This is a genomic window from Leclercia sp. M50, from assembly GCF_037150775.1.
Classification (GTDB): Bacteria; Pseudomonadota; Gammaproteobacteria; order Enterobacterales; family Enterobacteriaceae; genus Enterobacter.
Genome location: NZ_JBBCPK010000028.1, coordinates 1 through 48,066 on the forward strand (window position 1 = coordinate 1; position 48,066 = coordinate 48,066).

Annotated in this window: 45 protein-coding genes and 1 pseudogene; 27 read left to right on the forward strand and 19 right to left on the reverse strand. The window is 57.6% G+C overall.

Annotated features, from left to right (window positions below; translation table 11 throughout):
* From pgaA to pgaD, 4 genes are all read left to right on the forward strand, one after another.
* Nucleotides 1-1,272, forward strand: a 1,272-nt coding sequence (pgaA, locus tag WFM46_RS09015; RefSeq protein WP_336997457.1) for a poly-beta-1,6 N-acetyl-D-glucosamine export porin PgaA, incomplete at its 5' end; no start/stop codon positions are given.
* Nucleotides 1,273-1,281: 9 nt separating this feature from the next.
* Nucleotides 1,282-3,297, forward strand: coding sequence for a poly-beta-1,6-N-acetyl-D-glucosamine N-deacetylase PgaB (gene pgaB, locus WFM46_RS09020; RefSeq protein ID WP_336997458.1), 2,016 nt, complete (start codon nucleotides 1,282-1,284; stop codon nucleotides 3,295-3,297).
* Nucleotides 3,294-4,628, forward strand: a complete 1,335-nt coding sequence (gene pgaC / locus WFM46_RS09025) for a poly-beta-1,6-N-acetyl-D-glucosamine synthase (protein WP_180210761.1) — start codon at nucleotides 3,294-3,296, stop codon at nucleotides 4,626-4,628. The genes pgaB and pgaC overlap by 4 nt, the downstream gene beginning before the upstream one ends.
* Entirely contained in the window at nucleotides 4,625-5,062 is a 438-nt protein-coding gene (gene pgaD, locus WFM46_RS09030; RefSeq protein ID WP_159339756.1) for a poly-beta-1,6-N-acetyl-D-glucosamine biosynthesis protein PgaD, read from the forward strand. Before pgaC ends, pgaD begins: the two co-directional genes overlap by 4 nt.
* A gap of 44 nt (nucleotides 5,063-5,106) precedes the next feature.
* On the opposite strand, the gene WFM46_RS09035 is transcribed toward pgaD, so the two are convergent.
* Genes WFM46_RS09035 through WFM46_RS09050 form a run of 4 tightly spaced genes read right to left on the reverse strand, consistent with a single transcriptional unit; the run spans nucleotide 5,107 to nucleotide 9,847 of the window.
* Complete coding sequence (locus WFM46_RS09035) at nucleotides 5,107-6,606, reverse strand: FGGY family carbohydrate kinase (RefSeq protein WP_336997459.1); 1,500 nt, start codon at nucleotides 6,604-6,606, stop codon at nucleotides 5,107-5,109.
* Between the two features lie 14 nt (nucleotides 6,607-6,620).
* The gene (locus WFM46_RS09040; protein WP_336997460.1) at nucleotides 6,621-8,039 is read right to left on the reverse strand and encodes an L-fucose/L-arabinose isomerase family protein; all 1,419 of its coding nucleotides are present in this window, start codon (nucleotides 8,037-8,039) and stop codon (nucleotides 6,621-6,623) included.
* 34 nt (nucleotides 8,040-8,073) lie between these two features.
* A complete protein-coding gene (locus WFM46_RS09045; RefSeq protein ID WP_336997461.1) occupies nucleotides 8,074-9,024 on the reverse strand; it encodes a transketolase family protein in 951 nt (316 codons plus the stop codon).
* Nucleotides 9,017-9,847 (reverse strand): transketolase, encoded by an 831-nt coding sequence (locus tag WFM46_RS09050; protein ID WP_336997462.1) that lies wholly within the window; start codon nucleotides 9,845-9,847, stop codon nucleotides 9,017-9,019. Before WFM46_RS09050 ends, WFM46_RS09045 begins: the two co-directional genes overlap by 8 nt.
* Before the next feature lie 360 nt (nucleotides 9,848-10,207).
* On the opposite strand from WFM46_RS09050, the gene WFM46_RS09055 reads away from it, so the two are divergent.
* The 4 genes from WFM46_RS09055 to WFM46_RS09070 all read left to right on the forward strand — a co-directional run bounded on the left by WFM46_RS09055 (nucleotide 10,208) and on the right by WFM46_RS09070 (nucleotide 12,003).
* On the forward strand, nucleotides 10,208-10,486 hold the full coding sequence (locus WFM46_RS09055; RefSeq protein ID WP_336997463.1) for a hypothetical protein: 279 nt from the start codon (nucleotides 10,208-10,210) through the stop codon (nucleotides 10,484-10,486).
* Nucleotides 10,487-10,607: 121 nt separating this feature from the next.
* A complete protein-coding gene (locus WFM46_RS09060; RefSeq protein WP_336997464.1) occupies nucleotides 10,608-11,150 on the forward strand; it encodes a type IV secretion protein Rhs in 543 nt (180 codons plus the stop codon).
* Nucleotides 11,147-11,491 (forward strand): putative T6SS immunity periplasmic lipoprotein, encoded by a 345-nt coding sequence (locus WFM46_RS09065; protein WP_336997465.1) that lies wholly within the window; start codon nucleotides 11,147-11,149, stop codon nucleotides 11,489-11,491. Before WFM46_RS09060 ends, WFM46_RS09065 begins: the two co-directional genes overlap by 4 nt.
* A gap of 11 nt (nucleotides 11,492-11,502) precedes the next feature.
* Entirely contained in the window at nucleotides 11,503-12,003 is a 501-nt protein-coding gene (locus WFM46_RS09070; RefSeq protein ID WP_336997466.1) for an Hcp family type VI secretion system effector, read from the forward strand.
* Here the strand turns inward: WFM46_RS09070 and WFM46_RS09075 are convergent.
* Nucleotides 12,002-12,100, reverse strand: a pseudogene (locus WFM46_RS09075) (transketolase); the annotation flags it as partial. The gene WFM46_RS09070 and the pseudogene WFM46_RS09075 overlap by 2 nt on opposite strands.
* A 174-nt stretch (nucleotides 12,101-12,274) precedes the next feature.
* On the opposite strand from WFM46_RS09075, the gene WFM46_RS09080 reads away from it, so the two are divergent.
* Nucleotides 12,275-13,228 (forward strand): sugar-binding domain-containing protein, encoded by a 954-nt coding sequence (locus WFM46_RS09080; RefSeq protein ID WP_180210765.1) that lies wholly within the window; start codon nucleotides 12,275-12,277, stop codon nucleotides 13,226-13,228.
* 108 nt (nucleotides 13,229-13,336) lie between these two features.
* Here WFM46_RS09080 and WFM46_RS09085 read toward each other — a convergent pair whose 3' ends face one another.
* From WFM46_RS09085 to hypA, 11 genes are all read right to left on the reverse strand, one after another.
* Nucleotides 13,337-14,425, reverse strand: coding sequence for an ABC transporter permease (locus tag WFM46_RS09085; RefSeq protein ID WP_159339760.1), 1,089 nt, complete (start codon nucleotides 14,423-14,425; stop codon nucleotides 13,337-13,339).
* 1 nt (nucleotide 14,426) lies between these two features.
* Entirely contained in the window at nucleotides 14,427-15,953 is a 1,527-nt protein-coding gene (locus WFM46_RS09090; RefSeq protein ID WP_180210766.1) for a sugar ABC transporter ATP-binding protein, read from the reverse strand.
* Complete coding sequence (locus tag WFM46_RS09095) at nucleotides 15,953-16,561, reverse strand: DUF2291 family protein (protein ID WP_103178587.1); 609 nt, start codon at nucleotides 16,559-16,561, stop codon at nucleotides 15,953-15,955. The genes WFM46_RS09090 and WFM46_RS09095 overlap by 1 nt, the downstream gene beginning before the upstream one ends.
* 11 nt (nucleotides 16,562-16,572) lie before the next feature.
* Nucleotides 16,573-17,514 (reverse strand): D-ribose ABC transporter substrate-binding protein, encoded by a 942-nt coding sequence (locus WFM46_RS09100; RefSeq protein ID WP_156654048.1) that lies wholly within the window; start codon nucleotides 17,512-17,514, stop codon nucleotides 16,573-16,575.
* A 135-nt stretch (nucleotides 17,515-17,649) separates the two neighbouring features.
* Nucleotides 17,650-18,294, reverse strand: coding sequence for an enterobactin synthase subunit EntD (entD, locus tag WFM46_RS09105; protein WP_336997467.1), 645 nt, complete (start codon nucleotides 18,292-18,294; stop codon nucleotides 17,650-17,652).
* Between the two features lie 57 nt (nucleotides 18,295-18,351).
* Nucleotides 18,352-20,436, reverse strand: a complete 2,085-nt coding sequence (flhA, locus tag WFM46_RS09110) for a formate hydrogenlyase transcriptional activator FlhA (RefSeq protein ID WP_336997468.1) — start codon at nucleotides 20,434-20,436, stop codon at nucleotides 18,352-18,354.
* Nucleotides 20,437-20,487: 51 nt separating this feature from the next.
* Nucleotides 20,488-21,498 (reverse strand): hydrogenase expression/formation protein HypE, encoded by a 1,011-nt coding sequence (hypE, locus tag WFM46_RS09115; RefSeq protein ID WP_336997469.1) that lies wholly within the window; start codon nucleotides 21,496-21,498, stop codon nucleotides 20,488-20,490.
* Complete coding sequence (hypD, locus tag WFM46_RS09120) at nucleotides 21,495-22,616, reverse strand: hydrogenase formation protein HypD (RefSeq protein ID WP_103178592.1); 1,122 nt, start codon at nucleotides 22,614-22,616, stop codon at nucleotides 21,495-21,497. The genes hypE and hypD overlap by 4 nt, the downstream gene beginning before the upstream one ends.
* Complete coding sequence (locus WFM46_RS09125; protein ID WP_103178593.1) at nucleotides 22,616-22,894, reverse strand: HypC/HybG/HupF family hydrogenase formation chaperone; 279 nt, start codon at nucleotides 22,892-22,894, stop codon at nucleotides 22,616-22,618. The genes hypD and WFM46_RS09125 overlap by 1 nt, the downstream gene beginning before the upstream one ends.
* A complete protein-coding gene (gene hypB, locus WFM46_RS09130) occupies nucleotides 22,885-23,757 on the reverse strand; it encodes a hydrogenase nickel incorporation protein HypB (RefSeq protein WP_114315690.1) in 873 nt (290 codons plus the stop codon). Before hypB ends, WFM46_RS09125 begins: the two co-directional genes overlap by 10 nt.
* Nucleotides 23,758-23,760: 3 nt before the next feature.
* A complete protein-coding gene (gene hypA / locus WFM46_RS09135; RefSeq protein ID WP_336997470.1) occupies nucleotides 23,761-24,111 on the reverse strand; it encodes a hydrogenase maturation nickel metallochaperone HypA in 351 nt (116 codons plus the stop codon).
* A gap of 233 nt (nucleotides 24,112-24,344) precedes the next feature.
* Here hypA and WFM46_RS09140 point away from each other — a divergent pair, with 233 nt between their 5' ends.
* The 13 genes from WFM46_RS09140 to WFM46_RS09200 all read left to right on the forward strand — a co-directional run bounded on the left by WFM46_RS09140 (nucleotide 24,345) and on the right by WFM46_RS09200 (nucleotide 36,229).
* The gene (locus WFM46_RS09140; RefSeq protein WP_158251038.1) at nucleotides 24,345-24,803 is read left to right on the forward strand and encodes a transcriptional regulator; all 459 of its coding nucleotides are present in this window, start codon (nucleotides 24,345-24,347) and stop codon (nucleotides 24,801-24,803) included.
* Between the two features lie 77 nt (nucleotides 24,804-24,880).
* On the forward strand, nucleotides 24,881-25,486 hold the full coding sequence (locus tag WFM46_RS09145; protein ID WP_103178597.1) for a 4Fe-4S dicluster domain-containing protein: 606 nt from the start codon (nucleotides 24,881-24,883) through the stop codon (nucleotides 25,484-25,486).
* A complete protein-coding gene (gene hycC, locus WFM46_RS09150; RefSeq protein WP_336997471.1) occupies nucleotides 25,486-27,315 on the forward strand; it encodes a formate hydrogenlyase subunit 3 in 1,830 nt (609 codons plus the stop codon). Before WFM46_RS09145 ends, hycC begins: the two co-directional genes overlap by 1 nt.
* A 2-nt stretch (nucleotides 27,316-27,317) precedes the next feature.
* Nucleotides 27,318-28,241, forward strand: coding sequence for a respiratory chain complex I subunit 1 family protein (locus WFM46_RS09155; protein ID WP_336997472.1), 924 nt, complete (start codon nucleotides 27,318-27,320; stop codon nucleotides 28,239-28,241).
* 15 nt (nucleotides 28,242-28,256) lie between these two features.
* Nucleotides 28,257-29,966, forward strand: a complete 1,710-nt coding sequence (gene hycE, locus WFM46_RS09160) for a formate hydrogenlyase subunit HycE (protein ID WP_336997473.1) — start codon at nucleotides 28,257-28,259, stop codon at nucleotides 29,964-29,966.
* Between the two features lie 9 nt (nucleotides 29,967-29,975).
* On the forward strand, nucleotides 29,976-30,521 hold the full coding sequence (locus WFM46_RS09165) for a formate hydrogenlyase complex iron-sulfur subunit (RefSeq protein ID WP_103178601.1): 546 nt from the start codon (nucleotides 29,976-29,978) through the stop codon (nucleotides 30,519-30,521).
* Nucleotides 30,518-31,282, forward strand: coding sequence for an NADH-quinone oxidoreductase subunit B family protein (nuoB, locus tag WFM46_RS09170; RefSeq protein ID WP_103178602.1), 765 nt, complete (start codon nucleotides 30,518-30,520; stop codon nucleotides 31,280-31,282). Before WFM46_RS09165 ends, nuoB begins: the two co-directional genes overlap by 4 nt.
* Nucleotides 31,282-31,692, forward strand: a complete 411-nt coding sequence (locus WFM46_RS09175) for a formate hydrogenlyase maturation protein HycH (RefSeq protein ID WP_180210774.1) — start codon at nucleotides 31,282-31,284, stop codon at nucleotides 31,690-31,692. Before nuoB ends, WFM46_RS09175 begins: the two co-directional genes overlap by 1 nt.
* Nucleotides 31,685-32,140, forward strand: a complete 456-nt coding sequence (gene hycI, locus WFM46_RS09180; RefSeq protein WP_336997474.1) for a hydrogenase maturation peptidase HycI — start codon at nucleotides 31,685-31,687, stop codon at nucleotides 32,138-32,140. Before WFM46_RS09175 ends, hycI begins: the two co-directional genes overlap by 8 nt.
* Nucleotides 32,141-33,120: 980 nt before the next feature.
* Nucleotides 33,121-33,636 carry a toll/interleukin-1 receptor domain-containing protein gene (locus WFM46_RS09185; protein WP_336997475.1) on the forward strand — a complete coding sequence of 172 codons (516 nt, stop codon included), beginning with the start codon at nucleotides 33,121-33,123 and terminating at the stop codon, nucleotides 33,634-33,636.
* A 34-nt stretch (nucleotides 33,637-33,670) separates the two neighbouring features.
* A complete protein-coding gene (locus tag WFM46_RS09190; protein WP_336997476.1) occupies nucleotides 33,671-34,060 on the forward strand; it encodes a TIR domain-containing protein in 390 nt (129 codons plus the stop codon).
* Nucleotides 34,060-35,049, forward strand: a complete 990-nt coding sequence (locus WFM46_RS09195) for a caspase family protein (protein ID WP_336997477.1) — start codon at nucleotides 34,060-34,062, stop codon at nucleotides 35,047-35,049. The genes WFM46_RS09190 and WFM46_RS09195 overlap by 1 nt, the downstream gene beginning before the upstream one ends.
* Before the next feature lie 7 nt (nucleotides 35,050-35,056).
* Nucleotides 35,057-36,229: a S8 family peptidase gene (locus WFM46_RS09200; RefSeq protein ID WP_336997478.1), complete on the forward strand. Its 1,173-nt coding sequence runs from the start codon at nucleotides 35,057-35,059 to the stop codon at nucleotides 36,227-36,229.
* A 446-nt stretch (nucleotides 36,230-36,675) separates the two neighbouring features.
* On the opposite strand, the gene WFM46_RS09205 is transcribed toward WFM46_RS09200, so the two are convergent.
* The 3 genes from WFM46_RS09205 to WFM46_RS09215 all read right to left on the reverse strand — a co-directional run bounded on the left by WFM46_RS09205 (nucleotide 36,676) and on the right by WFM46_RS09215 (nucleotide 38,653).
* Nucleotides 36,676-37,716, reverse strand: a complete 1,041-nt coding sequence (locus WFM46_RS09205; protein ID WP_336997479.1) for a hypothetical protein — start codon at nucleotides 37,714-37,716, stop codon at nucleotides 36,676-36,678.
* A gap of 292 nt (nucleotides 37,717-38,008) precedes the next feature.
* On the reverse strand, nucleotides 38,009-38,464 hold the full coding sequence (locus WFM46_RS09210) for a hypothetical protein (protein WP_336997484.1): 456 nt from the start codon (nucleotides 38,462-38,464) through the stop codon (nucleotides 38,009-38,011).
* A gap of 36 nt (nucleotides 38,465-38,500) precedes the next feature.
* Nucleotides 38,501-38,653: an ash family protein gene (locus WFM46_RS09215; RefSeq protein ID WP_442913451.1), complete on the reverse strand. Its 153-nt coding sequence runs from the start codon at nucleotides 38,651-38,653 to the stop codon at nucleotides 38,501-38,503.
* A gap of 308 nt (nucleotides 38,654-38,961) precedes the next feature.
* On the opposite strand from WFM46_RS09215, the gene hydN reads away from it, so the two are divergent.
* The 5 genes from hydN to fdhF (WFM46_RS09240) all read left to right on the forward strand — a co-directional run bounded on the left by hydN (nucleotide 38,962) and on the right by fdhF (WFM46_RS09240) (nucleotide 47,253).
* Nucleotides 38,962-39,507: an electron transport protein HydN gene (gene hydN, locus WFM46_RS09220; RefSeq protein ID WP_142486855.1), complete on the forward strand. Its 546-nt coding sequence runs from the start codon at nucleotides 38,962-38,964 to the stop codon at nucleotides 39,505-39,507.
* 40 nt (nucleotides 39,508-39,547) lie between these two features.
* Complete coding sequence (gene fdhF / locus WFM46_RS09225; RefSeq protein ID WP_336997481.1) at nucleotides 39,548-41,698, forward strand: formate dehydrogenase subunit alpha; 2,151 nt, start codon at nucleotides 39,548-39,550, stop codon at nucleotides 41,696-41,698.
* The gene (hypF, locus tag WFM46_RS09230) at nucleotides 41,699-43,921 is read left to right on the forward strand and encodes a carbamoyltransferase HypF (protein WP_336997482.1); all 2,223 of its coding nucleotides are present in this window, start codon (nucleotides 41,699-41,701) and stop codon (nucleotides 43,919-43,921) included. It begins immediately after the preceding gene.
* A 14-nt stretch (nucleotides 43,922-43,935) separates the two neighbouring features.
* Nucleotides 43,936-44,955 (forward strand): HoxN/HupN/NixA family nickel/cobalt transporter, encoded by a 1,020-nt coding sequence (locus WFM46_RS09235; RefSeq protein WP_103178615.1) that lies wholly within the window; start codon nucleotides 43,936-43,938, stop codon nucleotides 44,953-44,955.
* 150 nt (nucleotides 44,956-45,105) lie between these two features.
* Entirely contained in the window at nucleotides 45,106-47,253 is a 2,148-nt protein-coding gene (gene fdhF / locus WFM46_RS09240) for a formate dehydrogenase subunit alpha (protein ID WP_336997483.1), read from the forward strand.
* The last annotated feature ends 813 nt before the right edge of the window (nucleotides 47,254-48,066 follow it).

The following is a 48,066-nucleotide window of genomic DNA, read 5'->3' on the forward strand; positions in this document are numbered from 1 at the left end:
CTGCGAAAGATCTATGGCTCTCCTACGCCGCAGCCCAATGACAACTGGCTGCTGGCCAGAACCTTACAAACCGAATATCTGGTGGCCGTTAATGATTTGCCCGCAGCCGAGAAGCATGCGGAGCGGTTGGCGCGCACAGGATCGGGTAACCAGGCACTGCGTATTGCCTATGCCTCAGTGCTGCTGGCGAGAGGATTACCGCGTGCCGCAGAGCGCGAACTTAAGCTTGCCGAAGTCATTGAACCCAGCAACCTGGCGCTGGAAAGGCAACAGGCATGGACGGCCATGGAGCTACAGGAGTGGCAGCAGGCTGAGGAACTCACAAAAGATGTGGTCACCCGCAGCCCGGATGATGCCGCCACGTTGCAGCTCGAACGACTGATGGCGGTGCATAACAAAGCGGAACTGCGGATAGCCGGATCTCAGGGCATCTCATCCGACAACCCGGTCAGCGGCAAAGATGATTTTACCCTCAACACTGCGCTTTATAGCCCGCCTGTTAACCAGAACTGGCGACTGTTTACCGGCTACAACTTTGCCCGCGGCGAGTTTGAGGAGGGGAAGGGAATAAGCCGGGACCTGCTGGCGGGCGCGGAATGGACGTCAAGGAATAGCTGGGCCGAAATGGAGATCTCCGGGCGCAACGATAACACCGATCAGAAAATCGGCGGACGCCTCTCCGGCTGGTACGATTTCAGCGACAGCTGGCGGGTCGGCGGCTCGGCGGAGCGGTTATCCCGTAACACGCCGCTGCGTGCCCTGCGCAATGGGGTAAACGCCAACGGTGGCGATCTGTGGTTACGCTGGTATCAGAACGAACGACGGGAATATCAACTTTCCCTTTTCGGTGCCCATTTCACCGACGGCAACGATCGCCTGGAGTATGGCATCAGCGGTAAAGAACGCCTCTGGACCTCGCCACGTTTTACGCTGGATTTTATTCCTGGCATCAGCGGCAGCCATAACAGCAAAGAGGGTGTGCCTTATAACAACCCCAAGCGTGAGCTTCCGGGGGGGGCAGGGCGGCGCGCCGAACAGGTGCTGTACCGCCATTACGACACGGTCTGGAAGCAGCAGTTTGAAGCGGGGGCGGGCAGTTACTGGCAAAAAGGGTACAGCGCTGGGGCCATCAATCAGTTTGGTTACGGGCAACGTATTCAATGGAATAACGTAGTGGATGCCGGGGTGAAACTGACCTGGGATAAGCGTCCTTACGACGGGAAGCGGGAGCGCAATATTGCCCTCGCATTTGATCTGAATGTCAGGTTTTAAGGGCGCTTCATGATGAAACGATGGCTTCTCGCCGCGAGGGTAATCGTCGGGTGGATGATGATGAGCATGTGTGTACTGGCCGCGGCACCGCGTTATCTTCCTCCCGCCGAACGGCCGGCGCTCTATGCGGACCAGCCCTGGCCCAAAAACAGCTTTCTTGTGCTGGCCTGGCACGACGTGGAGGACGGCGCCGCCGATCAGCGCTATCTCTCCGTGCGCACCAGCGCCCTGAACGATCAGTTTGCCTGGCTGCATGATAACGGCTACCACCCGATTAGCGTGCAGCAGGTGCTGGATGCCCATGCAGGAAAAAGCACCTTGCCGGAAAAGGCGGTGATGCTGACCTTTGATGATGGATACAGTAGCTTCTCGACACGCGTTCTGCCGCTGCTTCGGTTGTTCAGATGGCCTGCTTTGTGGGCGCCAGTCGGCAGTTGGGTGGATGCACCGGAACATTCGCTGGTGGATTTTGGCGGACTCAAGACGCCGCGGGAAAAATTTGCCACCTGGAAGATGGTACGCGAGGCGAGCGAGTCGGGGCTCGTGGAAGTGGGTGCGCACACCTGGGCATCCCATTACGGTCATCAGGCCAATCCGCAAGGCAGTCAGGAGCCCGCAGTCGCTAACCGTTTCTACGATAAAACCCGCGGGCAGTACGAAACGGATGCGCAGTTTGAAAAGCGTATAAATGCCGACCTGGCGCGTATTACGGGCAAAATCAAAGAGGTCACCGGGAAAGCACCGCGCGCCTGGGTCTGGCCCTACGGTGCGGCGAGCGGAACAACGCTGAAGCTTGCGCATCAGCAGGGCTACCAGATGGCTTTCACCCTGAACCAGGGGCTGGCGAATGCCGCCAGGCTGGAAGACGTTCCCCGGGTGCTGATTTCCAACAACCCTTCGCTGCGTAGCTTCGCCAGCCAGATAGCTCAGGTCAGAGAACCTGAAAACATGCGGGTTATGCATGTCGATCTCGACTATGTCTACGACAAAAACCAGGCTCAACAGCGTAAAAATATCGATCTGCTCATCCAGCGTGTTTTCGATATGAAGATCACCCATGTCTTCTTACAGGCCTATGCCGATCCGAAAGGGGACGGCAACGTCAATGCGCTCTATTTCCGCAGTCGCTGGCTACCGATGCGGGCGGATCTGTTTAACTTCGTCTCCTGGCAGTTGCAGACCCGTGCCGGGGTGAAGGTTTACGCCTGGATGCCGGTACTGGCGTTTGGGTTAGACTCCTCGGTGCCTCGCGTGGCGGCGTGGTCGCCAGACACCGGACGCATTGCGCCAGATAACCGCCATTATTTGCGCTTATCACCCTGGAATGCGGTTGCCCGGCAGAGAATCAACGACATCTACGAGGACCTGGCGCGCCATGCCAACTTCAGCGGCATCCTGTTCCATGATGACGCTTTTTTGACTGACTTTGAGGATGCCTCCCCGGATGCACTCAAAGCCTATCGTGCAGCAGGCTTCCCGGATAACCTCGCGGAGATACGCGCCAATCCGCAACTGCTGGCGCGCTGGACGCGCTTTAAAAGTCGCGCCCTGATTGATTTTACCCGACAGCTCACGCAAACCGTGCGTGCCGTGCGCGGCCCGCAGATCAAAACCGCCCGTAACATTTACGCCATGCCGGTACTGGACCCGCAGAGCGAAACCTGGTTTGCGCAGAATCTGAATGATTTTCTCAGCACCTACGACTGGACAGCCCCGATGGCGATGCCGCTGATGGAAAATGTCCCGGTCAACGAGGCCAATGCCTGGCTGGACAGACTCGTCGGGCAGGTCGCCCGTTTCCCTGGCGCGCTGGATAAAACGGTCTTTGAACTTCAGGCGCGGGACTGGCGTAAGGGGGCAGGGCAGGACGCTATTAGCGGTGAAATGCTTAACGGGTGGATGCGGCAGCTCAAGATGAGCGGTGCCGGAAACTATGGCTACTACCCGGACGATTTCATTAACGATCAACCCCGGATGGCAGAGATCCGTTCTGCTTTTTCCTCCTACTGGTATCCGCAAAAATGACCGATCGCCTCATCGCCTTCCTGATCCTTTGCCTGATGTTCAGTTTTCCGCTCGGCGTGGCGGTGATTTTTACCGGTGAAGTGATCCTTAATTTCGTCTTTTTCTGGCCGCTGTTTATGTCGGCTCTCTGGATAAGCGGTGGGCTTTATTTCTGGCTTCACCGCGAGCGCCACTGGCCGTGGGGGCCGGGCACGCCGCCTCCTGTACTCGCAGGCAATCCGCTGATTTCTATTCTTGTGCCCTGCTTTAACGAAGGGCTGAATGCACGTGAGACTATTGAAGCGGCGCTGGCGCAACGTTATGAAAATATAGAGGTGATTGCTATCAATGACGGTTCTATCGATAACACCGCGTCCGTGCTGGATCAGTTAGCGAGTAAATATGCGCGGCTGCGGGTGATTCACCTGGCGGAAAACCAGGGAAAAGCGGTCGCCCTGCAGGCAGGTGCCGCGGCGGCGCGCAGTGACTTTCTGGTGTGTATTGATGGTGATGCGCTGCTGGACAGAGATGCGGCGGTGTATATGGTCGCACCGCTGCTCAATCACCCTCGCGTGGGGGCCGTGACCGGTAATCCGCGTATCCGTACCCGTTCAACGCTGATTGGGCGAGTCCAGGTGGGGGAATTTTCATCTATCATCGGCCTCATCAAGCGTACCCAGCGCGTTTATGGTCAGGTCTTTACCGTTTCCGGCGTCATTGCCGCTTTTCGCCGTCGCGCCCTGGCAGAGGTGGGGTACTGGAGCCCGGATATGATCACGGAAGATATTGATATCAGCTGGAAGTTACAGCTGCGCCATTGGTCAATTTTCTTCGAACCTCGGGCGCTGTGTTGGATTTTGATGCCCGAGACGCTGAAGGGGCTCTGGAAGCAGCGTCTGCGTTGGGCGCAGGGGGGCGCGGAGGTGTTTATTGTCAATATGCGTCGCTTGTGGAGCTGGGAGTACCGGCGCATGTGGCCTCTGTTTCTTGAGTTTTGTATGTCAACCGCATGGGCCTTTGCCTATGCCGTCAGCATCCTGCTGTTTCTCATCGGGCTGCTTATTCCGATGCCCGATTCTTTATATGTTCAGCACCTTTTCCCACCGGCTTTTACTGGCCTGATGCTGGGCGTGGTCTGTCTGTTGCAGTTCGCGGTCAGTCTGTTTATTGAACGACGCTACGAGAAAGGTATTGCGGCGTCACTGTTCTGGGTTATCTGGTTTCCGGTGGTGTACTGGATGTTGAGCCTGTTCACTACGCTTGTGGCTTTCCCGAAAGTGATGCTGCGCCGTAAACGCAGCAGAGCGCGTTGGGTGAGTCCCGATCGCGGTATTGGGAGATTAAAACCATGATCCAACCATTAATTTTTACTGAACAACGGCTGTTTCCACGCGCGCTGGATTTGCTGTTAACGATCGTTGCCTGGCTGGGGTTTAGCTGGCTGATTTACAGTGGTCTGATAAGCGCGATTGAACATGATCCTTTTATGGGGACCAGGCCTTTCTACACCACGCTCAGTACGTTGAGTATCTACCTGCTGGTGGCCTGTCTTATCGATCTGGCGCTGATCGCCTGGGCAAAATATAACCAGCTGCGCTTTCGTGTTGAACGTCGTAAGCGCCGGCCTGGACTTGAGCGCCATGAAGTGGCGGCAAGTTTCAATATCACCCCCGAACTGGCGCTAATGATGAACCAGGCCCAGGTTTTTACCCTCGCCCATTATGATACGGGGGCAATAGACCGCGTGTGGATGGCGAAAATTCTTGCTGACGTGCGGAGTGAGTAACGAAAAACCGTGCCCCGTCTGGCGTATCACCAGACGGGGCATTTTTACCGCCGCACCCGGGCAACCGTCTCCTGCCAGGCCTGCCAGCGGGTCTGTAGCCGGGCGTGACGCGCCATGTCCGGCGTAAAGGTGACATGCTCCGGCAGATACTGGCGCAGCTGGGCGGTGGTCAGGTTAAACAGCGCCTTACGCGCCAGCAGTGCCGCCCCCATCGCTGAAAGTTCCGCCACGTCGCTGCGCATCACCGGGCAGCCGAGAAGGTCCGCCTGGTACTGCATCAGCCAGTCGTTTTTTGTCGGCCCGCCGTCCACCATCAGCGCATTCAGGGTAAAGCCCGGATGGGCGCGCATCGCCTGCACCACGTCGGCAATCTGATAGGCGATCGACTCCAGCGCCGCGCGGATCAGGTGCGCCCGCTTCACGCCGCGGCTCAGGCCGTGGATCATCCCGCGGGCATTCTCATCCCACCAGGGGGCGCCAAGGCCGGTCAGCGCCGGCACAAAATAGACGCCGAGCGTGGAGTCCACCGAGCGGGGGAGGGTGTTGAGCTCATGGATAAGCTCCGCCTGCGACAGCTCGCTTAGCCCGGTGCTGTCCGCCATCCACGCCACCGCGTCGCCGGTGTGGGGGATATTCCCCTCCAGCCCATAGACTAACGTATCGCCGTCGTGCCAGGCCACGGTGGTGGCCAGGGCGCTCACCTCGCTGCGGGCGGAGGCCACCGGCGCCATCACCGACGAGCCGGTGCCGTAGGTCGCCTTCACGCAGCCTTCCGCCCCCAGACCGTGGGCAAAGAGCGCGGCGTGAGAGTCACCGATCATCGCCATCACCGGCAGTCCGTCCGGAATGGAGGGGCCGCCGCGGGTGTAACCAAACAGACCGCTGGAGGGTTTAATCTCCGGCAGGGCCGCGCGGGGGATGCCAAACAGCGCCAGCATCTGCGGGTCCCAGTCGGCGCTGTGCAGGCTCATCAGCTGGGTGCGGGCAGCGTTGGCGTAATCGCAGCTAAACGCCTGCCCCTGGGTCAGGTTCCACAGCAGCCAGCTGTCAACGGTGCCGAGGCAGATCTCACCCCGGGCGGCACGCGCTGCGCCATCAGGGATGTTGTCCAGCAGCCAGCGCATTTTGGAGGCAGAAAACAGCGGCGCGATGGGCAGGCCCGTGGCCGCTCTAATCTCCGGGCCGTGGCCCTGCTCACGCAGCTGGTGGCAAAAGGCCGCGGTGCGGGAACATTGCCAGCTCAGCGCCGGGGCAATGGGTTTGCCCGTTGCCCGCTCCCAGCCCACCACGGTTTCACGCTGATTGCTGATCGCCAGCGCCGCCACTCTCTCTACCCCGACGGTGGCCAATGCGCGGGCCACCACCTCCAGAGAGGCCTCCACCAGCAGGTCGGCGGATTGTTCAACCCAGCCTTCGTGGGGCGTCTGGATTGCCAGCGCCCGGGAGAAGCTCGCCACCACATGCCCGCTGGCATCCAGCGCCACCGCTTTGGCATTGGTGGTGCCCTCGTCGAGGGCGATGATAATGTCCTTGTTCACCGACATAGCGGCCTCCAGCCTTAACGATGAAGGTAAGTTGAGACGCCAAGGTAGCGGGTAAAGGCTTCATGCAGGATCTCCGCGCTGGCGGAGTGGTTCATCGCCACATGATGCTCAAAACCGTTGCGGCAGATCCAGTTCAGCAGGTTCTCCAGATGCGGCACCTGGATCACCGCCCGGCAGCCCACCGTGTCGAGCGGATCGTCCACCGACTGGCCCTGGCCCACGTAGGCTTTAATTTCCCCGGTCAGATCGTCGGTGCTCAGGCGGAAGTAGGTCAGCGGCCCGCTTTTCAGACGACCATGCACCGCGCCGCAGGTGTTCTCTTTCCCGACCGTGGTGCCGATGATGTCGGCGGTGCCCATATGCGGGGATTCAAGGCTTTCGGCGGCGAAGTTACCGCAGTGGAACAGCACGCACTTGTCGCGCTCGTCGCCGAAGTTATTGTTCCAGTCGGCAATGGAGGCCGGGTTCATATTGCTGCTGGCCAGGGCGTACATAGAGAGGGCGCCCATCACGTCCACCTCGCAGGCGCTCGGCATCAATTGCCCGGACATCACGCTCATGATCGAGCAGACGTTGATGCCGAGGTTCTCCTGCAGCGAGGTCCAGCACTGGATGGCGGTAGTGTCGATATCGTTGGCGACCACCCACTCGCTGATCACCACAAACAGCTTCGCCATGGTCACCAGCTTGTCGGCCGGAATGCGGCTGGCGTCGGCGTTGTCGATCAGGATCCGCCGTTTTTCATCCACGCGGATATCATCATCGCGCAGGGTTTTGATCCGGGTAAAGACTTCTGACAGGTCGAGCGTCTCCACGGCGATGCCGAGGCGTTCGAGCAATTTTTCGCTGTAGCGCACGGTGTTAAAGCCCGCCGGACGGGCACCGATTGCCCCCACGCGCACGCCGCGCATGCTGCTCACCACGCGGCAGACCTGTTCGAAACGCTGCAGATCCTGCGCAAACACCTCACCGTTGAGGGCGCAGACGTGCTGGGTGGTCAGGGTAAAAGGAATGCCGTACTGACGCAGGTTGTTGCACAGGGAGATTTTGCCGCAGAAGCTGTCGCGGCGGGTTGCCAGCCCCCTTTTATCGAGGGTGTCCTCCTCGGCCTGGACCAGCACCGGCACGTTCAGGCCGGAAAGACGCAGGGTCTCAGCGATGGCTTTTTCATCGCCAAAGTTAGGCAGCAGCACCACCACGCCGTGAATGCTGTCGCGGTGGGCGCGAAACAGCTCGGCGCAGGCTTTCGCATCCTGACGGGTCTCCACGCCGCCGAGTTCGGTCTGGCTGGGGTCGAGCATAATGGTGTTAATACCCAGACGGCCAAAGAGGGCGATCGCCTGCTCGCGCGCTTCCGCTACCAGATAGCTCGGGAAGAACCCCCGGTTGCCGATGACCACGCCCATTGTCAGTTGTTGAGGAATTCGGGACATTGCTTTTCTCTCCAGTAAGATGTTGTTGTTATTTTCAGCAAACCTGTCGCGTCAGCATTTCCCGGGCGTGCTTCACCACCCCAGCGACATCAATCTCGTGGCGTGCCCGCGTTGACGCTCTGTCGGCAGCAATCGCGTATTGTCCATCCGGGATCCCCAGCCGTTTCAGCGGCACGGCGCATCCCGCTTCGGCCAGCACTTCCGCCACCAGGCTGCCGACGCCGCCGTTGACGTTATGCTCCTCGACGCTTACCACTGCCCTGCACGGGGCGAGAGCGGTCAGCAGCTGTTGGGTATCACAGGGACGAATAGATGGAATGCTGATAACAGTGGCGTCAATACCTTCTTCCGCGAGTTGTGCAGCAGCTTCCACAATTTCATGTACCGTCGAGCCCATCGCCACCAGCGCCACGTCGTGGCCGCTGCTCAGGACGTCAATCTTGCCCGGCGCAAAACGGTAGCTGTCGTCATGCAGTTCCGGCAGGTTTTTCCCGTCGAGACGGATATAGACCGGGCCCACATGATCGAGGGCGTAATCGATGATCTGGCGGCACTCGTTCGGGCTCGACGGGGCGTAAATTTCGATATTGCCGAAGCCGCGCATGATGGCGATATCGTCGATGCTGTGGTGGGTGCTGGCGAGCGGGCCGTAGCTGGCCCCCGCGTTCAGGCCGAACAGCTTGACGTTGGTGTTGTTGTAGCAAATGTCGACTTTGATCTGCTCGTTAGCCCGCGAGATCAAAAATGGCGCGGCGTTGCAGGTGACGGCGATCTTGCCGCCGATTGCCAGACCGGCAGCGGCGCCCACCAGCGTCTGCTCAGCGATGCCGACGTTGACCAGGCGGCCCGGAAAACGCTGCATAAAGGGGGCAATTTTCGCCGTGGAGGTGGAATCCGCCACCACCGGCACCAGGTCCACGCCGCGTTCAACGGCGTCAATAAAGGCATTCACCATCACCGTGGCGAGGTGTTCGCTATTACTCATCTTTCAGTTCCTCCAGCGCCAGTTCAATCTCTTCCCCTTTCGGCACCCGGTGGTGCCATTCAGGCCGTCCCTGAATAAACGAAATTCCCGCGCCCTTGGTGGTGTGGGCGATCACCACATGGGGTTTGCCGTTGGGTTTCAGCCCTTCCAGCGTGGCGACCACGTCCGCCATGTCGTTGCCGTTGCAGGTGGTCACCTCCAGGCCGAACGCTTTCCATTTCTCATCCAGCGGATCGGTATTGAGGATCTCTTTTGTGGAGCCCGCCAGCTGGAGGTTGTTTTTGTCGTTGATAATGAACAGGTTATCCAGCTGATAGTGGGCAGCGACCAGCGCGGCCTCCCAGTTGCTGCCTTCCGCCAGCTCTCCGTCGCCGGTCACCACAAACACCCGGCGCGCGCTGTTGTTGCGTTTTGCCGCCAGGGCGATCCCGACCGCCACTGGCAGACCATGCCCCAGCGCGCCGGTATTCAGCTCAATGCCCGGCGTGTTATGTTTCACCGGATGGCCCGGCAGGTGAGAGTCGGCATGCTGATAGGTGGCGAGCCACTCAACGGGGATAAACCCGGCCTCGGCCAGCACGCAGTAATAGCCGCCCACCGCGTGGCCCTTCGACTGGATATAGATATCGCGTTCATCGCTATCCTGAAGCGCAGGGGAGCAGTTCAGAATGCGGAAGTAGAGGGCGGTGAGCAGTTCGACCTGCGACAGATCGGCCCCGGTGTGGCCTCCCGCCGGGCTTTCGGCATTCAGCACGATGATCCGGCGACGAATCGAGCGCGCCCGGGTTTCGAGCTCCGCGATGGAGAGCGAAAACGGATTCATAACATACCTCCTGAATTTATAATCTGTTGTGAATAATTATTCCAGCCGGGTAAGTTATTTCCCTGTTCTCTCTGTCAGAGCAGGGATTTATAACCGCTTTGAATATATATTCAATGCTGATTTATTATTCATGCTATGTAAGATATGCCCAGTCAGGAGGTTTGTCTACGGTTTGAGCGGGCAAATTTCGAAGAAAGGAGAAAAGGATCACATTTGCCCGGAAGAAGACCCGGTCATCGGCATGGAGCTGGCGCACATCCGCGCCTGACCACAGGTGATTGCCCTGCGGGCGGAGCGGAATAACGCATCGTGGTGCGCCATACCGCTGCGTAATACTGTTTTTACGCCAGTTGTTTCAGAATGATCCTCGTCGAGAGGGGAATTAAGGGTGAAGAATCAGAAGGACACATTTATCGTGTAGGGTCGCCGGTCAACATCAGGGCTGTAAAAAGCTTTAGAGAAAATGATTTGGCAAGACCTAAGGCAATTGTAGTAATTTTTATTTCAAAGGGTTACGAAGGCAGACTAATAAAACATGTTGACCTCAGTCATGCCGGATTAATGGGCCGTTTAAATACCAATATGAATTGTTTAAATATTAGCTATGCTAACGAAAAAATAGAAAGGTGCTCTGTTTAACGCTTAGCGATATGAAATATGATAAACGAGACCAATGTATTGTCTATTTTTATTCAGCACATAAACAATTGTACAATTTTAAACCGTTGATATGATAAATCCTTCTTATTGGAGGGATAAAATGTCGAATGAAATAAATCGCGGAGGTCTGCGGTTATTGACCCTTGGTGAAATTAATCTGGCTCGCACGCTCTACGCTTTCAGTATTCGTTATAACGAAGTATGGATTCACCGCAGCAGCTATCTTCCTTTCAATATGCAGGCGAACAACGTCGCCATGGCGCCAAACGGCGAAATATATTTTCAGGAAGGGGTGTATGAGCCTGATTTTTCACAGCCACACGTCAAAAATGATCGTATAGGCGGTCAGCATATATTTCTGCATGAAATGATGCATGTCTGGCAACACCAGCGCGGGATGATGGTAAGAACGCGTGGCGCATTCTCATGGGCTGTTGATTACAACTATGATCTTAATAAACCAAATTTGATGGACTATGGCATAGAAAATCAGGCATGTATCGTGAGTGATTACTGGTTGCTGAAAACATATGGATTCGGTAATCGAAACGACCTGTATCGCCTCAAAAACTATGACCCGTCAGAGCCTACCCTCAGACTCATCGCTCGATATCAGAAAGTGCTTGGGAGTTTCCCGCATTGAAACGCTACTTATCCTTGATTCTGTTATCTGTAACCCTTGTCGGATGTGGTAAAGGCGATCGTGCAGCCCCCTGGCGCTCGATCATCGTTGATAAGGGGCATGTTTGCTTTTCGGTGGATAAAACCGATGTCCTGAGTCGCTATAACATTTCTTCAATGCAGGGTGGAGAATACAAAGAATTTGCTACTAATGAGCACGTTGCTCTCTCCTGGCCAGACTCCTGTTTAAACCTGATGCTTAGGCCGGGTTATACCTATGGCGTGTCGTACACGCTTAATGGTTCAAATTATCGCTACGTGTTCTTTATCGACAATGACTGGAACGTCTCAAGTAATCAATAAGGGAAATAACGATGTCATTACCAGCTTATATGTATCTTTATGATGAAAATGGACAGCTGATCAAAGGCAGTTGTATGGCGCTGGACCGTGAGGGTGCAATTGAAATTATGAACAGCAGTTACGGTGTGTACCAGAACACATGCCGCAACACAGGTAAACTTATGGGTTCACGCGAACACAACGCTTTTACCCTGCACAAAGAGATTGATAACACCTCGCCATATTTTGCGGTTGCAGTCTGCCAAAGTAAGCGGCTGCAAAAGGCAGTAATACACTATTACGACATCAACGAGGCTGGCATTGAATACGAGATTTACAGAATTACGCTTACCAGCATTGTGATCATGTCAGTTAATGCTTCTCATGCTTATATCCCGGGTTCTCGCACGCCAGGAATGATGGAGAATATCGCAATTTCCTATTCAGGAATTGAGTGGTTTTATATCGAAGGGAATATCAAGTATGACGATGACTGGAGCCGCCCAGTGGGTTACAACCAGCAGAAAAAATAGCATGGAGCGCGGCTTCCCAGTTACTGCCCTCGGCCAGTTCACCATCCCCGATCACTACAAACACCCGACGTTGGCTATTGCTGCCTTGTGCCGTTAGTCGGCCCCTTAGCAGGGAGTGCAGCGCCATAACCGGGGTTTGTCTACGCTTTGAGCGGGCAAATTTCGAAGAAAGGAGAAAAGGATCACATTTGCCTGGCGGATCGGGCAGGCGCTTGCTTGTTAAATATTCAGTGATGAATAAAAATAACGACAGCCGATTAAGGGGAACGTTATGTCGAAACAGGATGAACAGCGATTGCTGGTGAAGATCGCCACACTTTACTACAGCGAGAATAAAAAGCAGTCCGAGATTGCCTCGCTGCTGCACCTCTCACAATCCTTCGTGTCGCGGGCGCTGACGCGTTGCCAGAAAGAGGGGCTGGTCAAAATTACCGTCGTTCAGCCTACCAATATTTTTGTCTCGCTGGAAAAGGCGCTGGAGGAGCAGTACGGCATCCGCCAGGCCATCGTGGTGGACGTGGGCGAGAACCCGTCCAGTGCCCAGATCAAGCACGCCATCGGCAGCGCGGCGGCGCACTATGTCGAAACCCGCCTGCGTCCGGAAGACCTGGTGGGGATCTCCTCCTGGAGCAGCACCATCCGCTGCATGGTGGATGAGATGCACCCGCAGAATATCCGCGCCGCGGGGGTGATCCAGCTCCTTGGCGGTGTAGGTCCCAACGGCAACGTGCAGGCGACCATCCTCACCCAGCAGCTGGCGGCACACCTTGGCTGCCCGGCGTGGCTGTTGCCGTCGCAAAGTATTGAGCACTCGGTAGAGGAGCGCGCCCGGCTGGTTAGCAGCCCGGACGTGGCGGCGGTGGTAAGCAAATTTGCCGAAGTGGATGTGGCGATCGTCGGCATCGGCGAGCTGGAGCCGTCGCAGCTGCTGAAGAACTCCGGCAACTACTACAACGAAGAGATGCTCAAACTGCTGGCCGAACGCGGGGCGGTAGGGGATATCTGCCTGCATTACTACGATGCGAAAGGCGAGCCGGTGCTGAGTGCCGAAGAAGATCCGGTGATTGGTATGGAGCTGGCGCAGATCCGCGCCTGCCCGCAGGTAATCGCCCTGGCGGGCGGGGAAGAGAAACGCAACGCCATTCGCGGGGCGCTGGAAGGGAAGTATATCGACGTGTTAATCACCGATTACCCGACGGCGCGGAGTTTATTGAAGACATCGTAAGCAGTGCATTTTGCCCGGCGGCGGCTTCGCCTTGCATGGGCCTACATGTTGTGCCGTTGTAGGCCGGGTAAGCGTAGCGCCACCCGGCATAAACCCCGCACAATGTCGCTACTTCCCTTCCATCACCGCCTTCTGCGCCACCACCGCCGCTTTCTGCTGCATCCGGTTTTGCATCTGGTCGATAATCACCGCCACGATAATCACAATCCCTTTGATCACCATCTGCCAGAACTCGCTCACCCCCATCATCACCAGGCCGTCGGCCAAAAAGCCGATGACGAAGGCGCCGATCAGGGTGCCGAGAATGGTGCCGCGGCCGCCGGCAAGCGAGGTGCCGCCCAGCACCACCGCGGCGATGGCGTTCATCTCAAAGGCGGTGCCGTTGGCCGGATGGCTCGCCAGCAATTGCGCAGAGACCACAATCCCGGCGATGGCAGCGCAGAACCCCGACAGGGTATAGACCAGCACTTTCACCTGCTTGACCCGCACCCCGGAGAGTTCTGCCGCGCGTTCGTTATCGCCGATGGCGTAGACGTGGCGTCCAAAGGGCAGGCGGCGGGCGATGTAGGCGATGACCAGCGCCAGCACGATCATCATCCAGATGGCCCACGGAATGCCGAGGAACGTGCCTGCGCCAATCTCATCAAAGCCGGTATTCCCCAGCTGCGGGTTACCGGAGAGCCCCGGGAAGGTCTGGCCGTCGGAGGTCAGCATCGACGCGCCGCGCAGCACGTACATGGTACCCAGCGTGCAGATAAAGGGCGCGACGTTATAGCGGGTGATGATCCAGCCGTTCACCGCCCCTATCAGTGCGCCAATCAGCAGCACCACGGGCACAATCACCCACACGCTCGGGAAGATGGCGATGCCAAACATCGGCAGCACAATCCCTTTGGTGATCATCCACCCGGCAATCATCCCGCACAGCCCCAGGGTAGCGCCGATGGAGAGGTCGATCCCGGCGGTGATGATCACAAAGGTGATCCCCAGCGCCAGGAAGGCGTTGATGGCGATATGTTTAATCATGATCACCAGGCTGCCGGTGGAGAGAAAGCCCGGCACGGTCATGGTGAAGAAGCCGACAATCAAAAACAGCGCAATGAAGGTGCGCATTTTCAGCAACAGCAGCAGAACATTTTCCCGGGAAAGCGAGGCCCCTTTATGCGGCGCCAGCGCGACAGACTGTGTCGTTTTCATCTTAGAACCCCTGAGCACTTGCGGTTACCAGTGCCGACTCTTCGGCCCGATCGCGAACAATATCGGCGGTCAGTTTGCCGCCGGACATCACCAGAATGCGGTCAGATACCGCCATAATCTCTTTCAAATCCGAGGTGGAGAAGACCACCGCGATCCCCTCCTCAGAGAGCTGCACCATCATGCGGAATACGTCCGCTTTGGCCCCCACGTCGATGCCGCGGGTCGGCTCATCAAGGAAGAGCACCTTCGGGTTGGTCAGCAGCGAGCGGCCAATCACCACCTTTTGCTGGTTGCCGCCGCTGAGCGCCTGGATCTCTACTTCCGGGGTGGAGACCTTAATCGACAGGTTGCCGATGGTGCTGGCGACGACCTGCTGCTCCGCCTTTTGCGCGATGGCAAAGCCGCGCTGCAACCGACGCCAGAGGCTGGCGATGGTCAGGTTGCTGGCCACCGACGAGCCGGGGAAAATCCCGGTGCGTTTGCGGTCTTCCGGCACCAGGCTCATCCCCATGCGGATACGCTCGGCGGTGGTTAAGCGCTGGGGCACCGGTTTACTGTCGAGCCACAGCTTGCCCAGATAGTTGCGCTCGGTGCCGAGCATGCACTCAAAAAGCTCCGTGCGTCCGGCCCCCATCAGGCCGTAGATGCCGACGATCTCCCCGGCTTTGACCTGGAAGCTGACGTCGTTGACCACCGTATTCCCGGCTGCGTTGACGCAGGTGATGTGCTCCGCCTCCAGCACCGGCGCGCCGAAGGTGCGGCCCGGCTCAAGGAAGTTACTCACCGGGTCGCTGCCGAGCATCTCGCGCACAATCCACGGCACGTCGATATCCTGCACCTTCGCTTCGGCCTGGAATTTGCCGTCGCGCAGAATGGTGATCACATCGCCTATCGCCATCAGCTCTTCCAGCCGGTGGGAGATATAGATGATGGAGACCCCCTGACGGGTCAGCTCGCGGATCACCCGAAACAGGATCTCCACCTCGGTTTTACTCAGCGCCGAGGTGGGCTCGTCGAGGATCAGGATGTCGGCATCCTCGGCCAGCGCCTTGGCGATCTCGATCAGCTGCTGCTGTCCCACCTTCAGGTTGCCCACCAGCTCCCGCGGGGAGATAGGCTGATCGAGGCGCTTCAGCAGCTCCGCGGTGCGGGCCTCCTGCTCCGCCTCGTTGATCGGCGTTACCCCTTTTTGCAGCTCGCGGCCAAGGAAAACGTTCTCCGCCACGTTGAGGTTCTCAAACAGGTTCAGCTCCTGGTGCACCATGCCAATGCCGTGGGCGGCGGCATCCCGGGTACTGGCGAACGAGACCTGTTTGCCGTTGAGCCACATCTCGCCGAGGCTGGGCTGCTGGACGCCAGCGAGGATCTTCATCAGCGTCGATTTCCCGGCGCCGTTCTCGCCGATAATCACGTTCACTTTGCCGCGCCAGACGCGGTAATCGACCTTATCCAGCGCCACGGTGCCGGGAAAGAGCATCGAGATGCCGCGGGTGCTGAGGATAATGTCGTCTGCCGGGGTATCGCTCATCACGGCGTCTCCTGTTTCAGTTCCAGCGCTGCCGCCTCATTCGCCTTGCCGCCCGTCAGGGTGGTGGCGAACAGCACGGTGGCATTTTTGCCGCTCCAGCTGTCGTCAATTTTCGGCAGATGCTTCGCCGCCTCGCGGTTGAGGGCGCGGGAGAGCTGGGCATACTGAACCTGGTTGGTAAATTCATCGAAGCGGAACCCGGCGGCGTCGCGGATGGCGTTGCCGCGCATCACCGGACCGCTCTGGATCTCCACCGGCTGGCCGTTCACCGTCATCACCAGCTTCTGCTCACGCGCGTTGCTGGCATCCACGCGCTCCACCTTGCCGGTAAGGCGCACGAAGACGCTCTGCGGTGTGGCTGCGGGCGTGTTCAGCTGGGTGGAGAGGGCGCTGGCGTCCAGGGCATGATTTTTTGCGGCGTCGAGGATCCGCGGCTGCCAGGTTTGTTGCGCGATCTGCTGTGGGGTCTGGTTGTCAAAGCTCGCTTTGGCGTTGGGATCGGCAGGCATGATCGGCTTGCCGTTCTCATCCAGATCCACCACGGTGCAGGCCGTCAGCAACAGGGCGGCTGCGCCTGTCAGCGCGGCGCCCCATTGTGTTAATCGCATACTGCCTCCGCTTATTTGCTGAGGTTAAACAGGTTCAGCTTGCTGGCGTTGGATTCGTCGATGAGCACGCAGTCCATCAGCTGCTTCTCATCTTTTTGCGCTTTGCCGTTTTTCAGGTAGTAGTCGGCCTGCTCAACGGCCATCTGCGCCTGCTGCCAGCCTGGCTGCAGCACCGTGGCTTTGATGTTGCCGTTCTTCAGGATCGAGTCGCGGGTGTAGTCGCTGCCGTCAAAGCCGACCACAATCACGTTGTTCTTCCCGGCGGCCTTCAGGGCGGCTTCGGCGCCCAGCGCCATGGTGTCGTTACCGGAGATCACGCCCACGATATCGGGGTTGGTCTGCAGAATGGCTTCCATACGGGTGAAGGCTTCGGTCTGGCTCCAGTTGGCGGTCTGCTGCGCCACCATCTTCATCTCCGGGTAGTCGTCGATCACATCGTGATAGCCCTGGGAGCGCACGTGGGCGTTGGTATCCGATGGACGGCCCAGCAGCTCAACGTATTTCCCTTTGCCGTCCAGCAGCTTGACGAATTTCTCCGCACCGAGCTGCGCCCCCTGATAGTTGTTCGAGACAATCTGCGCTACCGCCACGCCGGTTTTGTTGATTTCACGATCGATCAGGAAGGCAGGGACGCCTGCCGCTTTGGCCTTCTCCAGCGGACCGACGGTGGCATCCGCCCCGGCGTTATCCAGGATGATCGCTTTCGCCTTACGGGCGATGGCGGTTTCAATCAGCTGGTTTTGTTTGTTCACGTCATCGTCGTGCGAGGCGACAAGGGTGGTGTAGCCCAGCTCCTTTGCCTTCGCCGCCGCGCCGTCGGCTTCAGCCTTGAAGAACGGGTTGTCGTGTGAGGGGGTAATAATCGCAATGAGTCCGTTATCGGCGGCAAACAGGGAACCGGAAGCGGCGATCATTGAGGCCAGTAAAGCGGATTTTACAAAGGTCGTGTTCATTCTTTTTCTCCACATTGAATATTTATTCAATAATGATTTATTATTCAATGTAACGATAAGACTGCCTGATAAAACTGTCTACGGTTCAGGCAGCTAATTTGTTTAAAAGGAGAAAAGGATCACGATCCTGAGCAATTATTCATCACAAATCAGCGTCACGACCGTCGCGTCTTTACGCAGCCAGTGCGCGGTAAATACCTGATTTTGTGTGAAGGGAGGAAGCGGGCGGGTCAGCATTAAGGTCAGCGCGTCGGCGGTCAGGGAGGTGACGCGCGCGCACTCAAACCCCATCCACGCCTGTACCTGAGGGAAGAGCGCTTTGAACAGGCTCTCTTTGGCGCTAAACACCAGGGTGAAGGCGAGCGCGAAGGGTAAACCGCACTCGGCCAACAGCCGGGCTTCAGCAGGATCAATCACGCCATCCTGAATCTCACGCGCTTCGTTTTCCGCGATAATCGCTTCGCAATCGATTCCCACCAGGCCATTATCGCGGCAAATCGCTACCGCTTGCGTGCCGCTGTGGGAGAGGCTGCCTCGCACACCGGCAGGCCACAGCGGTTCGCCGCTGCTGCCGATGCCGGGAATGGCCTGCCGGTTCAGGGCATGAAAGGCGGCGATGCGCCCGGCCAGGTGGTCGGCTTTGCGTTTGCGTCCGGCGTCAGAGAGCTGGTGATGGTGCGGAAGCCAGAGCAGATCGGCCTCGGTGAAGGTGGCGGGCTCGAAGGTGATGCGGTGAACGGTCTGTCCGGCGAGAAGAAATGTGGCGTGGGTGGTCTGCATGTTCTTCTCGCGGTGGACAAAAGGAGCGCTATCTTAACCTGTTTGCGGCCAGGTTGCTCAAAGGAGGGCGTTTTTGTCGATCCCCAGGCGCTTCATGCGCGACAGCAGGGTGGTGCGTTTCAGCCCCAGACGCTGGGCTGCGCCTCGCGGTCCGGCGATCACCCCGTTGGTCTCTTTCAGCACCCGCACGATGTGCTGATACTCCTCCTCGCCTTCGCGGATATCGCTTACCACGGTCTCCGGCGCGGCACTGCTGGCGCGATGAAAATCGATATCCGGCATCGAAAGCTGCAGGACATTGCCGCGGGTGAGCAACACGGCACGCTCAATCACGTTTTCCAGCTCGCGTACGTTGCCTGGCCACTCCATCCTGCTGAGCTGGCGCAGGGTCTCCGCCGGTATGCTGTCGATGTTGCGCCCCAGCCGGTGGGCAATCTTAAAGGTGAAAGATTTCACCAGCAGGGGAATATCTTCCGGGCGTTCGCGCAGCGGCGGCAGGAAGATGGGGAAGACGTTAAGGCGATAGTAGAGATCGCTGCGGAATTCGCGGTCGGCCACCATCTGCGTCAGATCGCGGTTGGTGGCGGCAATCAGCCGCACGTCGGTGTGGATGATGCGGTTGCTGCCGAGGCGCTCAAACTCCTGCTCCTGGAGTACGCGCAGCAGCTTGGGCTGGAGCTCAATGGGCATATCGCCCACTTCATCCAGAAACAGGGTGCTTTTGTCCGCCAGCTCAAAGCGGCCAATGCGCTGGGCGCTGGCGCCGGTAAAGGCCCCGCGTTCGTGGCCAAAGAGATCGCTCTCCAGTAGCCCGGCAGGCATCGCCGCGCAGTTCATCTTCACCATCCGCCGGTCGCTGCGCCCGCTCTGGTTGTGAATGGCGCGGGCAATCAGCTCCTTACCGGTGCCGGTCTCGCCGAGGATCAGCACGGTGCTGTTGCTCCGGGCGACCATCTCCACCTGCTTCATCACCGTCATCATGGCGCTGCTGCGGCCAATGATTTCGCCAAAATCGGTGGCAACGTTGTTGATCTGCTCGGTCAGGGCGAGGTTTTCGTCGATCAACCGCTCCTTGAGATGGCTGATTTCCCGGTAGGAGAGGGCGTTATCCACGGCGATGGCGACACGTTCGGCAATCTGGTTCAGCAGCTTCAGATTGGACGGGGTAAACACCTGGGCGTTGCACTGCGCCAGCTTCAGGGTGCCCAGCACCCGGTCGCGGAACATCAGTGGGAACAGGCACAGGGTCTGATCCTGCTCGCCCCACATATCAAACAGCATGCGTTCGTAGGGGGCGTGCTGATCCCGGTGATGCAGGTTAAGCATCAGCATCTGCCTGTTGCGCATCACTTTTTCGGACAGGGTGCCCTTTTCATCCACTTCGCTCTGGTCGTGCAGGGGCGCCTCTTTATCGAGATAGTGGGTGGAGTAGACGAGGAGCTTCCCTTTGCGATCGCTGCGCAGCACCATGCTGATGGAGTCGATGCCGAAGTTGCGCTGGATCTCCTGCGCCACCTCCGACACCAGCTCATCAAGGTCGAGCTTCGACAGTACGGCGTTGGTGATCGCCACCAGCAGGCGAAAATCGTTACGCTCCCGCCAGAGCAGGTCGTAGTTGTCGCTGTTGTGCAGCCGCGCCTGGATCTGCTCCACGGCCAGCCCGGCCGCCTGGGTCAGGGTTTGCAGGCGGGAAAAATCGTTGTCGCTCCAGGGTTTCTCCTGGGTGCGCAAAAACTCGCAGCCGCCGAAGATGCGGCCATCGGCGGCGATGGGCGTCAGGCAGTAGTGGGCAAACGAGGGATAACGATCGAGGGCGGCAAGCTGTGGCCAGGTCTCGTTAAAGGTCGCCGCCGTGCAGTGCAGCACGTCCGGGCGGGACAGCATGCGGCGAAAAGGGCCGCTCGCCAGCAGGGGCTCATCTTCGTAGCGGATATCACAGCCCTGTTCGTCGGTGCTGTAGAGACAGACCCGGCGCGATTCCGACTGCCAGAGCAGAATATGAACGCTATCGGCGAGGTTTATCTGCCGGACATGCTGGGTCAGCGCCTGCGCCAGGGCGCAAAGATCGGTCTGTTGCAGCAGAGTACGGGTAATGTCGAACAATCCGTGATCGACAGGATCGTTGGTGGGTGTATACGACATGCGTTTTATCCAGAGTATCCAGAAAAATAAGAGACGAATGCGCCGCCCGGATCAGCAAATTCGCGGCAGTGGCTCGCTGTGGGGCAAATTCAGCGACCGTTTTACGCCGTATAGTCCGGTAAGTCGTACCCCTTTGTGCTCAACCACCTCACCAATAATAGCGGCGTTCACGCCCAAAGGATGCGCCCGCAGCCGGGCCAGCACCCGTTCGGCCGCCTGGCGTTCCACCACGATAACCAGCTTGCCTTCGTTGGCGAAGTTGAGCGGGTCAAGCCCCAGCAGTTCGCACGCGCCGCGCACGGCGGGTTTCACCGGCAGGCTGGCTTCTTCTATTTCAATCCCGCAGCCGCTGCTGGCGGCAAACTCATGGGCCACGGCGTTCACGCCGCCGCGGGTGGCGTCGCGCAGGGCTTTGATGCCGGGCTCGCCACGCAGGGCCTGGATCAGCGGCGTCAGTACCGCGCAGTTGCTCTGCAGATCGCCCTCCAGACCTAACCCTTCGCGCAGGTTAAGGATGGTGGCGCCGTGATCGCCGAGCGTGCCGCTCACCAGCAGCACATCCCCGGCCTCAATCTGGCGCATACCCCAGTTTACCCCCTCGGGCACCGAACCGATACCGGCGGTATTAATAAACACTTTATCTGCCGCGCCGCGCGGTACCACCTTGGTATCGCCGGTGACGATGGCAATGCCCGCCGCCGCCGCGGTGGCGGCCATGCTGGTGACGATGCGCTCAAGGGTCGCCATCTCCAGCCCCTCTTCGAGGATAAAGCCGCAGGAGAGCCAGCGCGGGATCGCTCCGCTCACGGCGACATCGTTGGCGGTGCCGCAGATGGCCAGCTTGCCGATATCGCCCCCGGGGAAGAAGAGCGGGTCAATCACGTAGCTGTCGGTGGAAAAGGCCAGCCGGTCGCCGTGGGCGGTCAGCTCGTGCAGCGGGATCCGGGCCTGGTCTTCCTGTTCGTCCAGCAGCGGGTTGGCGAAGGCGCGCATAAAAAGCTCGCCGATCAGCTGCTGCATCGCCTGTCCGCCGCTGCCGTGGGCGAGGGTTATCTGTTTCAACTTTCACACTCCTGAGAACGGTACTGATACCAGGCGCTGCACGCCCCTTCTGACGAGACCATCAGCGCGCCAAAGGCGCTTTGCGGCGTACATTTGCCGCCAAACAGCGGGCACTGCGCCGGTTTACAGCGCCCGGTGAGCACCTCGCCGCAGCGCGCCTCGGGATCGTCGCAAATCTGTTGCGCCCGGGGGCGAAAGTGACGCTCGGCGTCAAACTGACGATACGCTTCGGTGAGATGCACGCCGGAGTGCGAAATCACCCCCAGCCCGCGCCACTCGCTGTCGCCTTCAATGCCGAACACCTCGGCGATGGCCGCCTGGGCCACGGCGTTGCCCGCTTCCGGGACGATACGGCGATACTGATTTTCGACCTGGCTTATGCCGGCAATCTTCTGCTCCACCAGCATCAGCACCCCCTGCAGCAGATCCACCGGTTCAAAACCGGCCACAGCCAGCGGGCGCTGATGTTCGGCGGCGATAAAGTCGTAGGCATGGGTGCCAATCACCATGCTGACGTGCCCCGGCGCCAGGAAGGCGTCGATGCCATTTTCCGGCTGCGCCAGCAGGCTTTTCAGCACCGGGATCAGCGTGATGTGCTGGCAGAAAAAGAAGAAGTTCTGCACGTTAAGCGCTTTTGCCTGGCGCAGGGTCAGGGCGGTGGCGGGCATGGTGGTTTCAAACCCCAGCCCGAAGAAGACCACCTTGCGATCCGGGTTCTGCCGGGCCAGCTTCAGCGCGTCGGCGGGGGAGTAGATGATCCGCACATCCGCGCCGCGCATGCGGGCGTCGAGCAGCGAGCCGTTTTGCCCCGGCACCCGCATCGCATCGCCGAAGGTGCAGAAGATCACCTCCGGATGGCTGGCGATTTCGATGCAGGTATCGATCCGCCCCATCGGCAGGACGCAGACCGGACAGCCGGGGCCGTGAATAAACTCGATGTTGTCGGGCAGGAGCTGATCCAGCCCGAACTTAAAGATGGCGTGGGTGTGACCGCCGCACACCTCCATAATGCGCAGCGGACGGGCAGCGGTGTAGGCCAGCAGCCCGGCCCGGGCCTTCAGGGCCTCGATCAGCTGCATCACCTTTTGCGGGTCGCGGTATTCATCAACAAAGCGCATCAGCGGGGCTCCTCGCCAAACAGCAGCGGGCCAACGTCCGGCTCCACCTCAAACATGTTCTGCAGGGCGGCGAGGGTATCCAGCGCCTCCTCTTCGTTAATCACGCTCATGGCAAAGCCGACATGCACCAGCACCCACTGCCCGAGACGGCTCTGGCCCTTTTCGTCGCAATCGCCAACAAGGGTCAGATCCACATCGCGCAGTACGCCGCACACCTCCACGCTGGCCTGCATGCCGTCATGGATGGCGCTGATTTTTCCAGGAATGCCTATGCACATCGCTGCGCCTCCAGCCAGTCGAGCCAGGCGTCCATCCCGTCGCCGCGGGTGGCGGAGACCAGCAGAATCGCAATCTCCGGGTTCACTTCCCGGGCGGCGGCGAGGCATTTCTCCACGTCAAAATTGAGGTAGGGCAGCAGGTCGACCTTGTTCAGCAGCATCAGCGAGGCGGCGGCGAACATGTGCGGGTACTTCAGCGGCTTATCCTCGCCTTCGGTAACGGAGAGCACCGCCACCTTATGGCGCTCGCCAAGATCGAAGCTCGCCGGGCAGACCAGGTTGCCGACATTCTCAATAAACATAATGCCGCCATCCTCCAGCGGCAGGCGCGCCATCGCATCCGCGATCATCTGCGCGTCGAGATGGCAGCCCTTGCCGGTGTTGACCTGGATGGCGGGGGTGCCGGTGGCGCGGATCCGCTCGGCGTCGTTCACCGTCTGCTGATCGCCCTCGATCACCGCGCAGGGTACGCGCTGCTGCAAACGTTTTAAGGTCTCGGTCAGCAGGGTGGTTTTACCGGAGCCGGGGCTGGAGACCAGGTTCAGCGCCAGCTGGTTGCGGGCGCTGAATAGCGCGCGGTTGCGCCGGGCCAGGTCGTTGTTTTTGCCCAGCACGTCCATCTCGATCTCCACCATTTTGCGCTGGCTGAGGCCGGGCGCATGGGTGCCCGCCTCGCCGTGGCCGTAATCCAGCTGGCCCGCCAGGGGCTCTGTCGGGGTAAAAGCCTGAGCGTCCACGCGGGTGATGCGCAGCGCCGGACGGTGTGCCGGCGCAAAGGGGGCGCTGCGAAAAGCGGAGTGCGGGTTATGCTCATCGCCTTCAATATAGAGGTTGCCCTGATCGCAACCGCAGGTGGTACACATGGTTTACTCCTGTTCAATTTCCAGACGCGTGATATGCAGCCCGTCGTCGGCGACGATATTCAGGTTCGCCCCGCCGCACTGCGGGCAGCGTCGTACGCGGTGGGTCACCAGCTCGACGTAGGCTTTGCAATCCTGACACCAGCATTCCGCCTGCTGCTCGTCGAGATGCAGGGCGCAGCCTTCGGCGACCGTCTCGCGGCACACCAGCTCAAAGCAAAACTGCAGGGCGCTGCTCTCCACGCAGGAGAAGGCGCCGACGCGCAGCCAGACGCCCGTCACGCGTTTCGCCTGATGCTGGTGAGCCTGTTTTTCGATCAATTCCAGCGCCTGCTGGCAGAGGGTGATTTCGTGCATTGTGCTGTTCCCGGTAAAGTCTGGCCGGATTAAGCAATATTGATGCCATCTTTTAGCAGCAGGGTGGCGAGAGCGGACACGCTGCCCGGTCAAAGATGACGAAATGACATGTCATTTTGTGTGATCTTTTCGGCTTTAAAAACAATTTACCTTCAAATTCAAGAAATTAAAAAATGGCACGAAACGTGCTTAAGGGAGCGAACTCTTTACACATTACGCATCAGGTACGTCACATGACACTTTCCGAATTAAGTGAGAAGGCCACCATCATTGCCGGACAGCAGCGGGTGCTGCGATCCCACTGGAACCACTACGGCAATTCGTTGATTCAGGCCATCACCCTCTCTAAAGCCAGCCTGCACCTTACCGTGGGCTGCAACACCGACAGCGGGCTCGGCTTCTGGCTGTTCGACCACTTCCTTATCCGCGTCACGCCGGAGCAGGCGTTCAACGGCCATATCTTCAGTTACACCGTTGAAGAGCGCGATAACCCCGAAAGCGTGCTGATTGGCCACGCCCGTCTCGGGGACGATGGCATGCTGGATGGCGAGATCAACGTCGATCAGCGTGAGGCGGTGCTGAACCATTTCCTGAACAAAATCAGCGGGGTCTACGCCGCGATCTGGCAGGCAACGCAGCGCGGCGAATCCCTGACCCTCGCCGTCCTCGCGCAGCACCACGCTGCGGTCTGAGCCGGGTGTCGACAGGTGTCGAAAATGACACTTCCGCCCGTTTTTCGTCAAAAATGACTATCACCAGAGGAAACCAGGTGAATCGTTTTGTAATTGCTGATCCCTCGCTCTGTATCGGCTGCCACACCTGTGAGGCGGCCTGTTCAGAAAACCATCGCCAGCATGGCCTGCAAAGCCAGCCGCGGCTGAAAGTGATGCGTAACAGTAAAGACTCCGCGCCGCAGCTCTGTCATCACTGCGAAGACGCCCCCTGCGCCCAGGTCTGCCCGGTCAACGCCATTACCCGCGTTGACGGCGCTATCCAGCTCAATGAAAGCCTGTGCGTCAGCTGCAAGCTGTGCGGCATCGCCTGTCCGTTCGGCGCCATCGAGTTTGCCGGCAGCCGCCCGCTGGCGATCCCCGCCAACAGCAACACCAGCAAAGCGCCGATGGCGCCCCCGGCTCCGGCCCGCGTCAGCCCGTTCCTCGACTGGGTGCCGGGCGTGCGCGCCATCGCGGTGAAGTGCGACCTGTGCCACTTCGACCCGGACGGCCCGGCGTGCGTACGCACCTGTCCGACCAAATCCCTGCGTCTGGTGAATAACCAGGATATCGCCCGCGCCAGCAAGCGCAAACGCGAGCTCACTATCAATACGGATCTGGGCGATCTGTCGTTGTTCCAGTCGCAACAAGGAGAGCGCTGATGAATGCCTTTTCGTTAATTAACCAGGCGCTGGGCTGGTACCTCGTCAGCGCCGTGCTGGCGCTGGTGTTCAGCGCCAACCGCACGCTCAGCGGCGCCATCACCGGCTTTGGCGGGGCGATTGCCAGCGCCCTGGCGGTAACCGCGGGGGGAATTGCGCTGCTGGCCGCGCCGCACATCTCCCAGCCGGGGGAGATCGCCTGGCTTCACGTCAACATCCAGATGAGCGGCATCCGGGCGGTGTGGCTTATCGCCATCGGTCTGCCGGCGCTGCTCATCAGCCTCTTTACCGTCGCCTGGCATCGCCACCCGCAGGCTAAAAGCAACGGCCTGCTGACCAACCTGCTGATGGCCGCCGCCGTCGCCGCGATCATGGTCGATAACCTCGGCTGGCTGGTGGTGATGGCGGAGATCATGGCCCTGTGCGGCGCGTTTCTTACCGGCTGCGCTCAGTCCGGCAAGCTCTGGTTTGTGCTGGGGCGTCTGGGGACGCTGCTGCTGGCCTTCGCCTGCTGGCAGGCGTGGCGCTACTACGGCACCCTGGACTTTGCGGTGATGGGGGCGATGGCCTCTGACCAGGCGCCGGGAGCCAGCATCTGGCTGCCGGGTCTGGCGGGCTTTGGCCTGCTGGCGGGGGTGATCCCGCTGCACGGCTGGGCACCCCAGGCGCATGCAAACGCCAGCGCGCCTGCCGCGGCGCTCTTCTCCACGGTGGTGATGAAGGTGGGCCTCTACGGCATGCTGACCGTCGCGCTTTGCGGGGCGCTGCCGCCGCTGTGGCTCGGGGTGCTGCTGCTGGTGATGGGCATGATCACCGCCTTTGTCGGCGGACTCTATGCCCTGATGGAGCACAACATCCAGCGCCTGCTGGCGTACCACACCCTGGAGAACATCGGCATTATCCTGCTCGGCCTGGGGGCAGGGGTGAGCGGCATCGCGCTGCAAAGCCCGCTGCTGGTGGCGCTGGGCTTTACCGGCGGGCTCTATCACCTGGTGAACCACGGCCTGTTTAAAACCGCGCTCTTCCTCGGCGCGGGGGCGGTGTGGTATCGCACCGGCCATCGCGATATCGAGAAGCTGGGCGGCATCGGCAAAAAAATGCCGCTCATCTCCCTGGCCATGCTGGTGGGGCTGATGGCGATGGCGGCCCTGCCGCCGCTGAACGGGTTTGCCGGGGAGTGGGTGATCTACCAGTCCTTCTTTAACCTCGGCACCCACGATGCCTTTGTTGCCCGCCTGCTGGGGCCACTGCTGGCGACCGGCCTGGCGATCACCGGCGCGCTGGCGGTGATGTGTATGGCGAAAGTCTACGGCGTCACCTTCCTCGGCGCACCGCGTACCCCGGAGGCGGAAAACGCCTGCTGCGCCCCGTGGTTGATGACCGCCAGCACCGTGCTGGCGGCGCTCTGCTGCGTGGCGGGCGGCGTGGCCGCGCCGTGGCTTCTGCCGATGATCGGCCACCTGTTCCCGGTGAACGGCGGGGCGGTGAACACCGTCTCCCAGCCGATGATCACCCTCCTGCTGCTGGCGGGGCTGCTGCTGCCCTTTATCGTTCTGGTGCTCTTCAAAGGCAACCGCCTGGCGAACCGCGCCCGCGGCTTCGCCTGGGTGTGCGGCTACGACCACGAGCAGTCGATGGTCATCACCGCCCACGGCTTTGCCATGCCGGTTAAGGAGTCCTTCGCGCCGGTGCTGAAGCTGCGCAAATGGCTCAACCCGGTGCGCTTTATCCCCGGCTGGCAGTGCGACTGCACCGCCGTGTTGTTCCACCGTATCGCCCTGATTGAGCTGGCGGTGCTGGTGGTTGTCGTTATCTCCCGAGGAGCCTGAACATGACTTTGATCTACGCACTGATTCAGGCGCTGGTGCTCTTTGCCGCAGCGCCGCTGCTGGCGGGCATCACCCGCGTGGCCCGCGCCCACCTGCATACCCGTCGCGGGCCGGATATCTTCCAGGAGTACCGCGATCTCATCAAGCTGCTGGGCCGCCAGAGCGTGGCCCCGGCCGCCTCCGGCTGGGTCTTCCGCCTGATGCCGTTGGTGATGGTGGGGGTAATGTTCGCCATCGCCAGCGCGCTGCCGGTGATCACGCTCGCCTCGCCGCTGCCCGCGCTGGGGGATCTCATCACGCTGATCTACCTCTTCGCCACCGCGCGCTTCTTCTTCGCCATCGCCGGGCTCGATACCGGCAGCCCGTTCACCGGGATTGGTGCCAGCCGCGAAGCGATGCTCGGCGTGCTGGTGGAGCCGATCTTGCTGCTCGGCCTGTGGGTTGCCGCTCAGGTGGCAGGCACCACCCACATCAGCGCGGTAACCGCCACCATCTACCACTGGCCGGCGGCGCACACCGTGACGCTATTCCTTGCTCTGTGCGCCTGCGCCTTCGCCACCTTTATCGAGATGGGCAAGCTGCCGTTTGACCTTGCCGAAGCGGAGCAGGAGCTACAGGAAGGGCCATTGTCGGAGTACAGCGGCGCGGGCTTTGCCCTGCTCAAGTGGGGCATCAGCCTGAAACAGCTGGTGGTGTTGCAGATGTTCGTCGGGGTGTTTATCCCCTGGGGCCAGATGAGCCACTTCTCCGCAGGCGGCCTGGCGTTGGCCGTCGTCATCGCCGTGGTCAAGCTGGTCGTGGGCGTACTGGTGATCGCCCTGTTTGAGAACAGCATGGCGCGCCTGCGCTTTAACGCCACCTCACGGATTACCTGGACCGGTTTTGGTCTGGCATTTTTAGCTTTCGTCTCCTTGCTGGCGGCGTGACTGTAGAGAATACCCATGTCTGAAGAAAAAATTGGTCAACACTATCTCGCCGCACTGCACCAGGCCTTTCCTGGCGTGGTGCTGGATGAAGCCTGGCAGACTAAAGATCAAATCACCGTCACGGTGAAAATTAACTACCTGCCGGAAGTGGTCGAGTTCCTCTATTACAAACAGGGCGGCTGGCTGTCGGTGCTCTTTGGCAACGATGAACGCCAGCTCTGCGGCAGCTATGCCGTCTACTACGTGCTGTCGATGGAGCAGGGCACCCGCTGCTGGCTCACCGTGCGCGTGGAAGTGGATGCCGATAAGCCGGAGTTCCCCTCCGTCACCCCGCGCGTACCTGCCGCCGTCTGGGGCGAGCGCGAAGTGCGTGACATGTACGGCCTGATCCCGGTCGGGCTGCCGGACGAGCGCCGCCTGGTGCTGCCGGACGACTGGCCGGACGAACTCTATCCGCTGCGTAAAGACAGCATGGATTACCGCCAGCGTCCGGCCCCGACCACCGACAAAGAGACCTACGCGTTCATTAACGAGCTCGGCGACAAGAAAAATAACGTGGTGCCGATTGGCCCGCTGCACGCCACCTCCGACGAGCCGGGCCACTTCCGCCTGTTCGTTGACGGCGAGAACATCATCGACGCCGACTACCGCCTGTTCTACGTCCACCGCGGCATGGAGAAGCTGGCCGAAACGCGGATGGGCTACAACGAAGTGACCTTCCTGTCGGATCGCGTCTGCGGTATCTGCGGCTTTGCCCACAGCACCGCCTACACCACCTCGGTGGAGAACGCGATGGGGATTGTGGTGCCGGAACGCGCCCAGATGATCCGCGCCATTCTGCTGGAGGTGGAGCGTCTGCACTCGTACCTGCTCAACCTCGGCCTGGCCTGCCACTTCGTCGGTTTTGACTCCGGCTTTATGCAGTTCTTCCGCGTGCGCGAGACCTCCATGAAGATGGCGGAGATCCTCACCGGGGCGCGTAAAACCTACGGCCTGAACTTGATCGGCGGTATCCGCCGCGATCTGCTGAAAGAGGACATGATCGCCACCCGCCAGCTGGCCCAGCAGATGCGCCGTGAGGTGCAGGATCTGGTGGATATTCTGCTCAGCACGCCGAACATCGAACAGCGCACCGTGGGCATTGGCCGCCTCGACCCGCAGATCGCCCGCGACTTCAGCAACGTCGGCCCGATGGTGCGCGCCAGCGGCCACGCCCGCGACACCCGCGCCGATCACCCGTTTGTCGGTTACGGCCTGCTGCCGATGGAAGTGCACAGCGAGCAGGGCTGCGACGTCATCTCCCGCCTGAAGGTGCGCATTAACGAGGTCTTTACCGCCCTCAACATGATCGACTTCGGCCTGGATAACCTGCCGGGCGGCGCGCTGATGGTGGAGGGCTTCACCTACATCCCGAACCGCTTCGCGCTGGGCTTCAGCGAAGCGCCGCGTGGGGACGATATCCACTGGAGCATGACCGGCGACAACCAGAAGCTGTGGCGCTGGCGCTGCCGGGCGGCCACCTACGCCAACTGGCCGACCCTGCGCTACATGCTGCGCGGCAACACCGTCTCCGATGCACCGCTGATTATCGGCAGCCTCGATCCGTGCTACTCCTGCACCGACCGCATGACGGTGGTGGATGTGCGCAAGAAGAAGAGCAAGGTGGTGCCTTACAAAGAGCTGGAGCGCTACAGCATTGAGCGCAAAAATTCACCGCTGAAATAAGGACTTGCCATGTTTACCTTTATTAAAAAAGTGATCAAAACCGGCACGGTGACGGAGTCCTATCCCCTCCAGCCGATTGCGGTTGACAAAAATATGCGCGGCAAGCCGGAGCACGATCCTCAGCAGTGTATCGGCTGCGCGGCCTGCGTGAACGCCTGCCCGTCCAATGCCCTGACGGTGGAGACGGATCTGCAGTTCGGCCAGCTGGCCTGGCAGTTCAACCTGGGGCGCTGCATCTTCTGCGGCCGTTGCGAGGAGGTCTGCCCGACCACCGCCATTAAACTCTCCCAGGAGTATGAGCTGGCGGTGTGGAGCAAAGCGGATTTCCTGCAACAGTCGCGCTTTGACATCTGTCACTGCCGGGTTTGCAAGCGCCCCTATGCGGTACAGAAAGAGATTGATTACGCGATCGCCCTGCTGCGCCACAACGGCGACCAGCGCGCCGAATCGCATCGCGAGAGTTTTGAAACCTGCCCGGACTGCAAGCGCCTGCAGGGGCTGACCCCGGCGGACAAGATCCAGCTGACCCGGGAAATGGAGGAAGCGACACGATGAGCGAACTGTTAGGGCCACGTAACGAGCAGGGGATCCCGGTCCCGGTCACGGTGGACGAGTCCATCGCCAGCATGAAGGCCTCGCTGCTGAAAAAAATCAAACGCTCCGCCTACGTCTACCGCGTGGACTGCGGCGGCTGCAACGGCTGCGAGATTGAGATCTTCGCCACCCTGTCGCCCATTTTCGACACCGAGCGCTTCGGCATCAAGGTGGTGCCATCCCCGCGTCACGCCGACATTCTGCTGTTCACCGGGGCGGTGACCCGCGCCATGCGCTCCCCGGCGCTGCGGGCGTGGGAGTCAGCCCCCGATCCGAAGATCTGCATCTCCTACGGCGCCTGCGGCAACTCCGGCGGCATCTTCCACGACCTGTACTGCGTCTGGGGCGGCACCGACAAAATCGTGCCGGTGGATGTCTACATCCCCGGCTGCCCGCCGTCGCCTGCCGCCACGCTCTACGGTTTTGCCATGGCGCTGGGGCTGCTGGAGCAAAAAATCCATGCCCGCGAGCCGGGCAGTCAGGACAACCAGCCCGCCGAACTGCTGCACCCGGAGATGGTCCAGCCCCTGCGGGTGCGCATCGACCGCGCCGCCCGCCGCCTGGCGGGCTACCGCTATGGCCGCCAGATCGCCGACGACTTTATGCGTCATCTGATCGAGGGCGACGAGAGCGTGGCCCGCTGGCTGGCAAACGAGAACGATCCGCGCCTGAACGAGATCGTGGGTAACCTCCTTGAGGTGGTCGGGCAGGAGCGTGTGTGATGAGTGAGACGGTGGTATTCAGCCAGCTCAGCCGCAAGTTCATTGACCAGAATGACAACACGCCTGCTGATGCCCAGCAGGTGATCTACTACGGCCTGGCCATCGGCCATCATCTGGGGGTGATCGACTGCCTGGAGGCGGCGCTCACCTGCCCGTGGGAGGCCTATCTGGACTGGATCGCCACCCTGGAGGCGGGGAGCGAGGCGCGGCGCAAGATGGAGGGCGTGCCGCGCTACGGGGAGATCGTGATCGACAGTAACCATATTGTGATGCTGGCCAGCGCCTTTGACGCCGCGATAGCGCGCCAGACGGCGCAGCAGCAGGAGTGGAGCGAGGCACTGCTCGTGATGCTCCACGCCATTCACCAGGAGAACGCCATCTACCTGATGGTGAGGAGGCAACGTGACTGATGTATTACTCTGCGTCGGCAACAGCATGATGGGCGACGACGGCGCCGGTCCGCTGCTGGCCGAGATGTGCCGGGAAGCCCCGCGCGGCGACTGGGTGGTGTTTGATGGCGGCAGCGCCCCGGAGAACGACATCGTGGCGATCCGCGAGCTGCGCCCGGCGCGGCTGCTGATTGTCGATGCGACGGATATGGGGCTCAACCCCGGCGAGATCCGCCGCATCGACCCGAACGACATCGCCGAGATGTTTATGATGACCACCCACAATATGCCGCTCAACTACCTGGTGGATCAGCTGCGTGAAGATGTGGGAGAGGTGGTTTTCCTTGGCATCCAGCCGGATATTGTGGGGTTTTATTATCCGATGACGGAGAAGGTGAAGGCGGCGGTTGAGAGGGTTTATGAAAGTCTGGTGGACAGGGATGGGGTGCTGGGGTTTGGGGGGTTGTGAGAAAGCGCTCGCCGGTATGCGGGCGCTTTTTTGTTTTCGGGGGAGGTTGTTAGTTCAGGGATATGGTTTTTGTTAGGGGTGTTGTGTTGGCGGCGTTGTGCGAAGGGCTGACATTCCCTCCATTCAGGTCATATTTATCCTGTGCACTGTATACGATTCCGCCATTAATAGTCCTAATACTACGGCCACGTGCTGAGGTCAGAGAGAAATCGGCTTCTCGCCCAGGTCATGGCTCAGGTTAATGGTCAGGTCAGTGTGATCTGTGATTTTTTTTCCCTAAATCAGAAATCGTGATGTCTAATTTACCAGTATCTGCTCAATAGTGACATGAAGCGTTGTTTAGAATTCGGACTCAGCCCGTCCATATAAATACATGGAAGTTTTAGTAAAAAAGTATGGTTGATTACCTATTATGGAGACTTATGGAGACAATTATGCCCCTAACGTTGAGCGGTTATGACAGATAGTATCTTTTTTAATCTTTTCTGTGACGCGTAGATTAATTCTCTATCACTCTGCTTTTCCTTTTCTGATAATTCTGAAAAGGATTTAGACATCTGATCACGCCATCTATCTACAAATTCGCGAGGTATGGTAAGCGAGCCATCATCGTTTTCAATACATCTATCATGAAGGTAGCTTTGCCATCTAGACCATCTTTCATGTTCTATCGCAGCGAGCTCTTCCAAGATATCGTAAGACAAGTTACTAGAGTCATTATTCATGTTAACCCCACAAGACAATTTTTCATTAAAACATTAGAATGCAAACTAATACATTTGAAATTATTATAACTGAAACTATCAATACGCCATAAAATGTTAATTTCATTATAGCACTTAATGATTTTGTGTAATGAATGTTAATTTATTGATTTTATTGCTTTTAATTAAATAAACTTAAATGCCTTATATTGCAAACAAGATTATTCTCATGTTATAATTTCCCAAAATGTATTATGTAGCCTAAATGGAGTTGATATGTCTGTTTTTATCAGTTATAGACGCAACGACTTTAATATAGCATTAAGTATTCATTTGCGTTTAAAAGCCGCAGGAATTGATACCTATGTTGATCTTTTAGATTCGGAATCACAATCTACTGATGATATCACTTCAGTAATAACTAAAAATATATCATCCTCAACGCATTTGATTGCAGTATTGTCTTCACAAACAGCACTTTCCTGGTGGGTTCCATTTGAAATTGGCGAAGCTACTATTCTTGGTCGACGAATAGCATCTTACAATACTGGCGTTAGCAATCCTCCTGAATATCTTTCGAAATGGCCGCAAATGAATTCAATGTCTCATATAGATTATTTTATTAATGAATACAATATTGATCGAAGAAATTCTCTATTAGAGTCCTCGACCGTCAGTAGAGAGTCTCGTTCCACCACTGATACGTTTAGTAAATCATTCTCAGTAATTCAGGCGAATGCTGATAGATTCCATACGTCGTTAAAAAATAAACTCTCACGCAATTTTCAATAGACATCCTCTCCTCATACAGTACGGAAAATTAAAAATGTCAAAAAAACGTGTTTTTATCAGTTTTGATTACGATCATGATTCGTCCTTAAAAATGCTGTTAGTTGGCCAATCAAAGAATGAAGATAGCCCTTTTGAACTTGCTGATTGGTCAATCAAAGAACATATCGATGATAACTGGAAAGCTAAAGCTCGCTCGAGAATCAAAGCGGTTGATGCTGTCTGTGTAATCTGTGGTGAGTATACTGCCAGTGCTACAGGCGTTAGCGCTGAGTTAAAAATTGCGAAGGAAGAGAATATTCCATATTTTCTTCTGTCTGGTTACTCAGATAAACAATGTCAAAAACCAACCGCAGCCTCGCTTAATGATAAGCTATACAAGTGGACATGGAGTAATCTCAAACTGTTGATTAATGGTAACAGATAATGAGAAAAGCTTTAATAATAGGAATTGATGATTATCCAACGCAACCACTAAAAGGCTGCGTAAACGACGCCGTTGAGTTGGCGACTTTATTCGAAAGTCATGGAAATGGAGATCCCAACTTTGATGTAAAACGACTCACAAGTGACTCATTTGAGATCACCGCAGAGATGCTTCAAGAAAACATAACAGAATTGTTTACTAATGATGCTGATATTGTAGTGCTCTACTTTGCAGGCCATGGATATATTGACCCGGCAACAAATTCTGGATTTATTCTTAGCGTAGACGCTAGGAAAGGCTCATGGGGTATGTCGTTGCAGGATATTCTCGGAATAGCCAATAAAGCGCATCCTAGAATAAAATCAACGGTTATCATTTTGGATTGCTGTCATTCAGGATCTTTTGGTGAAATAAGTGCCGTTGGCAATGACCTGGTTTCTGTCATCGGAACTGGGGTAACTATATTAACCGCATCTCATAGGAATGGCCAAGCGGCTGAAGGAAACGGTCATGGGATATTTACTGACATCCTGCTAGATGGCCTTAAAGGTGGATGTGCCGACATTAGGGGCAACATCACGCCAGCGGCGTTATATTCACATGTTGACCAAACGTTAGGCCCCTGGGAGCAGAGACCAATATACAAAGCTAATGTACAGAATTTTATAGCGCTAAGGCAGGTCGAGCCCAAAGTCTCACCGTCAGTATTACGAAACTTACCTAAGTATTTCCCAGACCCTTCATCAGTTTTCCCTCTAGATCCTTCTTATGAGCCTGACAGAAATACAGTACCAGAAGAAATCCGTCATGTTCATGTTAACGAATCTAATGTCGCCATTTTCAGAGAACTACAGCAATGTAATAGACATGGCCTAGTAATACCTGTGGATGCAGAACATATGTTCTATGCAGCAATAGAGTCCAAGGGCTGTAAACTTACTGCTCTTGGAGCTCACTACAGAAATCTAGCAGAGAAAAGAAGGATTTAATTTAACTATGAATAAATATTTTATTTTAAAGAAGAAGCATTCGCTTACAACTAATATATTGAATAGAAGTTTATCTCCTACTAATCATCTTTTAAATGATGTTTCTTTTTCAACAGAAACTCTCAATGAAAAAGATATAAGTGACATCATAAAAGATCCTGATGTTGAGATGATCGCACCTGAAATGCCGGTTTCACTGATTAGACCCTTTTCCAGCGATAATATTGCATCTGAGCTTGGTTCAAACTGGGGACTTGACGCAATTCGAGTTACAAACAGCCAATATACGGGAAAAGGTGTTAAAGTTGCCGTTTTAGATACAGGCATTGAAGTATCACACTCTGCTTTCCGTGGTGTTTCTATTAACGAGATGGATTTTACATCTGAAGGAAACGGAGATCTTAACGGGCATGGTACTCACTGTGCAGGAACTATATTTGGTCGTGATGTAGATGGTGTCCGAATAGGTATTGCCACTGATATTGAACACGCTTTTATTGCTAAAGTACTTGATAAAAATGGTGGAGGTTCATCTGATTCTCTCTTTAAAGCTATTTTATGGGCTTTAGAAGTAAGAGCTGATATTATTTCTATGTCATTAGGTTTTGATTTTCCTGGCATGGTTAAAAATAAGGTCGATAATGGCTGGCCCGTTGAACTAGCAACCTCTACAGCATTAGAGTCGTATCGTTCTAACTTAAGAATGTTTGATTCTCTAATTAAACTATCTCAGTCTCATGCTGGGTTTGGTTATCATCCTCTTTTTATCGCAGCAAGTGGGAATGAAAGTAGAAGAGATGAAGACATTAAGTTCAAAATATCGACATCATTGCCTGCCTGTGCAGAGGGCGTTATATCCGTTTCCGCTGCCAGTAAATGTAAAAATGATCTTTTTGATATTGCTAGTTTTTCTAATGTTAATGTTTCCTTGGCTGCTCCGGGCGTTAACATATTATCTGCCTGGCCGGGTAACACCCTTAAGGCACTCGATGGAACTAGTATGGCTTGCCCTCATGTTGCTGGCGTAGCAGCTTTATGGTGGGAAGAGCGAAGACAACAAAGGGTTAACCCAACTGCAAAAAATGTCACAGGTCAGCTATATTCAACTGCACGTAGAAATTTCGTAAGTAATGTTAATACCGAATATGATTATGGCCAAGGGCTAGTCACAGCTCCATGATGTCATGCATATAGTGATAAAAAGCTGTAAGCATCGTTTTTTATCACTTCATTATGCTCTGCTTTGTGATCAAATACACTCTAGAGTTTTTTTACATTGCAACCTTGTCATTCTTGCGTTTCTTCTATTTATTGAAATGCACATTTGAGAAATTAAAGTTCTCTGCATTACACCATACCAAAATCAATCGATAATTTTTTCACAGAGCATGTCGATTCATTAGGTCGCAGTAGTGAGACTTTAGCACGAGCATGTCTATGCTGTCAGAGGTGACATATTAAGTTAACTACTACGATATCTTGTGAAAGCTAAGATGATATTTCTGGAGAAAAGAATAGCTGAAACATCCGCTTCGTGCCAGAACCGGACGTTATAAATACCATGTAGGCAATGAACAAAAAGATGGATGCAACCCATACTTGATTTGTGTTTTACATTATTCTGTATCAATATAAATTTAACCCAAGTTTATTAATTACTTTTCTACGCATTCCAAAAATAACATCACCACTTCTGGAAATGAATGAAGCAATGCGTCGATCATTGTCATCTACACCTTCCCAGAAAAATGGGACTTTATTATTCATAAGGCTTTCTGCAAAGGTTAAATGTGTTAATGCCAAGAAAATCCTAACAAAATTAGATGGTTCATTGAAATCTTGATTCAACAAATGCAGTGTTAAATGTCTATTGAAACTACCTTCATTAACTCCTCCAGTTGGTTTATATATGACATTTTTAAAAAAAGATCTAGTTGAATTAATTACATCACACTGCGGATTTAAATGTGTGAAAAAATCCACCTCAGTTTCAATGTCATAGCCTTTTCCAGGATGCCAGTCAAAATTTGGGATCTGACGTTCTCCCCATGTAATAATGAGTTTTCTAATTTCCTTTTCAAATCTTTCTGCACTTGTGTTTGTGTTATCACCATCACAAAATTTCACAAGTAAATTTCTCAATCCGCCTTCAAAAACAGGAAAAAGCGACATTATAGATATATGATCATATCCCAAATAAAAAGCCTCTATAGCTTCAAAAATAATTGTTTTATAATGTTTTAGTGATTCGCTTTTTATGAAATACTTATTAAAGTAAGCAATTGCAATTTCTAATGAGAAATTTTTGAACAACCATTCGCTTGAATTTTTAAGTGGGTTTTCACATCTTTTAATTTCATGAATTGCAGAAGAAAGAGTACCTTCTCCAATATATAGGGGTAACGCTATACCAAGTGAGTTTGCTTGCGACTGAATATTGGAATATCGTCCCCAATGTCTATTTAAGTATGATATTGGCCTTTCGGTAAGTAAGAAGTTTAAATCATCAGTTTTAACTGCGAAAGAAGCATAACAAAGCTCACTTTTTGAAATCACTGGTTCTACGCTATGATTTCTCCTGAATTGATTTGAAATTTCATTCTCAGAGAGCTTATCTAATTTAGATAAGCGCTTCAAAGTTGGCAGGAATTTCTCTAAATCAGACATAATATTCCTAAAAGGGAAGAATTAATCCTTACGAAGGATATCACATTATTCGTTGATTAATAATACTATTTGATGGTATTTTTATCAGCTTAGAATTAAGGGGAAACGTCCGTTTTTCGCTCTTAACAGGCATTCATTGTTTCTTATACGCAACAAAGATGTTGTCAGTTGATAAAAAAACGAAACCAGAAATGCGCTCAACGCCAACCCCATCCTCAAACGCATTCAGGGGCCCACCACAGCCCCCTATCAAACCTGAAATCAGTCAGCCTTCACCACATTCCAGCCGCACTCAATGCACCGTAATATAAGGCTCCTTCACAAACTCATTAACCAGCCAGACCAGATCATGCAGCAGCCCCGCCAGTTCTTTCTCGACACTTGCGGGCAACGTTCCAACCAGAATCGCCTGCACCAAAGCCAGCGCATAATCCACCTGGGGCGCGGTTTCCTGCCAGCAGTCCGGCATACAGGAGGTGAAAGTTTCCCCCTGGATCAACTGCGCGACAAGATGTGGTGGGAGTGCAGCATCACAGCGTTCACGCAGCTGGCGTAGCGCGTGCAGCAGACCTTCGCAGAGCACAGCGCGGGAAGCACTGTCCTCAGTTTCGATCAATACGCTCACCAGAGCGGCGCAGCGATCGGCGACCTCAAAGAGATCCGCAGCAGCAGAAAGCGGCGTAGTCAGGGAAGGGGGAATAACCTGTTCGTCAGATTGCGGGTAAGTCAGGGTTGGGATAGTAGTCATCATGACATTCTCTCTGTATTAATTGAATTAACCAGCCTAAGAGTTCCTACGCTCAAAGGAGGTAGCACTGACGGAGGTAGGAATGCCGCCTACAGAGGAAAACGGCCAGCCTTTCGGCTGCTCCGCCAGTGCCACCGTGATTTTACGGGATATGCACTGTCGCGACATATAAATATCGCTCTGTAGAATACGGGTTCCTACGCCCGATTGCGGATGTGCCGCAACGCAGTCACTTTACGAGCCAAATTTCAGGATTAAAAGCCTTAACCATGAATTACATAGGGTTACTTTAAGGTTTGCGAGGCTCCTTCCAGAAAGTCCATGCCGGGGGCGCTTCGCTTGCCCGGCATGGATGCTAAATACGCCAATACTGTCATCGTCACTTATGTCGATGACAGCCACCCCTGCAAAATAAATCCGTTAAATTTCAATAAATTAATTTCTGGCGCGATTTATGCATACCTCCGGCAAGCTAATCATCATTCCCGGAGATAAGAATGAACCGTTTCATCATTGCCGATGCCAGCAAATGCATCGGCTGTCGTACCTGTGAAGTGGCCTGCGTGGTGTCGCACCACGACACCCAGGACTGCGCCTCGCTGACCCCGCAGAACTTCCTGCCGCGCATTCACGTCATCAAAGGCGTCAACGTCTCCACGGCCACCATGTGCCGCCAGTGCGAAGATGCTCCCTGCGCCAGCGTCTGCCCGAACGGGGCGATCACCCGCGATAACGATTTTGTTCACGTCCATCAGGAGCGCTGCATCGGCTGCAAAACCTGCGTGGTCGCCTGCCCGTACGGCGCGATGGAAGTGGTGCTGCGTCCGGTTGTGCGCAGCATCGGTGCCGGGCTGAACGTGATGTCGGAGAAGGCCGAGGCCAACAAGTGCGACCTCTGCTACCACCAGCCGGACGGCCCCGCCTGCATTCAGGCCTGCCCGACCAATGCCATTGTCTGCATCGACAGGCAGAAGCTTGAGCAGTTGAGTCTCGAGAAACGCCGCCGTGCGGCGCTGGACTCGGTTTCCTCGCAGATGCTGTAAGCCTCTGCCTCTCTTTTCACTTTTAGCAGGTCTGTTACTGATGAAAAAAATCACCAGCGTCTGCCCGTACTGCGGTGCGGGCTGTAAATTAAAACTCGTCGTCGACAACAATAAAATCGTGCGTGCGGAAGGCGCACAGGGCGTCACCAACCAGAATCAGCTGTGCCTGAAAGGGTATTACGGTTGGGATTTTCTCAACGATACCCGGCTGCTGACGCCGCGCCTCACCCAGCCGATGATCCGCTACCAGAAAGGCGGCAAGTTTGTGCCGGTCTCCTGGGAGGAGGCCATTCGCTACACCGCCCGACGCCTGAGTGAAATCAAAGCCAGCCACGGCCCGGGCGCCATCATGACCACCGGATCGTCCCGCGGCACCGGGAATGAAACCAACTATGTGATGCAGAAGTTTGCCCGCGGGGTGCTCAACACCAACAACGTCGACTGCTGCGCCCGGGTCTGCCACGGGCCGAGCGTGGCCGGGCTGCAGGAGACGCTGGGCAACGGGGCGATGAGCAACTCCATCAGCGATATCGAACACTCAAAATGTCTGCTGATCTTCGGCTACAACTGCGCCGACTCGCACCCGATCGTCGCTCGCCGGGTGATCAAAGCCAAACAGAACGGTGCACGGGTGATCGTCTGCGATCCGCGCAAAATCGAAACCGCGCGCATTGCCGACCGGCATTTGCAGATTACTAACGGCTGCAACATGGCGCTGGTGAATGCTTTCATTTACACCCTGCTGGACGAGAGCCTCTATAACGCCGACTACGTGGCCCGCTACACCGAGGGGCTGGACGCCCTGCGCGAAACGGTCAGCGGCTACGCCCCGGAAAACGTCGAGGGCATTACCGGCGTCAGCGCCCGGCAGATCCGCGATGCGATGCGCATCTACGCCGCCGCGCCATCCGCCACCGTGATGTGGGGGATGGGCGTCACCCAGTTCGGGCAGGCGGTGGACGTGGTGAAAGGGCTCGCGACGCTGGCGCTGCTCACCGGCAACCTCGGGCGCGAACACTGCGGCGTCGGCCCGGTGCGCGGTCAGAACAACGTCCAGGGGGCCTGCGACATGGGTGTCATACCCAACCAGTTCCCCGGCTATCAGGATGTGACCGACCCGCAGGTGCGGGAGAAGTTCGCCCGGGCGTGGGGCGTTGATCCTGCGCGGATGGATGACCAGGTGGGCGTGCGCATCACCGAGGTGCCGCACCTCGCCCTGGAGGGTAAGGTCAAAGCGTATTACATCATGGGGGAAGATCCGCTCCAGACCGAGGCGGACCTGGGCCTGGTGCGCAAAGGCTTTGACGCCCTCGACTTCGTGGTGGTGCAGGACATCTTCATGACCAAAACCGCCGAGGCGGCGGACGTGCTGCTGCCCGCCACCTCCTGGGGCGAGCATGGCGGGGTCTTTACCTGCGCCGACCGCGGCTTCCAGCGCTTTGAAAAAGCCGTAGAGCCTAAAGGCAACGTCAAGCGCGACTGGGAGATCATCAGCCTCATCGCCACCGAGATGGGCTACCCGATGCACTATCGCGACAACCAGCAGATCTGGGACGAGATGCGCGCGCTCTGCCCGCTCTTCTACGGCGTCACCTGGGAAAAAATGGGCGAGATGGGGCACGTCCAGTGGCCTTGCCCGACCCTCGATCATCCCGGCACGCCGTGGCTCTATGCGGATAACCGCTTCGACACCCCGAACGGCAAAGGCCAGCTTTTTGCCGCCCCGTGGCGCAAGCCGGCGGAACTGCCGGACGAAGCATACCCGCTGGTGCTCTGCACCGTGCGCGAGGTGGGGCACTACTCCTGCCGCTCCATGACCGGCAACTGCGCCGCGCTGCAGGCCCTGGCGGATGAGCCGGGCTTTGTGCAGATGAACCCGCAGGATGCGGCAAAACTGGGCGTTCAGGATCGCCAGCTGGTGTGGGTCAGCTCCCGCCGCGGGAAGGTGATCAGCCGGGCGGACGTCAACGAGCGCATCAACCAGGGGGCGGTGTACATGACCTATCAGTGGTGGATCGGGGCCTGCAACGAGCTGACCCAGGACAATCTCGACCCGGTCTCGAAAACGCCGGAAACCAAATACTGCGCCGTCAAAATCGACGCCATTGCCGATCAGCCCTGGGCGGAACGCTACGCCCAGACCACCTATCGCGACATGAAAACCCGCCTGCGTGAGGCGGTGGAGAGTTAAATGAGTACAAACGGCACGCGGGTGCGCATTCGCGGCAAAGTCCAGGGGGTGGGGTTCCGCCCCTGGGTCTGGCAGGTGGCCCAGCAGCTGGGGCTCAGGGGCGACGTCTGCAACGACGGGGCAGGGGTGGAGGTGCGTCTCGTCGGTGGGGCGCAGGCCTTTATCCGCCAGCTTGCCGTCGGCTGCCCGCCGCTGGCGCGTATCGACGATATCCAGGAGCAGCCCTGGCGCTGGGCGCAGCCTCCGGTGGATTTTACCATTCGTGCCAGCGCCCACAGCCAGATGACCACCCAGGTGGTGCCGGATGCCGCCACCTGTCCGGCCTGTCTGGCGGAGATGAACGACCCGCGCGAGCGCCGCTACCGCTACCCGTTTATCAACTGCACCCACTGCGGGCCGCGCTTCACCATTATCCGGGCGATGCCCTACGACCGCCCGGCCACCACCATGGCGGGGTTTGCGCTCTGTCCGGCCTGCGAGGCGGAGTACCGCAACCCGGCGGACCGGCGCTTTCACGCCCAGCCGGTGGCCTGCCCGGAATGTGGGCCGCAGGTCAGCTTGGTGTGCGGCGAGGCGCGTGAGGAGCGGGAAGCCGCCCTGAAGGCCGCCATATTGATGCTGAAACAGGGCGGGATCGTGGCGGTAAAAGGGCTGGGGGGCTTCCATCTGGCCTGCGATGCGCAAAACGTTGCGGCGGTAAACAGGCTGCGGGAACGTAAACGCCGCCCGACCAAGCCGCTGGCGGTGATGATCCCCGCGCGCCTGGCCGCGTGGCTGCCTGACGACGTGCAGGCGCTGCTGCGCTCCCCGGCCGCGCCGGTGGTGCTGGTGGCAAAACACACTCTCTTCTGCGAGGCCATCGCCCCCGGGCTTAATGAGGTGGGGGTGATGCTGGCTGCCAATCCGCTCCAGCACCTGCTGATGCAGGATCTCGATCGCCCCCTGGTGATGACCTCCGGCAACCTGAACGGCTGCCCGCCCGCGCTCACCAACGCGCAGGCGCTGCGCGATCTCGCCGGGATCGCCGACGGCTGGCTGCTGCATAACCGCGATATCGTCCAGCGCATGGACGACTCGGTGATGCGCGCCAGCGGGGAAATGCTGCGCCGCGCCAGAGGCTTTGTGCCGGATGCGCTGCCCCTGCCGCCCGGTTTTGAACAGGCGCCATCGCTGCTCTGCCTGGGGGCGGATCGCAAAAATACCTTCTGCCTGGTGCGCGGCGGCCAGGCGGTGCTGAGCCAGCATCTGGGGGATCTGCATGATGACGATGCCGAACGTCAGTGGCAGCAGGCTCTGACCACCATTCAGGATATCTGGCAGTTTACCCCCGAGCGGGTGGTGACCGATGCCCACCCCGGGTACCGCGCCACGCAGCTCGGCCAGCAGATGCCCTATCCGCAGCATCAGGTGCTGCATCATCACGCCCACGCCGCGGCCTGCATGGCGGAACACGGCTGGCCGCGGGACGGCGGGGATCTCATCGCCCTGGTGCTGGACGGTATCGGCCAGGGGGAAAACGGCGCGCTGTGGGGTGGGGAGTGCCTGCGGGTGAACTACCGCACCTGCAAAAAGCTGGGCGGATTGCCGACGGTGGCGCTGCCCGGCGGCGATCTGGCGGCGCGTCAGCCCTGGCGCAACCTGCTGGCCCAGTGGCAGGCGTTTGTCCCCGAGTGGCGGACGCTGCCGGAGGCCGCCCGCCTTCTGAACAAACCCTGGCAGCCGCTGGCCCGGGCGATTGAACGCGGGGTGAATGCGCCGCTGGCCTCCTCCGCCGGGCGGCTGTTTGACGCCGTGGCTGCGGCGCTCAACTGCGCCCCGGAACAGATCAGCTACGAAGGGGAGGCCGCCTGTCGGCTGGAAGCTCTGGCCCTGAGCGCCGCGCCGCAGTGCCACCCGGTCACGATGCCGGTGCGCGACGGCGAGCTGGATATGGTCACCTTCTGGCGCCAGTGGCTCGGCTGGCAGGCGCCGGACAACGCCCGGGCGTGGGCCTTTCACGACGCGCTGGCCCAGGGGCTGGCGACCCTTGCGGGCGAACATGCCCGGCGGCTGGCGCTCTCCACCGTTGTCTGCAGCGGCGGGGTGCTGCACAACCGCCTGCTGCGCGAACGTCTGCAGTTCTGGCTACGCGATTTTACCGTGCTGTTTCCCGGGCGGCTTCCCGCCGGTGACGGGGCGGTGGCTTTTGGGCAGGCAATGATTGCCGCCGCGACTTTTCTTTGAATCTGGATCTGACTATGTACATGAAATATTTCAATAACCATCCCAAAGCCCTGGCGCTGATGCTGGCGTTAATCGCAACCAATATTCTCGCCTGGGGTCTGGCGTTCTACCTCTTTCACGCCACGCCGTCGCTGCTGGCGGCCAGCCTGCTGGCCTGGTGCTATGGCCTGCGTCACGCGGTGGATGCCGACCACATTGCCGCCATCGATAACGTCACCCGCAAGATGATGCAGCAGGGCAAGCGTCCCTGCGGCGTGGGGGCCTGGTTCTCGCTGGGGCATTCGACGATTGTGGTGCTGGCCTCCATTGCCATCGCCGCCACCGCCACGGCGTTCAGCCGCAATATGGCATGGTTCCACGAAACCGGGGGCACCATCGGCACGGCGGTCTCCGCCTTCTTCCTGCTGGCGATGGCGCTGGTCAACCTGGTTATTCTGCGCGACATCTGGGGCAGCTTTAACAAAATGAAGCGCGGCGAAAGCGTGCCGGAGACGGTGTCGTTTGCCCGCGGCGGGGTAATGAACTGGCTGTTCCGCTCGGCGTTTCGCCTGGTCACCCGCAGCTGGCACATGTATCTGGTGGGCTTCCTGTTTGGCCTTGGATTTGATACCGCCACCGAGATTGGGGTGCTGGGGATCTCCGCGGCGGGTGCCTCCAGCGGCATGTCGGTATGGGCGATCATGGTCTTCCCGCTGCTGTTCACCAGCGGCATGGCGCTCATCGACACCCTCGATAACCTGATTATGGTGGGCGCATACGGCTGGGCCTTCAACAAGCCGCAGCGCAAGCTCTACTACAACATGACCATCACCGGCACCTCGGTGGTGGTGGCGCTGTTTATCGGCGGGCTGGAGGCGCTGGGCCTGCTGGCAGATAAGCTGGGCCTTGAAGGTGGCCTGTGGAACGGCGTCGCGGCGCTGAACGATAACCTCGGTAACGCCGGGTTTATCGTGGTCGGGCTGTTTGTCGCCTGCTGGGTTATCTCGTTAATCAACTACCGCTTTAAAGGCTACGACGCCCTGGTTGTACGCTAACGTCATCGCTGTCCGTTCGTCACGACACTTTTGACGAACGGACCCCTTTCCGCCATTTATCCCTCTTATTTTCAATAAGTTAATTTTAGTTTTCAGGCTGGCATAGTTAATGCATACCGCTGGGGACATATTACCAACGGAGTAACACCGATGAAGAAAGTCGTCACGGTTTGCCCCTATTGCGCATCGGGTTGCAAAATCAACCTGGTGGTCAATAACGGCAAAGTCGTCAAGGCTGAAGCAGCACAGGGTAAAACCAACCAGGGCGATCTCTGCCTGAAGGGGTATTACGGCTGGGATTTTATCAACGACACCAAAATTCTCACCCCGCGCCTGAAGACGCCAATGATCCGTCGCGAGCGCGGCGGCAAGCTGGAAGCCGTCTCCTGGGACGAAGCGCTGGACTACGTTGCCAGCAAGCTCAGCGCCATTAAGGCTGAGCACGGCCCGGACGCGATCATGACCACTGGTTCATCCCGCGGTACCGGGAATGAAACCAACTACATTATGCAAAAATTTGCCCGCGCGGCAGTCGGCACTAACAACGTCGACTGCTGCGCGCGCGTCTGACACGGCCCATCGGTTGCAGGTCTGCACCAGTCGGTCGGTAACGGCGCAATGAGCAACTCCATTGTCGGCATTGAAAAAGCGGACATGGTCTTTATTTTTGGCTACAACCCGGCGGATTCGCACCCTATCGTGGCGAACCGCGTGATCAAGGCCAAACGCAACGGGGCGAAGATTATCGTCTGCGATCCGCGCAAAATCGAAACCGCGCGCATCGCCGATATGCACCTGGCCCTGAGAAACGGCTCCAACATCGCGCTGCTTAACGCGATGGGGCATGTGATTATTGAAGAAGAACTCTACGACCGCGCCTTTGTGGCGGCGCGTACCGAGGGCTTCGAAGAGTATCGCAAGATCGTCGAAGGCTATACGCCGGAATCGGTCGAGGCGATCACCGGGGTCAGCGCGGCGGAGATCCGCCAGGCGGCGCGGATGTACGCGGCGGCTGAAAACGCGGCGATCCTCTGGGGCATGGGCGTGACCCAGTTCTACCAGGGCGTGGAAACCGTGCGGTCGCTCACCAGCCTGGCGCTGCTGACCGGCAACCTCGGCAAACCGTATGCAGGGGTGAACCCGGTGCGCGGGCAGAACAACGTGCAGGGCGCGTGTGATATGGGTGCGCTGCCGGATACCTATCCGGGCTATCAGTACATCAATAACCCGGAAAACCGGGCCAAGTTTGCCAAAGCCTGGGGCGTGGATTCACTGCCGGCCCATACCGGGTATCGCATCAGCGAGCTGCCTCACCGGGTGGCCCACGGAGAAGTGCGCGCGGCGTACATCATGGGGGAAGATCCGCTCCAGACCGACGCCGAGCTCTCTGCGGTGCGTAAGGCGTTTGAGGGGCTGGAACTGGTCATTGTGCAGGATATCTTTATGACCAAGACCGCCGCTGCCGCGGATGTGATCCTGCCGTCCACCTCCTGGGGTGAACACGAAGGGGTTTACACCGCCGCCGACCGTGGTTTCCAGCGCTTCTTTAAAGCGGTTGAGCCGAAGTGGGAGCTGAAAACGGACTGGCAGATCATCAGCGAAATTGCCACGCGGATGGGCTACCCGATGCACTACAACAACACCCAGGAGATCTGGGATGAGCTGCGTCATCTGTGTCCGGATTTCTATGGCGCCACCTACGAGAAGATGGGCGAGCTGGGCTATATCCAGTGGCCGTGCCGCGACGAGTCCGAGGCCGATCAGGGGACCGATTACCTGTTCGAGAAGGAATTTTCCACCCCTAACGGGCTGGGGCAGCTCTATACCTGCGACTGGGTCGCGCCGATCGACAAGCTGACGGAGGAGTATCCGCTGGTGCTCTCAACCGTGCGTGAAGTGGGGCACTACTCGTGCCGCTCGATGACCGGGAACTGTGCGGCGCTGGCGGCGCTGGCCGATGAACCGGGCTATGCGCAGATCAACACGGCGGACGCCGCGCGTCTGGGTATTGAGGATGAAGCGCTGGTGTGGGTGACGTCGCGTAAAGGTAAAGTCATCACCCGAGCGCAGGTGAGCGATCGTCCGAACAAAGGGGCGGTCTATATGACCTACCAGTGGTGGATTGGGGCTTGTAATGAGCTGGTGACGGAGAACCTGAGCCCGATTACCAAAACGCCGGAGTATAAGTATTGCGCCGTGCGTGTGGAGCCGATTGCTGACCAGCAGGCTGCGGAACAGTATGTGATTGATGAGTATCATAAGCTGAAGAAGCATCTCAGGGAGATGGCGGTTGGGTGATGGGGGGGATGTTGTAGGCCCGTGCAAGCGTAGCGCCGCCGGGCGTGGGCGGGGCAGGGGGGCCTGGGTGGTGGAACATGTGGCGGTGGAGGGGGTTCCGTTCACCATATGTTCGCTGCTTCTCTGTAAACCACGTCACCGGTGAACGTGCCAGGGGGGCTCGCCGCCTCCCCTCTGGCAACCCCGGCTCCCGGCCTGCGGTCAAAGCTTCGGCGATTTTCAGCCGGACACGGCATCGCTGTGAGTCATTTATTCTTTTTACGATTCTTCAGTGCTGTGATTTTGCTGGTGCAGGTTTTGTGTTTTGTAGGCCCGTGCAAGCGTAGCGCCGCCGGGCGTGGGCGGGGCAGGGTGTGGACCTGGGCGGCGAAACATGTGGCGGTTGTGGTGGTTCCGTTCACTTCATGTTCGCTGCTTCTCTGTTAACTATGTCACCCGTGAACGTGCCAGGGGGGCTCGCCGCCTCCCCCCTGGCAACCCCGGCTCCCGGCAACGAAAATCGCCGCTTCGCGGTGCCCTCAGCTTATTCCCTTCGGCTTTCGGGTCGGGGGCGATCCTACATCCCTGTAGGTCGCCCCCTCTCGGCGCATCCCTGCGCCTCGCCCCGGCCTGCGGTCAACGCTTCGGCGATTTTCAGCCGGACACGGGCATCGCTGTGAGTCATTTATTCTTTTTACGATTCTTCAGTGCTGTGATTTTGCTGGTGCAGGTTTTGTGTTTTGTAGGCCCGTGCAAGCGTAGCGCCGCCGGGCGGGGCAGGGGTGCCTGGGTGGTGGAACATGTGGCGGTGGAGGGGGTTCCGTTCACCATATG

Bases quoted from the DNA above. Each gene is read 5' to 3' on its own strand.
- pgaB (WP_336997458.1), top strand. From the start codon at position 1,282: ATGATGAAACGATGGCTTCTCGCCGCGAGGGTAATCGTCGGGTGGATG.
- pgaC (WP_180210761.1), top strand. From the start codon at position 3,294: ATGACCGATCGCCTCATCGCCTTCCTGATCCTTTGCCTGATGTTCAGT.
- pgaD (WP_159339756.1), top strand. From the start codon at position 4,625: ATGATCCAACCATTAATTTTTACTGAACAACGGCTGTTTCCACGCGCG.
- WFM46_RS09035 (WP_336997459.1), bottom strand. From the start codon at position 6,606: ATGTCGGTGAACAAGGACATTATCATCGCCCTCGACGAGGGCACCACC.
- WFM46_RS09040 (WP_336997460.1), bottom strand. From the start codon at position 8,039: ATGTCCCGAATTCCTCAACAACTGACAATGGGCGTGGTCATCGGCAAC.
- WFM46_RS09045 (WP_336997461.1), bottom strand. From the start codon at position 9,024: ATGAGTAATAGCGAACACCTCGCCACGGTGATGGTGAATGCCTTTATT.
- WFM46_RS09050 (WP_336997462.1), bottom strand. From the start codon at position 9,847: ATGAATCCGTTTTCGCTCTCCATCGCGGAGCTCGAAACCCGGGCGCGC.
- WFM46_RS09055 (WP_336997463.1), top strand. From the start codon at position 10,208: ATGATCCTCGTCGAGAGGGGAATTAAGGGTGAAGAATCAGAAGGACAC.
- WFM46_RS09060 (WP_336997464.1), top strand. From the start codon at position 10,608: ATGTCGAATGAAATAAATCGCGGAGGTCTGCGGTTATTGACCCTTGGT.
- WFM46_RS09070 (WP_336997466.1), top strand. From the start codon at position 11,503: ATGTCATTACCAGCTTATATGTATCTTTATGATGAAAATGGACAGCTG.
- WFM46_RS09080 (WP_180210765.1), top strand. From the start codon at position 12,275: ATGTCGAAACAGGATGAACAGCGATTGCTGGTGAAGATCGCCACACTT.
- WFM46_RS09085 (WP_159339760.1), bottom strand. From the start codon at position 14,425: ATGAAAACGACACAGTCTGTCGCGCTGGCGCCGCATAAAGGGGCCTCG.
- WFM46_RS09090 (WP_180210766.1), bottom strand. From the start codon at position 15,953: ATGAGCGATACCCCGGCAGACGACATTATCCTCAGCACCCGCGGCATC.
- WFM46_RS09095 (WP_103178587.1), bottom strand. From the start codon at position 16,561: ATGCGATTAACACAATGGGGCGCCGCGCTGACAGGCGCAGCCGCCCTG.
- WFM46_RS09100 (WP_156654048.1), bottom strand. From the start codon at position 17,514: ATGAACACGACCTTTGTAAAATCCGCTTTACTGGCCTCAATGATCGCC.
- entD (WP_336997467.1), bottom strand. From the start codon at position 18,294: ATGCAGACCACCCACGCCACATTTCTTCTCGCCGGACAGACCGTTCAC.
- flhA (WP_336997468.1), bottom strand. From the start codon at position 20,436: ATGTCGTATACACCCACCAACGATCCTGTCGATCACGGATTGTTCGAC.
- hypD (WP_103178592.1), bottom strand. From the start codon at position 22,616: ATGCGCTTTGTTGATGAATACCGCGACCCGCAAAAGGTGATGCAGCTG.
- WFM46_RS09125 (WP_103178593.1), bottom strand. From the start codon at position 22,894: ATGTGCATAGGCATTCCTGGAAAAATCAGCGCCATCCATGACGGCATG.
- hypB (WP_114315690.1), bottom strand. From the start codon at position 23,757: ATGTGTACCACCTGCGGTTGCGATCAGGGCAACCTCTATATTGAAGGC.
- hypA (WP_336997470.1), bottom strand. From the start codon at position 24,111: ATGCACGAAATCACCCTCTGCCAGCAGGCGCTGGAATTGATCGAAAAA.
- WFM46_RS09140 (WP_158251038.1), top strand. From the start codon at position 24,345: ATGACACTTTCCGAATTAAGTGAGAAGGCCACCATCATTGCCGGACAG.
- hycC (WP_336997471.1), top strand. From the start codon at position 25,486: ATGAATGCCTTTTCGTTAATTAACCAGGCGCTGGGCTGGTACCTCGTC.
- WFM46_RS09155 (WP_336997472.1), top strand. From the start codon at position 27,318: ATGACTTTGATCTACGCACTGATTCAGGCGCTGGTGCTCTTTGCCGCA.
- hycE (WP_336997473.1), top strand. From the start codon at position 28,257: ATGTCTGAAGAAAAAATTGGTCAACACTATCTCGCCGCACTGCACCAG.
- WFM46_RS09165 (WP_103178601.1), top strand. From the start codon at position 29,976: ATGTTTACCTTTATTAAAAAAGTGATCAAAACCGGCACGGTGACGGAG.
- nuoB (WP_103178602.1), top strand. From the start codon at position 30,518: ATGAGCGAACTGTTAGGGCCACGTAACGAGCAGGGGATCCCGGTCCCG.
- WFM46_RS09175 (WP_180210774.1), top strand. From the start codon at position 31,282: ATGAGTGAGACGGTGGTATTCAGCCAGCTCAGCCGCAAGTTCATTGAC.
- WFM46_RS09185 (WP_336997475.1), top strand. From the start codon at position 33,121: ATGTCTGTTTTTATCAGTTATAGACGCAACGACTTTAATATAGCATTA.
- WFM46_RS09190 (WP_336997476.1), top strand. From the start codon at position 33,671: ATGTCAAAAAAACGTGTTTTTATCAGTTTTGATTACGATCATGATTCG.
- WFM46_RS09195 (WP_336997477.1), top strand. From the start codon at position 34,060: ATGAGAAAAGCTTTAATAATAGGAATTGATGATTATCCAACGCAACCA.
- WFM46_RS09200 (WP_336997478.1), top strand. From the start codon at position 35,057: ATGAATAAATATTTTATTTTAAAGAAGAAGCATTCGCTTACAACTAAT.
- WFM46_RS09205 (WP_336997479.1), bottom strand. From the start codon at position 37,716: ATGTCTGATTTAGAGAAATTCCTGCCAACTTTGAAGCGCTTATCTAAA.
- WFM46_RS09210 (WP_336997484.1), bottom strand. From the start codon at position 38,464: ATGACTACTATCCCAACCCTGACTTACCCGCAATCTGACGAACAGGTT.
- hydN (WP_142486855.1), top strand. From the start codon at position 38,962: ATGAACCGTTTCATCATTGCCGATGCCAGCAAATGCATCGGCTGTCGT.
- fdhF (WP_336997481.1), top strand. From the start codon at position 39,548: ATGAAAAAAATCACCAGCGTCTGCCCGTACTGCGGTGCGGGCTGTAAA.
- hypF (WP_336997482.1), top strand. From the start codon at position 41,699: ATGAGTACAAACGGCACGCGGGTGCGCATTCGCGGCAAAGTCCAGGGG.
- WFM46_RS09235 (WP_103178615.1), top strand. From the start codon at position 43,936: ATGTACATGAAATATTTCAATAACCATCCCAAAGCCCTGGCGCTGATG.